We start from the raw sequence: 57,671 nt of genomic DNA on the forward strand, positions 1-57,671 counted from the left end.
AACATGAACATGTAAGCGGATTGCCTCCACTTTCGTTGTATCTTCATAATGCTTAAACTTTTGCCCTTTAACCGCCACAAAAATGCACCCCCTAGAATTTCATCGGAATAACCTAGGGGTTTTTCCAATGTCTATTCTAAGGGGTGCACTTCAGATAGCGCTGGATTTTTTTATAAGCGATGGTGCATAATTATTGCACACGCAAGGCATGATAGTAATTGGCTGTACATTCTTAAAAGTTGAGAGGGGCTAACAAAGATGAGTCACGAGGTTGACGGACAAGATACTAGGGAGCAAATTGTTGCCGTTCAAAAGGATGGAGACGGTGATCTTACCGCATTCAAAACGAATAGCGGCCGAGTGCTTGACTATGCAACGGCACTTCAAGAGGTACAAGCAGGTCATATTGCAGGGGTAAATGCCTTTAAAGGAAAAGATGGCGACATCTATATCCGAGGCGACGCAGATGGAGATCCAACAAACAATTTGGATCAGCTTCCAATGTTCTAAATGAAATATTAACAACATTAATAAAAAGGCGCCGCACTTCTTAGATGTGGGCGCCTTTTTTGTATTTAGTTGATCTCATAGCTTTCATGCTGCCTAACAATTCGCATATGGCCGGTTAGACCTTCATATTGCTCTATGGTGTCCCCGTAATGCATAAGCCATATTTTATTTTGAATAGATTCAGGAAGGCTTAGAAGCTCCTCCAGGCTTGCGTGAACAACAGCTGGCGCTTCAAGCTGGCAATCATGGTAAATAGTCGTTACGCCATCATCAACTAATTGCTGAAGCAGCTCTGGATCAAATCTCATGTCGGCAGAGTAGAAGAAGCTGTTGTTAAAAATAAAGGAATAGCTTGGTTTATTAGGAATATGCTTCGTTTGCAACAGCTTAACAGTCAAACCAGGATGAATCTCAAATTCGTTATTTGGCTGAATCGGATGGACCTCGAAAAAATCCTCAAGCTTGGTTAAAGGATCCTGCGTTAAACCTCCGCGAAGCGTTTGCTCCCAAAGCGGTTCAACTAACGACTCTGCTATGTATAGGACAGGCTTTCGATTATATTTAAACATCATTTGAAAGGCGTATTCTTCTAATCCACCTACATGATCCCCATGAATGTGACTGATGAGAACAGCATCCAGGTCAGAGAAGGCAAGTCCTTGTTGATGTAAAGCCTTCGGTAAAGTGATTCCGCAGTCTACGAGCAATCGGAAGCCATTCACTTCAATAATAGCGTTATTATTATCGTATTTTTTGGCAAAGGCACTGCCTGTCCCAATCATTTTTATTTTCATGAATCACACCTCCTCAGCTTTCTATATTGTTTAATGTACCAAATTTAAATTATATCTGACAAATAAAGATGCACATTCGCCCGTGTCTACATACAATGCTAAAGCGATACGTACAGTGGAGGCGAACAAGTGATGAGCAAAGGAAAAGGCAAAGTTGTAAAGAAGAAACAGCCGGTAAGCGATCGGAAACAGTATAATTATAAACTTGTACTTTCGGATACCTGTGCAGTATGTAAAACACCGTGTACAAGAGGGATGACATACCTTGCAAGAATGAAAAATCCTGGTACAGTCGGCAAAGGTGTTCCTTGCATTTTAACAAGAACGTATGGGTAATTATTATTTCCACTTTAATATTTCCCAGGCAAGCGCAGGTTTCAACAGCATTTGACAATAATGGTTAAGATGTAGTATGGGATTAAAAATGTTTCATAAATCGCGCAACTTTGCTCGGGTTGACGAGTATAACCTTTCATCCAGGCTATCGGATGGAGGGCTTACAACTATGAAAATCAGAAAAATCGTTATTCTGCTTCTGCTGCTATCTCTTTGGGGTGGATCGATGATGTTCGCAGACTCGGCTATACAGAAGGTTCGCGTTCTCATTAACGGAGATGATCAGGATGACGGTGGAATAATGACCGATGGCAAAACTTATTTGCCGCTTCGTCAATTAGCCACATCTATGCAGGCCATTGTGGAATGGGACAATCAAACGAAAAAAGCGACCGTTTATAAGCCTAACGTGCATATGTTTCTGTTCCAAAATAATGCGGTATTCGGAAACGTAGCAAAAGGCTATCAAGCGAAGTTTAAAGTGTTTGCCCAGATCGATAACTTGATGACGGATATTGTAGCCGTCAAGGTTTCCATTTTCGATCCGAATGGTAAAGAGAAAGTGATTCAAACGGAAAGTGTCAAAACCTCAAAAGATAATTTCTGGTTCGCTACAGAAGATATCTCATATAAATTCGAATCTAGCGGGAAATATCCGATTCGTTTTTACCTTAAGCTTAAGGGCTCAGATGAGTGGACTGTTGTTTCAGAAAAACTAATTTCTTCTTTGTAGTAATCAAATGGTCTACCTAAGGCGCTCCTTTTCTTCATAGGGGCGTCTTCGTTTGACCGTTGATAGAGTGTCATGTTAATATACGATAGTCTGTAAACATTATTGAAATGGGGTAATAACATGAGCGAACATCAGCATGGCGATGATTGCGGCTGTGGTGAAGACCACGAGCATGAAGAGCATGTCTTTATCGTGACTGACGACGAGGGCCAGGAACGTGAAATGGTCATGGTTTATACGTTTGAATCCGAAAGCCAAGTTTACGCTGTATTGCTGGATCGCAACGATCCAGAAGCAGACGGCGTTATCTTCCGTATTGAAGAAGAAAACGATGAGTCCTTCCTAGTTGGCATCGAAGATGATGCGGAATGGGATCGCGTAACAGCGATTTATGAAGAAATTGCTCGTACGGAAAGCGAAGAGAACTAGTTCTCTTAAGCTTTAAACGATCAAGTACTAAAAAAACGATCTGCGAGTTTCGCTTGCGGATCGTTTTTTTTATTAATCTTATTTGCGTGGATTAAAATAAATCGTTCTTCCATTAAACATTGTCAGCTCTGCCTTCAACTGCTTAGCTATATATTTGCATAGTTCATTTGCTTTCGATTTGTCTCCGTGCGTAGCTTCCTCTGGTAACACGACTTGAACGCAAGGGACGTTTTGGCCTGCTGCGCTTGCCGTTTCGCCGGGTCCAAAGATGATATGCTTATAAAGGTGGTTAATACCCTTTAAATAAAACCAACGATCATCATCCTTCGATTCGATCGTATAAGGAAATGCCGCTTCGGCATAGTCCCAATCCAATTGCGAGCCGGTAAGGCTTGTTTGCTCCCGGTAACCTATAAGCTCGTTCTTAATTTCTTGCAGCGTCAGTTTCTCCACGGATGATCCTTGCACAAATTTGATATAAGCGCTTTGACTCATCGCATCTCACCTCTGCCAACATCATAGCATGCTCGAAATAGGTTGACAATAAGTGGTATTCCGTAAAAATAATTAGAAAAAAACCGACCTCAGGATTTCTATAGGATTCCTGTAGATCGGTTTTATTATTTATTATGATATGGCTGTTTCTTCAACGATTACTTTAACGAACTCGATGCTGCGATCTTCCGGCCCCTTGACAGGCAATCCGACTTGGACATGATCCACGATATAATCGATATTTTTTTGGGTAATGACTTCGCCTGGCAGCAGAATCGGGATGCCTGGCGGGTATACATAAATGAATTCAGCAATGATTCGACCAGCTGATTCTTTGAACGGAAGAACTTCTGTCTCACCGTAAAAAGCATCACGAGGCGTTAAGGACAGCTGTGGAATATCTGGAATTTTGACCACTAATTCACGTGCTTCAGCGCCTTCATGGAAATGTTCAGACAATCCACGCAGGGCAGTTAACAATTTAGAAATGGAATCAGAGGTATCTCCAGGCGTAACTAAGCAAAGAATGTTATACATATCGCTCATTTCAATTTCCACATTATAGTTGTCGCGCAGCCAGTTCTCCGTTTCATATCCTGTGATGCCAAGGTGGCGAACATGAACGGAAACTTTAGTTGGATCGAAATCATAAGTAGCCTCATCGCCGAGAATCTCTTCTCCGAAGCAATATAGACCTGGGATTTCATTGATTTGTTTGCGTGCGGATTGAGCAAGCTCAATCGCGCGCTCAGCGATAGCATGTCCGTTCAAAGCAAGGTTGCGTCTAGACGTATCAAGCGAGCCTAACAAAATATACGAAGTCGACGTTGTGGTAAGCATGCTGATAACGGTTTGAATACGATGCGGGTTAACTCTTCCTTTGCGCACATTAAGAACCGAGCTTTGCGTCATAGAACCGCCGAGCTTATGAACACTTGTCGCAGCCATATCTGCGCCTGCTTGCATCGCTGACATTGGCAGCTTCTCATGGAAATGAATGAGTACGCCATGTGCTTCATCCACGAGCACAGGGATATCAAAGCTATGAACGAGATCAACGATCTCCTTAAGATTGGCGCAAATACCGAAATAGGTAGGGTTGATGACAAGCACGGCCTTTGCATCCGGATGGCGCTCAAGCGCTTTACGGACGGAGCGGGTCGTTATGCCATGATCAATACCTAGCGTATTGTCACGGGCTGGCGAGATGAAAACTGGTCTGGCACCTGCAAAAATAATAGCAGCCATAATGGATTTGTGAACATTACGAGGCACGATGATTTTGTCCCCCGGGGCACATACGGTCAAAATCATCGTCATAATTGCGCCGCTTGTTCCTTGTACAGAGAAATAAGTATAGTCTGCTCCGAAAGCGTCAGCAGCTAGCTTCTGCGCTTCCTCAATAACGCCGGTTGGCTGATGCAGGTCATCAAGCGGTGCTATATTGATTAAATCGATCGACAACGCGTTATCGCCGATAAATTCGCGAAATTCGGAATCGCTGCCTAATCCCTTTTTATGTCCGGGAATATGAAACTGAACGGGATCCTGCTCCGCATGCTTACGAAGCGCGGTGAAGAGCGGGGTTTTATTGTGATCCATCGCTTTCATCCCTGCCTTTCTTTAAAGTTTACAAACAAAGTTGAGTATAGCAAATACAGGGGGGAATGCAAGCTTCATTTTTGAGATAGGAGCATCATTTTCAATTTGTTCTTCAATTGTTCATACATGTGTGATAAATGGATATGGTAACATAGGTTGGTGGAGGGGTTGTATTATGAAAGATAAACGAATGCTAATTGTAATGGCTACTTTAATGACAACATTTATAGGGTTCGGCATTATCATCCCGGTTATGCCAGAAATTATTCAAGCCGCAGATCCGAGCAAAGCGGAGCTCCATACAGGTTGGATGCTTGCTGTTTATTCTGCAGTTTCCTTTTTCTTATCACCATTTTGGGGAAGCTTGTCAGACCGTATCGGCAGACGGCCGATTATTTTAATAGGTATTCTTGGCTTTGCCGCAAGTTTCTTGTTATTTGGTTTATCGTCAGGAAACTTAACGCTCATGTACCTCTCAAGGGTGCTGGGAGGCTTGTTCTCGGGGGCGGTTGCTTCCGTTATTGTAGCGTATGTCGCTGATATTACATCGCCTGAGGAAAGAACGAAGGGGATGGGACTCGTTGGGATGTCCATCGGTCTAGGCTTTACGATAGGGCCTGGCGTTGGCGGTTTGTTAAGCGTGATCTCACTGGAAACGCCATTTTATGCAGCATCAGCGTTAGCACTGTTAACGTTCATCTTGGCTGCATCAAAGCTCAAGGAATCACTAACACCTGAGCAGCGGAGCAGCCAATCAGAGAAGCGTGTATCACGCTGGGCTGCATTTACAGGACCGCTTAAATATTTGTATGTGTTAGCCTTTTTTGTAACATTCACTCTCGCTGGAATGGAAGCGACCCTGCAGTTTTTTGGCATGCGGCGTTTTGATGTGACTCCATTTCAGGTCGGAATCTTATTTTTTGTTTGCGGCTTTGTGGGAGCACTCGTTCAAGGCGGAGTTGTGCGACGGAGAATTAAGACAGGCGAGGAGCCGAAATATATTGCGATCGGACTTGTCATCTCGGCACTTGGTTTTTTTATGCTTCTAGGTGCACATTCCCTATGGTGGGCTACGTTGTCACTTGCTGTATTCGGAATCGGCAATGCCTTAATTAGGCCATGTGTCACCTCGCTCATCACTCAGAAGACGACTGTTGGCAAAGGGGTAGCATCCGGTCTAAGCTCTTCGATGGACAGTTTGGGGCGTATTGCCGGCCCGCTGCTCGGTTCATTTTTCTTCACGATAGAAATGGGACTGCCATACTTGCTCGGCGGCATACTATGTTTAGCTGCACTGCTGCTATTGTTTCGTTTCCGTCAAATGGATAAAACTAGCGCCTCGGAAACAGAAGTTAACGCTGCAAAATAAAATGAAAACAAGCCGGTTCCTCATCTTGCGATGGGTGACCGGCTTGTTTTCTTTTGGAGCTTAAGGGGCTAGCCCTTTTATAATAAAAGTAATAGTCGCCTCTTTCTCTAACTCATCATCCCAGTGAATGCCATCAGTTTTTCCGATGAACGTACGGCTAAGGACATAACCGATTAAGGATGAGGCGATTAATCGAATGACAGTAAGGGGTGCCCAATTAACGATTACGCCTTGCTGCYGAAATTGCGTAATACTAATACTGAATTTTTGTACCACTTTTGAGAGGATGAGCTTCTGGAATTGGTCCAGCAGTTCGGGATGAAAAGGAATCTCTTGAACAAAAATTTTCAACACCTGAACATGACGCTCAACAAATGCAATGCGATTTTCTATAATTGCGCGCAGCATAAGATCTAATGTGTCAAAGCGGCTCTCGAGAACCTTATAGAAATCGCGAAGTACAAAAGGAGCGATTAACTTTGCCATAACAGGCGCAACAATCGAGAAAAGCAAATCTTTTTTGGTTTTATAATGACGAAAAATAGTTCCTTCTGCCACACCGGCTCGCTGGGCGATTTCACTTGTAGAAGAGGCGGCAAAGCCCTTCTCAGCAAAGATTTCGGAGGCAGCCTGCACGATTTTCAATTGTTTTTCCGTCATTTTTTCTTCTTCGTTATCTAGTTGCAATAGCTTTTGCAGCCATTGATCCACTGGTTCTGACATGCAAGACACTCCTTCGCGTTAACCCATTCCTTTGATTATACCAGTTGTTCTATTGTCTACATACGGCGGTGCTTCTTTAGAGCCAGCACATTCAATACTGCAAACAATAAGGAAAATCCCGCCAACACATATACATTTACCTGAAAATCATTCCAGCTCTCGCCGCGTATCATTATTCCCTGCATAGCATCAGCGCCATAGTAAAGAGGCATTAGGTAACTTAGCTTTTGCAGCCAGGGGTTCATGGCATCAAGGTTAAACAACCCGGAGAAGAAGGCTTGCGGCACGATGACAATAGGAATGAACTGTATGATCTGAAATTCACTGCTTGCAAAAGAAGACAACAGTGTTCCGAGTGTTAACGCTGTTAATGATAGTAATAAATTAATGACCAGCATATATAAAATGCTGCCCTCCATGTACATCCCAAGAACTTGAACGGAATACCAGGCGATCAAGCAGGCTTGAATCAGGGTGAAAATACCGAAACCGGCTAAATAACCGACTACGATTTCGCTTCGCCTAATTGGCGTTGCTAATAAGCGCTCCAAAGTACCGCTCGTTCGCTCGCGCAGGAAGGAGACACCTGCAAGTAAGAAAACAAAGAAAAACGAGAAGAAGCCTATTAAGACAGGCCCAAAGGAGTCGAATGGAGCCATGTCAGGACCGCCGTGCAAGTATGATATAGCTGGGGCGGCTTTATTTAAGCCTTGTTGCATCACGCTTTGAATAAGCAATATTACCGCTCGATTGATGGAGGGATCGCTGCCCTCAAGCGTTAGTTTAGGCATGCCGCCGCTCGCTTCCAATATCGCGTCGAGTTTGCCGTCTTGTAAAGCAGCTTGAGCAGCAGCACTTTCATCATAAAGTGTGATTTCAGCATCAAGCTGCTCAAACTTTTCTGTTAAAGCTGCAGGCACATTAACCATTCCGATTGCTGGAGAGACAGCTTGCCCATCAAAAACTAATTTCATTAAAGTTAAGATGAGTAGGGGAGCAAGAAATAACAAGGCAAGCGTTCGTTTATCACGCAAAAATTGATTAATAATTCGAATGGCGAGCGCACGTATTCTCATTGTTCAGCTCCTTTGCTTTGACCAAGCGCAATGAACGCCTCTTTGAGTGTGGCGCTGCCTGCTTGCTGCTTAAGTGCTTCAGGCGTATCGATGGCTGTAAGTTTACCGCTTCGTATGAGCCCTAACCGATCACATTTCTCGGCCTCGTCCATGACATGGGTTGTTATAATAATGGTCACGCCTTGTTTGCTCAGTGCGGATAGCTCTTTCCAAATCGATTGGCGTAAAACAGGATCAATGCCAACGGTTGGTTCATCGAGTACGAGAAGCTCAGGCTCATGCAATAGCGCAATTGCGAGCGAAAGACGGCGTTTCATACCGCCAGAATAAGCAATCGTTTGCTTATGAAGATGATCGGTTAGCGCAACAAGCTTGGAGACCGTTTGAATCCGATCTTGCAGTATGGCTCCCTTTAATCCAAACATAGCCCCAAAAAACGCTAAGTTTTGCTTGCCAGTCAGTTCACTATACAAAGCGTCTGATTGAGCCATATATCCAAAGGCTTGCAGCATTTTCAATTGCGGCATGGGCTCGCCAAGCATTCGGACCGTTCCGGCATTTGCCCTGTCTATTCCAGTCATGACCTTGATCAACGTTGTTTTCCCCGAGCCCGATGGGCCTAATAAACCAAATAGTTCACCTCGCGGAATAGAAAGTGTAATGCCATCAAGAACGGTACGATCCCCAAATGAACGGTTAATGTCTTGCAGTTCTACGGCGAAGGTTGTTTCAGCTAATAGTGCTGGACTGTTAGTCATCATCGATCACACTCCACTTTCTCAAATGAGTATTCACTCCACCCAATTATATACAGAGAATGCCTAAAATAAAAGTGAGTACTTACTCATTTTTATTCCAGGCTGTCCACATCCTCAGTCTCTGGTCGTAGATGAATCAAGACTAAAGCCGAGAACCAATAACCTTCTCTGGACGTTTTTGGTAATCATACTTTCCCTCTATGATTAGAAAAGACAAAAAAAAGAAATCCGTAATCGGAGAAGGAGTCGGAAACAAATGAGTAAATTGACGGAATGGTCGTTCCGAAATAAGGCGGCTATTATACTGATCGTCATTATGGCTTTAGTGATGGGGGTAATCAGCTATTTGAGGCTGCCGATGGAGTTTCTGCCTGCTGCAGATAATCCACAGGTCATGGTCACGGCAATAGGGCCGGGGAATGACGCGAAGACGATGGAGCAGATGGTCACAAATCCTTTGGAAGAAGCTGTAACGCTCGTTAAAGGAAAAACGGATATGTTCTCTACATCAGGTGATGGTTATGCTCAAATCAGCTTGAATTTCAATTCGAAGACGAATATGAAGGAAGCGAAGACGGAAGTCGAGCAATTGGTCGCTCAGGTACAGCTTCCGGCAAATGTAATGAAGCCTTTCGTCTTGCAATTGAATACTTCAATGATTCCAATCTCATGGGTGACGTTGACCTTTGATGAAGGATTATCTGAGCAGCAAAAAGACGCAAAGCTGAAAGAAGTAACGGCGGAGCTTAAAAAGACCGAGGGTGCGGGCGAAGTTAGCATTAGCGGCAAATCGTCGCCATCGGTTCATGTCGTACCAGATACGGAGAAGCTTGCACAGGCAGGAATTTCGGTACAAGCGTTAATGGGCGTGCTTCAAGGCAGGGGAGCGTCAGTTTCACTCGGGGAACGCACGTTGGATGGCGCAGATGGCAATATTAACGTGTACGATCAAGTATCTGATGTGGAAACACTGCGCAAGCTTCCTGTTGAAGCAGGTGTGAAGCTTGGGGATGTTGCAGCGGTTGAGCTCGCCAAAGACCAAGAAAGCATAAGCCGTATGAACGGCAAAGATGCGATTATGTTCACGGTCTCTAAATCTGCAGATGCGAATGCTGTGAATGTAGGCAAAGCAATTAAAGAAACGATTGATCGTTTAAATGCAGATGTGGAAGGAATCGATGCTTCCATCATTTTGAGCACATCTGATTCGGTCGTATCTTCTGTTAATAGTATGCTGCGTGAGGTTTTACTTGGCGCATTGTTCGCAACCATTGTCATTTTATTGTTCATGCGCAACTTTAAAGCAACGCTCGTGACGATTGTTTCGATTCCGTTGTCGCTTGGCATAACGCTGTATCTGCTCCAGCTCTCTGGAGTATCACTTAACATTATTACACTTGGAGGCGTAGCCGTCGCGGTTGGAAGGCTGGTCGATGATAGTATCGTCGTTATTGAAAATATTTATAGAAGGCTGCAGAAGGAGTCCTTCTCTATTAAGCTAATTACGGATGCAACGAAGGAAGTGGCTTCGGCCATTACCTCGTCAACGCTCGTTACAGTTGCAGTATTTTTGCCAATGGGCCTTCTGCGTGGTTCATTGCAAGCATTTCTTCTGCCATTCGCGCTGACAGTCGCTTACTCATTGCTCGCTTCTCTACTTGTAGCGCTGACAGTTGTACCTCTTTTAAGTGCAATATTGCTTCGCGGCACAAAGGAGAAGGAGCATGCTGGTTCTCCAAAATTCGCTTCCTTCATTCGTTGGAATCTTGCTCATAAATTAGTGCCGTTAATCATTGCGGTATTGCTGTTTGCAGGATCGATTGGCGCTTACATGTTCATGCCAAAAGGAGCGCTTGATTCCTCGAGCGCAGGGAATTTAAATGTAGCACTGCAATATCCGAGCGATACGCCGGCGGATCAAGTACTCGAAGCAGGGAAGAAATTCGAATCCTATCTAACTGCAAATACAGATATTGAATGGGTCATGATGATGCTTGGCAATAGTGCAGATGCGGCTAAGTATGGCTCGGTGACTTCGCCAACGCTCATTACTTATATGGTAGATTTGAAGGAAGGCGTTGACGCAGAGCTCTTGATGGATAATATCAAGACTCAGAAGGATAATTATAAGGACGCAACCTTGACGGTTGATGCGGCCGATCTAATTATGGGCGGCGGATCATCGCAAATTTACATCGATGTCTCTGGTGAAAACTTGGAGCAGCTCTCTACAACCGCAGACCAGTTGATCGCAGCGATTAAACCTATCGACGGTGTTCTCAAGGTTGAGAGCAATCAAGAGGAGAAAAAGTCGGTTTATTCCTTCCATGTTGATCCTACCCTTGCCAAAGGCCAAGAGGTAGCCATGCAGCTGCAAAGCATGCTTAATCCATTGCCGATAGGTTCGATCCAGCAAGAAGGCAGTGAAATTCCGGTTATTATGCTGCCTGTTGTAAACCCAGATTCAAAGGCAGAACTAGAGAAATTAACCGTAATGACAGAGTCTGGTCCAACACCGATGTCGAAGGTAGCGGAGTTGCTTCGTACCGAAGAGCCATCCTTGTACTATCATAAAGAAGGCAAAACGTATATCCGTGTCACAGCGAGCGCCGAACCAAAAGAACTATCGGTCGTCGGCGATGAAATATCAAAAGCAACAAAGGATCTCAAGCTTCCTGATGGCGTCAGCCTTGCAGTAGGTGGAGCGTCGGCTGACCAATCGAGCGACTTTGCAGATTTGGGCTTAACAGCGCTTATCTCCATCGGTATTGTTTATCTGATTATGGTGTTGACGTTCAAGACGCTTCGTGCTCCGCTGGCGATTATGATCTCCTTGCCGCTTGCAGCAATCGGTGCAGTAACAGGCTTGCTAGTATCAGGCGTAACGCCAGATTTCACAGCCATGTTCGGAGCGCTGATGCTAATCGGAATTGTCGTCACGAATGCTATCGTATTAATTGATCGTGTGAAGCAAAATGAGCTGACGATGCCGATTCGTGAAGCGTTGATTGAAGCGGCTACGACACGGATGCGTCCAATCGTAATGACTGCGGTGGCGACAGTGTCCGCGATGCTGCCACTCGTATTCGGTTCGCATGAATCGGGCAGCATCGTCTCCCAAAGTTTAGCGATCGTCGTTATTGGCGGACTAGTTGCGGCTACGCTGCTCACGTTAATTATCGTTCCTTGTGTCTATGAGCTGTTATTTTTCCGTACTTCACGCAAGCAACGTCGCAATATGGCTTCCTCCGCACATGCGGAAGCGGCTGCATCACAGCAAGTGTAACTAAACGATAAAAGGCTGTACTTTTAGGTCGGAATGGACCTAAAGGTACTGCCTTTTTTTTGAATAGATATTAAATCCATTCTTATACATTAGCCATATGATATAACGGCATTAGCGTTTTATAAGTGGAGGAAGTAAGCTCAAGCAGTGCATCGCCGTCTTTGAGAATCGGATCGCTCGCTTGCACATGACGGCCGATAAGCAGTTCAGCTTTCTGAACATCACGGAAACGAACGAGCGCATCGTTCCAATCTTGTTTTGACATCGTACTGACAGCGGTGGACTCTTTTTTCATATGATCAAGTGAAAGTACAAAATCCTTAGGTACATTTGCAATGACCTCATCAATTTGGTTCAGAAAGGCCGTTGCGATATTGGATTTATGCGGAACCTCGTAAATGAGAGCAAACCACATAAATAGATGATCATCAAACAATCCAAGCTGAAAATGCGGATGTGCCTTGTAGCCGCGTTTGCTAGCGCAAATGGCGAGCCAAGTATCCTTTGGTGGATTCACTTTACGACGTGCATGCCTTGCAACATGCAAGTACATTTCATTACCGGCGTGAACAGCTGCATCGACGCTGAGCTGCTCGCCGATCGCTCGGAATTTCGGCTGAATCTGATTTTGAATAGCAGCCATACGCTCCTCAAGCCCTTGAAGCGCAAAAACATCGAAATCGGCTTGTGTAAAGCCAACAAGCGGGGTAGAAGTAATCTTTGTTGTCATTAAATTAATCTCCTTCAATCAAACAATTATTGGTGCAATAATTTCAAATAAAAAATGGCGATTTGCGTTCGGTCTCGAAGCTCGAGTTTATTAAGTATTTCAGTAATATAATTTTTAATTGTTCCTTCGCTTAAGAAAAGTGTAGCGGCAATTTCCTTATTGGATTGACCGTCCGCAATCAGACGAACAATTTGTACCTCAGCTTGCGTGAGGCCGGAAATCATTAATGATTTGGCTGAATCGGCTCGTGGCGTCTCCAGCATCCCAGCCAATTTACGCGCGATGTCGGGATGGATCAGCACGGAACCTTCATGAACAGTTTTTATGCCGCTTATAATACGGCTTGGCGGTACATTTTTGAGCAAATAGCCGTTGGCTCCGTTTCGGATGGCTTGCGCGATGTACTCGTCATCATCAAATGTCGTCAAAATAAGCACGGCAGGTGGGGGATCAAGTGCGCGAAGCAGCTTCGTTCCTTCTACACCATCGCAGAGCGGCATCCGAATATCCATTAGCACGACATCGACGGGGTGTTGGCGGACAAATTGTTCGGCCTCCAGACCGTTTGCACAAACGCCAGCGACATGCAATTCGTTATCCAATCCTAAAATAACGTTCATGCTCTCTCGAATAAAAGGATCATCATCCACTATCAGCACTTCAATCATTTGCTCAAATCTCTCCATTTCTAAAAAGAGCAGAATCGTCGTTAACCGCCAAGCAGCGGAAGTGTTGTCGTTATTGAGAACTGATCGGCCTTCTGCCAGTCCATTTGGCCCCCAATTAAGGCAATCCGCTCTCGCATCCCCTTCATGCCAAGACCAGCTTCGATAGGCTCGTCGGGCAAGCTGCCGTTATTGGATACGGTCAGCGCTACGTACGCAGTTAAAAAATTTAAAGTAACCGCAACAGACGTCGCTTTTCCATGCCGAACAGCATTCGTAATCGCTTCTTGGGCATTTTTGAATAAGATGAGCTCGATGCTCGGGTAAAGCGGTCTGGGATGGCCCGTTACACAGAAGCTTACGGATATGCCTAATGCCGAAGCGGATTCTTCAACAAGACGGTCGAGGGCATATTGCCTAACGTCCTTTTCCGCATCTGAGGCAAGTCTTCGTACCGTTCTGCGCATAAGCTCCATGCTGTCCTGCAGCTGATCACGCATTTGCTCAACCGTGCTGCGAGCTCTTGCGGTATCTGCATCGAATAAATGCAAAGCCGCTTCGGACATCATTTTGACGCGAATGAGACGGTGCCCCAAATCATCATGAATATCTTTGGCAATGCGGTTTCGCTCTTCGATCTGTGCTTGATACTCAACCTGCAAAGCGTAATCCTGCATTCTGCGTCTGGCTGAGTCAAGCTCTGCATGGCTGGCAGCCAGTGCTCCGTATAAATCTTCTATTTGATGATGTTTGTCCTCAAACTCGTTGGAAGCATAGAGGACGACTGCTGTAGTTATCCATAGTACCGCTACAGCAAAAATGATTTCGGGTTCTCTGCCATACATACCTGTCAATAAAGCAGCTAAGCCAGCGATGGTCCAAGCTGTGCTGACCATGCGAGTCGGCCTTTGTTGAAATGAGGCAATAAGGGTGGAGAAAAGCAATAGAAACAGAACTCCACCGTACGAATAGGAAAACCATGAAAAAGCGATTAACTCCAGCACCAGCAATAAAATTCGATATTTAGGATACATGGAGCCAGCTTTCGTTAGGAGCAGAGCAAGGAGTACAGAGGCGGTGTAATGAGCATATAAACCTGCTTCGACATGCACGATACTAATAATAGAAGGAATCGCTACTAACAAGGAACGAATTTGATTCAATTGTTTCTTCATATCCGAGCAGCTCCTGCAGCTGAATTTGATTTATTATAGCACATTGTGTAATGAGCGAACGAGACTGAAACCGCTTTTCATCCAACCTTCATGCGGATAGAAGCCATTATACAAAGAGATGACTTTAGTCACCCTCATAAGATGACTTTTTAGACCTGTTTCATTGCCTTTCATGACGTACAATTGGTTTATCAGAAACGAACTGAAAGGATGAATAAATATGAATCTAGTTACATTTCGCGAGGTTGTCAAAAAATACGACACAACGATAACGGTTAATCATCTTAGCTTCAATATTGATCAGGGTGAAATTTTTGGTTTACTTGGTCCAAATGGAGCGGGAAAAAGTACAACGATTCATATGTTGGCTGGTTTGCTGAAGCCAAGCGGCGGAGATATTTTGGTCGAAGGTTTTTCAATTCGCAAGCATCCGCTTGAAGTAAAGAAACGAATTGGTTTAGTGCCGCAGGAGCTGGCTATTTATGAGACGTTGACCGCTCGCGAAAATGTTACTTTTTTTGCAAAGCTTTACGGTCTCAGAGGTTCGCTGCTTAGCGATCGTGTTGATGAGGCGCTGCAATTCGTAGGGTTGCTGGACAAAGCGAAGGATAAACCTAGCACATTCTCAGGTGGAATGAAGCGGAGACTGAACATTGCTTGCGCCATCATGCACCGTCCAAAGCTGATCATTATGGATGAGCCAACGGTTGGAATCGACCCTCAGTCACGCAACCATATCTTGGAGTCCGTAAGGGAATTAAATAAGTTAGGCTCTACTGTCATTTACACCAGCCATTACATGGAGGAAGTAGAAGCGATTTGCACGAGAATCGGCATTCTCGATGAAGGCAAGCTTATTGCATACGGGACGAAGGATGAATTAAAACGTCAGGTTGGCCAGGAAGAGAAGCTGATTTTTGTCATTGATAAAAAATCGGCGCCGGCAATGACAGAGATGGCTGAGCATCCAGGCGTGCTTCAGCTTGCAGAACGAGATAATAGCTTGACGCTTGAAGTGACGGTGAAGGAATCTCTGTCTATATTACAGGATTTATTGTTTATCCTTCAGAAGCATGGCATTAATATTCGCAAGCTGACGCGGGAAGAGCCGAACCTTGAATCGCTATTCCTGCAAATGACCGGACGCACATTACGTGACGAATAGGAGATGATGGTGATGCCAGCATGGTGGACAGCTGCTTATTATGAGCTTATAAAATATACACGGATGCGTTCCGTTCTTATTATTTTGATCGGTTTGCCCTTATTGTTGATTTTGCTGCTTGGCAGCGCATTTGACACAGAAATAAAGCCGGCTAAAATTGCCCTATATAATGCGGATCAGGGGGAAATGCGAGCTAGCATTGATGCTTTCTGGAGCAATGAAGCAATAAAACCATATGTGAAGGTTCTAGATGCAAAGTCAGAGAAGGAGTTAAAGGACTGGATACGCGAGGGTATTGCTGATTATGGCGTATCGATTCCGAAAAACTTCTCCAGTGAGCTAAGCGCAGGGGAAACGGCGAATTGGTCAACGTTTGAAGGGCGCTATGAAGAAAAAAATATTGCTGCTTCTGCTTTTATCAATAAATATATGGCTGCTGTAAATTTGCAAGCCGCAGCTTTGCAAATCCTTGGACCAGAGCTAAGTGCGGGTGCTGCTCAAAGTCAAGCGCCAGCAGGACAATCACACATTGAGACGAAAAATTTGAGCTCAGGAGATAATCAAGCCTTTGGCAAAGAATCAGCGATGCAATACTATTCTGTGGCCTACTTAATTATGTTTTTGCTCTATGGCGGCATGACGGCGACGATCGCGCTGCTCAATCAGAGGGAAGCGGGAACTTTGCAGCGTATGTACGCAATTCCAGGCTCATTTAGAGCCATTGTGTTTGGCATTATTTTAGGAGGAGTCATGCTTGCAGCGCTGCAAGCGGCAGTAATTATCGCATTTACATCATTTGTATATGGCGTTGATTGGGGAAATAACTTTGGAGCTATTGCGCTGACTTGTCTGCTTACGACTGCTGCTGGGGCTGCACTTGCTATTACGATCTCATCCTTCGTACGATCCAAAAAAACGACACAAACGCTGTTCAGCATCATTGTATTCAGCATGACCTTTATTAGCGGCGGAATGATTACAGGCATTGAGAAGATGGTAGGAGGTCTCGATAAGTGGACGCTCAATCATTGGGCTAATGAAACGCTTCGTGCCATCATGAACGGTGAAGCTTCAGCAATGATTTGGAATGCAATCGGTATTCTTGGAGCAATCGCTTTAGGCATAACAATAATCGCAGTCATTAGACTGCCAAAGGTGGTGAGAAAGCATGCCTAGTTTGCAAATTGCTGCACATCTCGTACGACGCACAATGGGTTCCCGTCGCGGATTGATTATGAATGTTCTTGTCCCAGCGATCATTTTATCTATAATGGCAGGATTGTTCGCTAGTACGAATAGAGATAAGGCTATTATTATCGTGAATAATGCTGACTCAGGAATATTAGGCGAATATTTGGCATCATCATTACAGAAAGAGCCATTGTATGAGATCCATTCGGAGCCGGCGATGAATGAACAGCAGTTAAAGGATCATGTAATAGAGGGCAAAGCGGATGCTGCCATCTATATTCCTGCGGATTTCTCAGCAAAAATGATGGAGGGAGATTCGTCGACAGCTCAGCTTTACCGAATGAATACGCAGCTTTGGAACGCTTCGCTTGAAGCTACACTTCAGACAGAAGCTCAGAAGCTGTTTTCCTCTGCCGCTCTTGTAAGAGGGACTGACCCTGAATCTCCAGTGGATTTATCTAAGCTGACCGCTTTGCTGGAAGCGCAAGCCTCACCTAAAGCTGTCCTTGCTAATACGGAAATGGAGCTTGGCAAAATTGTATCCAATCCAACAATGATCGGTCTCATCCTTATGTTTGTTATGCTGCTTGTCAGCCAGTCTATCGGTTTCATTATGGAAGATCGAGAGCAGCGCACGATGGCAAGGATGTACACAGCGCCGCTTCGCTCGCTTGATATTGCTTTTGGAAATTTTTTGGGCAGCATGCTTGTGGGCACGATTCAGCTTGTCATTGTTCTAAGCTTAACTTATTTCGTATTTGACTATTCACCTGGTATTTCGTTCGGATGGATGCTGCTCGTATTGGAATTCTTCTTGCTTGCGATTGTTGGCCTTGCTTCGGCGGTAGCGGGTCTAGTGCGCAATAGCACGCAGCTGTCTCAAATCAACAACATTATCATCGCTCCGTCCTGCATGATCAGCGGTTGTTTCTTTCCTCTTTCCATGCTTCCTGATTTTATGCAAAAGCTTGCTAATTTCTTTCCGCAAAAATGGGCGCTTACAGCAATTGATCGTTTAGGCGGCGGGGGCAGCTTTAGTGACATCTTGCTTCCGCTTCTTATCCTGCTTTTATTCGCTGCTGTGCTGATTGCCTTTGGTTCTGCAGTACTCAGGCCAAATCGCACAAGCTAAAATACTAAGCAGCAAGCGCCCTGAAAATTGGCTTGACTTCATCATCGTTGTATTGTAAATTTGTCAAAAGTTAATGACATCGCAACAGCGTCGACCAAGACTATGTTAATCAGCAAACGTTTCTATCAGAGAGGAAGCCCGAAGGCTGGAAGGCTTCTAAGAACGATTGATTAATCCCTATCTTGCGAGCTGCAGCAGGAAGCGTATACTTCTTCCGCTGCCGGAATATTCATTCCGTTATCTATTGAGAGTCGTCCAGATCATTTGGCGGCTATTTGAGGGTGGTACCACGAACGCATTCGTCCCTTACGAATGCGTTTTTTTGTTTTTATGGCTTAAATCTAATCATCGGAGGGTTATCTATTATGAGACAAAGTAAGCTTTTAATGCCTACCTTGCGCGAGGCGCCGTCAGAAGCGGAAGCAGCCAGCCATCAATTAATGCTGCGTGCAGGTCTTATTAGACAGCTTGCCGCAGGTATTTATACGTATTTGCCGCTAGGCAGGCGAGTGCTCAGAAAACTCGAGCAAATCGTAAGAGAAGAAATGGATCAAGCCGGAGCTCAAGAGGTATTAATGCCCGCTATGCAGCCGGCAGAGCTGTGGCAGCAATCGGGTCGATATGATGTGTATGGACCTGAACTTATGCGGCTGCGTGACCGACATGATCGCGAGTTTACGCTTGGACCAACGCATGAAGAAGTGATTACAGCTCTGGTGCGCAGCGAGGTAAGCTCTTATCGACAGCTGCCAATGACATTGTATCAGATTCAAACTAAATTTCGCGACGAGAAGCGTCCACGTTATGGCTTGCTCCGCGGCAGAGAGTTTTTAATGAAAGATGCTTATTCCTTTGATGAGGATTGGGATGGGCTTCATCGCAGCTATACGAGCATGTACGAGGCTTATAATCGCATCTTCACACGCTGTGGCCTAAATTACCGTCCGGTTGAAGCTGATGCAGGTTCAATTGGCGGAGAAGGCGGAACACATGAATTTATGGCGTTGGCTGATATTGGTGAAGACACGATTGCTGTGTGCAATTCATGCGACTATGCGGCGAATTTGGAAAAAGCTGAATACAAGCTGTCGGAACAACCAACGGATACACAGCAGAATAATGATGCTGCGTTAGTGCGACATCATACACCGGAGATCAAGAAGATTGACCAGCTTGTGGAGGCTTTTGGCCTTGGAGCAGATACTTTTATGAAAACACTGATTTATGTTGCTGACGGTGCTCCGGTTGCTGTTGTTGTTCGGGGAGACCATGAGGTAAATGAAATAAAAGTGAAAAATGCGCTTGCTGTAGCACATCTGGAGCTTGCGGATCAAGCTACGACAGAGCGGGTAACTGGCGCACCTACCGGCTTTGCCGGGCCGATCGGCTTGCAAATTCCCGTTTATGCTGACCATGCTGTCCTTGCGATGAAATCAGGAGTAGCAGGAGCGAATGAGCAGGATTATCATATCGGAAATGTTATCCCAAGCATTCATTTGACGGATGTGCAGGCAGGTGATTATCGAAATGCAGCAATAGGAGACGGGTGCCCGCGTTGCGAGACAGGCAGCTTGGTATTTTACCGCGGCATTGAGGTTGGCCATGTGTTCAAGCTGGGAACAAAATATAGTGAAGCGCTAAATGCAAAGTTTTTAAATGCGTCGGGCTCAGAACAGCCGTTAATAATGGGCTGTTACGGTATCGGAGTTTCACGTTTGCTTTCTGCGGTACTTGAACAGCACTCCGATAGCAATGGCATCATTTGGCCTAAATCGATAGCACCCTATCACGTTCATGTGGTTCCTGTATCAGCGAAGGATCAGGTTCAAATGGATTTGGCCGCGCATATTGCAGCAAGATTACTTGAGGCTGGGGTAGAGACGCTGCTCGATGATCGTGACGAGCGCCCAGGCGTCAAATTCAAGGATTCCGATCTTATCGGCATACCACTGCGCATTGTAGTAGGGAAACATGCTGCTGATGGAATCGTAGAGCTTAAGCAAAGGAACGAATTAGAAGCGCAAAAGCTAGAATTAGAAGAAGCTATCGCTTTTGCTTTGCGCAACTAAAGTTGAAAACATATGCATGAAATGGGTTTGAAAAATCCATGGAGGCCTATGGAATATAAGATCAAAAGGGTGCGAGACCRCTTCATATGAAGACGCTCGCGCCCTTTTTTTAGATAAGTCGGCTATAAGCGTAAAATTAGTCAATAATCCAAGTTGCCATAACATAAGATGGAGTATAAGATAAAAGTAAGAACAAATTATCAGAACATTTCGTCAACTATTCTGAGGTAAGGGAGGGATTGCCGTGAACAAAAGCCATGAAGTCGAATATTGCAATTTGGAGCTGCGATTTGACCGGCGGCAAATCCAAAATCTCATCCGCGATCTTATTCAGGAAGGGTACTCCTTGTACTGGAGTGAGACGGAGGGGCAGTTTCTTGTATCCATTCGAACTGGCCGCAAGCTCGTTAAGCTTCAGTTCCAGCGAATGAAGAACCGTTACAAAATTGTCGGGGACTACATTATTAAAGATGAGAAGCTGTCAGAATTAATTGAAAAGCTGATTAATGACACACGTGGACATGCGATTGTGAAGCGCATTAAAGATCGTCAAATCGTCATTGAGAGTATTATGTTCGGTGAGATTATACGACTCGTGGAGGTGTCCGGTATGGAACATCGGATTATTTATCAGAAGAAGCCTTTCGTTACAATAGAAGAAATGATTAGAGCATTTCAATCAAAGCGTGCTGAGGAAAGAGCGGTTGTACTGCGTTATGAGCTGGATTATGAGCTATCGATGCTGTTTGACGCGCTAGAGAGCAAGGATGAGGAAGCGGTTACTGAGTCTAAAGAGCGGCTGAATACTCTTCGCTCGGAAATGTTGCAATTGGAACTCTGATGATAGATGCTAGCCCCCATTTGAAAACATAAAAACGATCAAAAGCTGCCTTCTAACAGCATTTGATCGTTTTTATGTTGTTCATTTACCATTAAAAAAGACTCCATTTATTATAAAAATGTCTAAGCTTTTCGGTATATATAAGATAAACTTTTTAGTTCTCTCAATATAATTGATGCGACTATTGCGACATTTTTCCTTGCAGACAGTTTTCTTCTTGCCGCAAAAAGAGTAAAATGAAACTATTGTGACCCAAAATAGATGATGAAGGATGGAAGAACCAGATGTCAAAACAGCAAATTGGTGTAATTGGATTAGCCGTAATGGGTAAAAACCTTGCCCTTAACATTGAAAGCAGAGGCTTCACGGTATCGGTGTTCAACCGTTCCCGCGAGAAGACTGATGATCTTGTTCAAGAAGCAGTTGGAAAAAATCTTGTTCCTACTTATACAATCGAGGAATTTGTTCAATCATTGGAAGTTCCCCGCAAAATTTTGATTATGGTACAAGCAGGTGCAGGAACAGACGCAACGATTGATTCGCTCGTTCCACATTTGGCTGAAGGCGATATCATCATCGATGGCGGCAACGCTTATTTCCCTGATACTGTTCGTCGCAGCAAAGATCTTGAAGCTAAAGGCTTCCGTTTTATCGGAACTGGCGTTTCTGGCGGCGAAGAGGGAGCGCTAAAAGGACCTTCTATCATGCCGGGTGGACAAAAATCCGCTTACGAGCTGGTTGAGCCCATTCTTACTGCTATTTCAGCTAAAGTTGGAGACGATGCTTGCTGCACATATATCGGACCAGATGGCGCCGGTCATTATGTGAAAATGGTACATAACGGAATCGAATACGGCGATATGCAGCTGATTTGCGAAGCTTATGATCTGCTTAAAAACGTACTTGATGTTAGTGCTGAAGAGCTGCACGAAATTTTCTCCGAATGGAATAAAGGCGAGCTTGACAGCTACCTAATCGAAATTACTAGAGATATCTTCTCCAAATACGATCCTGAGACAGGCAAGCCAATGGTAGATGTTATCTTGGATTCCGCTGGTCAAAAAGGTACTGGAAAATGGACAAGCCAAAGCTCGCTAGATCTTGGCGTACCGCTTTCTATCATTACAGAATCCGTATTTACTCGTTTCTTGTCAGCTATGAAGGAAGAGCGCGTTGCGGCAAGCAAAGTACTTAACGGACCTGCAAAAACACCTTTCCAAGGTGACAGAGCAGCATTTATCGAATCTGTTCGCAAAGCATTGTTCGCAAGTAAAATTTGCTCGTACGCTCAAGGATTTGCTCAAATGCGTGCAGCTTCTGAAGAATTTAACTGGGATCTTAACTACGGCGAAATCGCTATGATCTTCCGCGGCGGCTGCATTATCCGTGCTCGCTTCCTGCAAAACATCAAAGACGCTTACGACCGTGATCCTAACCTGCGCAACCTTTTGCTTGATTCTTATTTCCAAAACATCGTTGAGTCGTACCAAGGGGCTTGGCGTGAAGTGATCTCCGCTGCAGTTTCGAACGGAGTGCCGGTTCCTGCATTCTCAAGTGCAATTGCTTACTTCGACAGCTACCGTACGGAGCGTTTGCCTGCAAACCTGCTTCAAGCGCAGCGTGACTACTTCGGTGCTCACACGTTCAAACGTGTGGACAAAGAAGGAAGCTTCCACTTTAACTGGATGCAATCTTAATTAGATCAGCCATTAGTTCCTCGTCTCGCGAGGATTGTCCTTATTTAAGCCATAAGCTGCTTGACGCAAACAGTCGCGCAGCCGATCGGCCTCTTGATTGGAATAATGTCTGCGATGGATGAGCGACATGGCCGCTTCGGCAAAGAAATGAAAATTTTGCAATAAGCGTGGCTGCGTAAGATCCTTTAAGGCTGGATCTTCGTCAGCCACCTTTTTTTTAATAAATTCAAGCATCCAGACCACATCCTCCCGGCAAAGGGGATGGTCAGGATCGAGAATACGATTGAAGCGTTTTTGAGTTGGACTTTGATCAGGCAACTGAAGATCACTGTTCATCGCTAATGTCACTCCTATTCTCGAATAAACATCTTTATCATCCATACGGCATATATAACTTTTTTATACCCTAGTATTACAAAAAAATGATATGATATTGTAGAAAAATTGGTTTAACAAGAACGAAAAGGGTGAAACGGTTACGATGGGAAGGCAACAATTGAGTAAATTAGTGCTTATCGGGTTTATGGGAACCGGCAAATCAACCGTCAGCAAGCTGCTTTCCGAGAAGGTGGGCTGCACGCGCATCGACGGCGATGAAGAAATCGAAAAGCTGGAAAACAAGCGGGTTTCTGATATTTTCGCATCGGATGGCGAAGCAGGTTTCCGGATCATTGAAACCAAAGTGCTGGGAACGATTTTGGAGCGCGAGGATACCTGTGTGGTTGCAACAGGCGGCGGTGCAGTGCTAAGTCCCATTAATCGTGAGCTAATGCTTAAAAACGGTTTTGTCGTCGCTTTAAAGGCGAGCCCAGATCAAATCATCGCTCGGGTAAAGACGGACACAGAGCGGCCTTTGCTTCAAGGCGATGCAGAGGAGCGAGTTAATCTGCTGCTTAAACAGCGTGAGCATGCTTACGATTTTGCTCATTTTACGATCGATACGACAAATATGAGTGTGGAAGAGGTTGTTGCTGCAATACTCGAGCAATGGTCGCTTCATAAATAACGGAGATCATCATCACCTCAATCAGCCGATCAGCTGTAGATGTGTATATATTATTGTAAAGGGAGATCATACGAACTATGGACGTTTTAGTGACACCAACGCCAAGACTTGAAGGTGAACTTCAAGCGCTTTCTTCAAAAAATTATACCACTCGCTACCTTCTGGTAGCCGCTCTAGCTGAAGGAACAAGTACGATTTATTTCCCAGCCCACAGTGAAGACAGCGATGCAATGCGCCGCTGCATTCGGGATTTGGGAGCAACGGTAGAGGAAGACGAGGAGAAAATCGTTATTACCGGTTTTGGCCGTAATCCTAAGCCAGTTGAGCAGCTGGATGTAGGTAACGCAGGTGCGGTTTTGCGGTTTTTGATGGCCATCGCGGCACTTTGCCCAGACGTAACCTTTATTAATCGTTATCCAGATTCTCTAGGTAAACGACCTCATAGCGACCTCATTGAATCTTTGACAGCGATGGGCGTTTCTATTGAGCATAATGAAGGCAAGCTGCCTATTCGAATTCAAGGCGGCGCTCCAAAGGGCGGCAAAATTCAAGTTTCAGGCAACATAAGCTCGCAATTTTTGAGTGCGCTGCTGTTTTTGACGCCTCTTCTCGAAGAGGACAGTGAAATTGAAGTGCTGCATGATTTGAAGTCAAAAGTAGTAGTTGGCCAGACACTAGAAGTATTGGAGCAAGCGGGTATTGTTATCCATGCAGATGAGGACTATATGCGGTTCCGCATCCCAGGCGGTCAAAGCTATGAAGCAAAAACTTATTCTGTGCAAGGCGACTACCCGGGGTCTGCAGCCATTCTAGCAGCTGCGGCTGTAACGGAATCGGATGTCATCGTACACCGTTTGGAAGAGAAGAGCAAGCAAGGCGAACGCGCTGTCGTTGATGTGTTGAAAATGATGGAAGTTCCTCTTACGCATGAGAATGGCATTGTCCACGTGAAGGGCAATGGCAAGCTCAAAGCAGTCGAGTTCGATGGCGATCATGCAACGGATGCTGTACTCGCAATGGTTGCAGCAGCTGTTTTTGCTGAAGGCACATCTAGATTTTATAATGTAGAAAATTTGCGCTACAAAGAGTGTGACCGCATTACCGATTATTTGAATGAATTAAGAAAAGCTGGAGCCAATGTCGAAGAACGCCAAGCAGAGATTATCGTGCATGGACGTCCTGAAGGTGTAGAGGGCGGTGTCGAAATCAATGCGCATTACGACCACCGTGTCATCATGGCATTATCGGTCGTTGGATTGCGTGCGAAACAGCCTATTCGAATTCGTGATGCACATCATGTAGCGAAGTCCTATCCGATATTCTTCGATCATTTGCAAGCTTTAGGCGCTAAGGTTGAATGGATTGAAGGCTAATTATTCGTTGACGTTTAGAAGCTTGTTCACAAAATAATGAATCGAGGTATGATCATGGCATTTGAGAATCCAACTCGCGAGCATATTAAGGGTATTTTGGAGAATAGCACGACGGTAGCTGTTGTAGGCTTGTCAGACAATCCAGAGCGCGTATCCTATATGGTATCTGAAGCGATGCAAGCGAAGGGCTATACGATTATTCCTGTTAATCCTAACGCCGATTCAATCTTGGGACAAAAAAGTTATGCTTCTCTAAAAGATATTCCCGTGCCTGTAGATATCGTAAATGTTTTCCGCAGAAGCGAGCATACGCCGCCTGTAGCTGAAGAGGCGGTTGCCATCGGCGCAAAAACCTTCTGGCTGCAGCTTGGCATTGCAAACGAGGAAGCGGCTGCGATTGCTGCAGCAGGCGGTCTTGAGGTTATAATGGATCGTTGTATCAAGGTGGAGGATTCCATCCTGCTTCCGAACGGGAAACCCAAAAGATAACAGTTATAAAAAACAGGTCACTCCTACACAATAAGAAAGCTTCAAGAGCGATTGCGTACTTGTTTTTCGCATGTAGAAAGCGAAACAAGCGGCATTCACTTGAAGACAATACGATTGTAATTCAAGGAGGACACGACGTGAATCAGTTTTCGCAACAACCGGGTAATTACCAAGGCCAACAGAGCTACCTTAACCAAAATGCACATTTTGAGCCATCTGGCCATGTGCAATCGCACTACCAAGGGCAGCTAAGCCAACCGACTTTTGGCAGAGAAACGCACTCGATTGTTGCTAACTCGCCAGGCGGTTACCAATCGTCTAATGCTTATAGCCAAGGAGCGCAAACACAACATTATGCTCCTAACAACTATTCGAATATGACGCATCCGGTGGGAACGAACAATTCATTCATGTCGCATCAACCGGTTCACAGCTACGCGCAATCGCCAGCAACGGCGTTTGGCAACGTAGGTCCGGTTATCGCACATGTAGGTTATCAAGCTGGTTCTGAGCATAACCAACAACATTCCTACTACCAGCCATCCTCGAATAATGGGGCGCAGTATGCTCAGCATGCAGCTTCCAATTATGGAGGTTACGGCCAATCGCAATTCCAAAATGGATATGGCGGTATGACACAAACTCACTCAAACACGTCGCTTCACCCTGTATATGAAGCAACGAATGCTTATCAAAACGCAGGGCCTGTCATTTCTCATGTAGGCTGGCAGTCGACGAGTGCAGTCAATTCTTCTCCTTATTCAGGCGGTAATCGATAACATTTTTTTAATACAATTAGAAAAGAATCATCAACATCGGCGGGCCCTTACAGGCTCGCCGTTTTACTTTGACAAAAACGCAGCAAACGCTTAACATCGATATAGATGTGTTGAATAATGCTTACGGAGTTAGTTTTGTTTTGCAAAACTTGAAGCTTATGCTTACGAAGTAGTTTTGCTTCGCAAAACTTGAAGGAGGTGCAAGATGGTTTTCATTGGGAGCCTGCAGCAGCTTGGTAGAGCATTCATGCTGCCGATGATTGTCCTGCCAGGTGCGGCTATATTTTTGAGTTTAAGCAAGCTGCCATGGGATTACTTTGGCCTGCCAGGGATGGAAGGCTATTTATTAGCTGCAAGCGAAACGATTTTTACATATTTACCATATATTTTTGCGCTTGGCATCTCACTTGGCTTAACGGGTAATGCTCTCGCAGCAGGGATGGCTGCTCTTGTAGGTATGGCTATTTATAGCGGTATTACAGGGTCGGCAGAGGTGCCGATTGAGCCAACCGTGCTCATTGGTACACTAATAGGAATTATTTCAGGCGTGAGCCATGAGAGGTTTAAAAGCTTAAAATTACCGGAATACATACAATTTTTTGGCGGACCGCGGTTTGTACCGTTATTTGTAAGTGTTGTTAGTTTGTTGTTCTCAATAGCTATGATCAATATTGCGCCTTATTTACAGAGCATGATGATAAATCTGGGTGAAATTGTTGAATCGGGTGGCGGTTTCGGCGTATTTTTATACGGATTTGTACACCGGATTTTGGTTGTATTCGGTTTGCATCATTTGGTCAGCCATGTATTCTGGTTTCAAATTGGCAGCTTTGAAACAGCTTCAGGACAGATGGTGTATGGCGATCTTCCGCGTTTCTTCGCTGGCGATCCTACTGCCGGCTCGTTTATGGCTGGACTTTATCCGACGATGATGTTCGCTTTGCCAGCCATCGCATTCGCCATTATTCACGAAGCGCGCGAGGATTTAAAGCCGAAAATTCGGAAAACGTTTATGTACGCAGCGCTTGCGTCATTTCTAACTGGCGTTACTGAGCCGGTAGAGTTCGCATTTTTGTTTGTTGCTCCTTATTTATACGTCGTCCATGCGATATTGTCAGGCATTATCATGTGGGTTACTTATGAGCTTGGCATTAAGCACGGATTCTCCTTCTCAGCAGGAGCCATAGATTATGTTATCAACGAGCATTTGGCAACGCGAGGTTGGCTAATCATACCGATCGGCATCGTTGTTGGCTTCGTTTATTACTTTTTGTTTCGCTGGGCGATACGAAGATTTCGGATTCCGACACCAGGTCGTGAGGAAGGCTCACAGCTTGATGAATGGGCAGGCGATATCCCTTATCGTGCACCGCTTATTTTGCAAGCCATTGGCGGTAAACAAAATATAGAAAAGATGGAGTCCTGTATTACAAGACTGCGGCTTAAAGTTTCCAACGATAAGCTGCTCGACATAAATGCACTTCGGAATCTGGGTGCTGCAGGCGTAATCAAATTAGGCGGCGGACATGTTCAGGTCGTATTTGGCACGTATTCCGAACTCATCCGTGAAGAGATGATCAAGACTATTCATCGTGATCAAGCACAAGTTTTGTTCCATTCGCCGATGCAAGGCCGCATGATTCCTCTTGATGAGGTGCCTGATCCGATATTTGCGGGCAAACTCGTCGGACAAGGCGTCGCATTTATACCGGAGAAAGGAGAGCTTGTATCGCCGGTCAAGGGCAAGGTGATGCATATTTATCCGACGATGCATGCGATCGGCATTCTTACTCCTGAGGGGTTGGAAGTTCTGCTTCATATAGGCATAGATACTTCGCGTCTGGCTGGCAAAGCGTATTTTAATGCGCTCGTTAAAGAAGGAGACGAAGTAACGCCAGGCATGATGCTTATAAAATTTGATTTGCAGCGAGTTCGAAAGGAGAGCAAATCTCTTGCTACTCCTATGGTCATAACAAATTCTGATCTTGTTCACTCATGGCGATTTGCACCTTTCAAAGCGGTGAAAAAGGGGCAGTCCTCGGTATTGTCTGTTGTACTTAAAGAGAGAAACGGTGGAGGGGAAACACAATGATTCAAGGAATAGGGGCGTCAGCAGGCATAGCGATTGGGAGATCGTTTGTGCTTCCGAATTGGGAATGGGAGTTACCGGAGCAAAAAATCGATGTAGCTGATTTTGCCCGCGAGTTCGAACGTGTATACGAAGGCATTCGTACCTCTAAGTCTGAAATTGAACAGATTAAAGATGATCTGCGAGATGTAGTCGGTTCAGAGGAAACACATATATTCGATGCTCATATAGCCATTTTGGACGATCCTGTCTTTATGAATGAAATCCAAGGTATTATCCAACGCCAGTACAAAGCGGCTGAGGTTGCTGTTAAAGAAGCTATAGATCATTTTGTTACAATGTTTGATCTGCTTGACGATGAGTACATGAAAGAACGGGCGCTAGATATTAAGGATGTGGGCAATCGATTGCTGAAGCATCTGCTGGGAGCGCCAGAAATTACACTGCCTTCAGATACGCAGCCATTTATATTGATTGCTAAAGAGTTGTCTCCTTCTCAGCTAGCACATATTAATCCGCAGCATGTGCTCGGCATTGTGACTCTTGCTGGCAGCAAAACTTCACATTCAGCTATTATGGCAAGAGCGCTCGGCGTACCTCTTGTTGTTGGTGTAGAGACGAGGTTAGTTGAGCCTATTCAAACAGGGCAAACGCTAGTAATTGACGGCAATGACGGCACTGTGTTTATCGATCCTGTTCAGCAAGTTATTGACTATTACACAGAGCTGCACTCTCATCAATCGGAAGCGAAAAAAAGGCTGCATGGCATTGCAGGTCATCGCCCGGTAACGCCTGATGGCAAAAGGCTGGAGCTTGCAGCCAATATTAGCTCCTACAAAGAGCTGGAAATTGCGATGTCGAGCGGGGCGCATGGGGTTGGGCTGTTCCGTACGGAATTTTTGTACATGGATCGAAATCGGTTTCCAAAGGAAGAAGAACAGTTTGAGGTATATCGCAGCGTAGCCGAACGACTTGAGGGTGAGCCGCTCGTCATCCGAACGCTGGACGTCGGCGGTGACAAGCAGCTCGATTATTTTGACCTGCCAGAGGAAGACAATCCTTTTCTAGGTTACAGAGCCATTCGGATATCGCTGGATCGTAAAGATTTGTTCAAAACGCAGCTTCGTGCTATTTTGCGGGCAAGTCATTACGGTCAAGTAAAGCTTATGTATCCGCTTATTTCATCTGTCGATGAAGTTCGTGCTGCAAATGCAGTATTAAACGAAGCGAAGCTTGAGCTTGAAGCAGCGGGGTATCCCTATGATAAAGGGATGAAGATCGGAATTATGATTGAAGTTCCTGCCGCAGTTATGATTGCTGATTTACTCGCGGAAGAGGTTGATTTCTTTAGTATCGGCACGAATGATTTGGTACAGTTTACGTTAGCTGTGGATCGTATGAATGAGGAAATCGCGCACTTGTATGAGCCATACCATCCAGCGCTCATTCGAATGCTGCGCATGACGGTGGAAGCGGCAAAGCGGAGCGGGATAACGGTTGGCGTGTGCGGCGAGCTTGCAGGGGATCTAAGAGCGCTGCCGATTTGGCTAAGCCTAGATGTAGATGAGCTGAGCATGTCTTCGCATTCGATTTTGCCCATCAAGGAAAGGCTGCTCTTCACTTCACAAGAAGAAAGCCATGAGGTATTTCAGCAGCTGCATCATTGCCGGACAAGTACAGAAATATTGGAGCAGCTAACTGGTTTTATGGAGCGCTTGGACAAAAAAACAGCGAATGGTTAACCCATTCGCTGTACTAGTGCATCTACAAACGCTTTTGCATAAGGAGGAAGATCGGGCGGACGGCGTGCGGAAATGAGGTTTCCATCAACAACGACAGCTTCATCGAACCATGTCGCTCCTGCATTTTCCATGTCATCTCGAATGCCAGGTGTTGAAGTGACTTTACGCCCCTCCAATATTTTCGCCGAGATGAGCACCCAGCCGGCATGACAAATTTGGCCGATCGGTTTGTCAGCGGCGTTCAGTTCTTGTACGAGCTGGAGAACTTTAGGATAACGGCGTAGCTTATCAGGTGCCCAGCCGCCTGGGACCAATAAACCGATAATGTCTTCGCTATTTACTTCATCAAATGACAAATCAGCTACAGCAGGCACGCCGTATTTTCCGATATGTGTTTTACCTTTCTCAGGTCCAGCATATAAAACGGTCGCACCAGCTTCGCGCGCACGATATACGGGATACCATAGCTCCAAATCCTCAAATTCGTCGTCTAGCAAGCAGATGACGGTTTTATTTTGTAACGGCATATTTTTCCCTCCATCTAGTAAAGATCTCTATTATTGTAACGAAGGAGAAACAATGAAGCAAACGGAGAGTTATTCTAAACCATTTTCATACGTTAGGCTGCTGCGCTTTTTGCCGGCTATTGCATGGATGGCTGTTATATTTGCGCTATCTTCGAGAACAGGTGATGAGATAAATACCTTTCTCCCGTTCTTTCAAAAGTTTTTCCCCTTTATGGAAGGTTTTAATTGGGGCCATTTTGTTTCCTACTTCATACTTGCACTTACGATAGACTACGGCATTGGCAAGAGGGGCGACCGATTTTGGATGAAGGTCGTTATTGTACTTATTTGTGGTTTATATGGAATTACAGATGAATATCATCAGTCTTTTGTTGGCGGCAGAATGCCGGACGTTATGGATGTGCGGAATGATCTTATCGGAGCAGCGATTTGGACGATTGTTGCAGCTGTGCCGCCAGTAAGGAAAATGTGGAGAAAAGTTGCGCCATAACTAGCATTTTGTGGTCAATTTTGAGTGTGATTTTAGTAGTAAAAATTACAAGGTTGTGCATGCAGGAATTTGTGCGAAAATAGTCGAATCATTTATACATTATTACTCTGAAAGCTATGGTTGTTACGATAGCTGCTACTATGAAGGAGTGGACCACTTTGCATAAGAGTTGTCATTGTGGCGACATCATGAAGATGAAACTGCGCACAGTTATTTACTCAGGGAAGGTTGAGATCGATAACGTTCCTATATATTCTTGCACAACCTGCAATCGCAGTGAAGTATTTCCGGAAGTAAAACCTGATTTATCAGGTTTAATAGCACAATTGGGGGCTCAACCAGACAAGCAGACATTCCTTTTTAATGAATGCAACGAGTGGGCTAGCATTCTGGTAGAGGCAAAGGCAGACAAACAGCAGACGGATCGCATCGGATTCGAGAGATTGGTTGAGCAGAGAATCAATAAGCTACTTGATTTGTATTTGCTTGCTCAAACGCTAAACGATGAAGCATGGATTTTGGATTTGAAAAAGAGACTTGAGCAAATAAGCCGTCGAACGTTGCTTACATAAAAGCTCAGATTATTGATTTTACAAGACGTGCAGATGAGTGAAACATGCGTCAACATTGCGAAAAGAAATATTTTGTCGTATGATAACGTTAATATGCGTCGTGCGTAATTATAAAATCTGAGCTAATGGAGAGAAACACTGTGACGGTAACCATTTATGATGTAGCAAGAGAAGCAGGAGTATCAATGGCTACGGTTTCTCGGGTTGTGAACAATAATCCCAATGTGAAACCAGCAACACGCAAAAAAGTATATGAAGCAATAGAGCGCCTAGGATATCGTCCAAATGCCGTAGCAAGGGGCTTGGCAAGTAAGAAAACAACGACGGTGGGCGTAGTTATTCCTGATATTTCAAATGCTATTTTTGCTGAAGTAGCACGTGGAATTGAAGATATCGCGAATATGTATCATTACAATATTATTTTGTGTAATGCGGATAAGAAAAAAGACAAAGAAATCCGTGTTATCAATACACTTCTTGAGAAGCAAGTAGACGGCTTGCTATTTATGGGCGGGGCAGTGACGGAAGAGCATTTGCAAGCATTTAAGACGGCTAATGTTCCGATTGTACTTTGTGCAACTTCCGATGAGAGCGGACAAATTCCGTCTGTTGACATCAACCACGAGGATGCTGCGTTCGATGCTGTACAAAACTTGTATGAGCAAGGACATAGAAGAATTGCAATGATCAGCGGAACACTGCAAGATCCATCCATTGGTTATGCAAGATTCCAAGGCTATAAGCGTGCTCTTGAAGCAGCAGGTATTGCTTATGATGATGCTTTAGTTCGTACGGGCAACTACCGTTATGAATCAGGCGCAGAAGCGATGAAATATTTCATTGAGCTGGACGAGCGTCCGACAGCTGTGTTCTCCGCAACGGATGAAATGGCGATTGGCGCAATTCACAGCATTCAGGATTCCGGCTTAAGAGTACCGGATGATATATCTGTCATTAGTGTTGATAACAGCCGCATGGCATCCATGGTTCGTCCACAGCTTACAGCTGTAGCACAGCCAATGTATGATATTGGCGCGGTATCGATGCGTTTGCTGACAAAGCTGATGAAGAAAGAAAATGTAGATCAATCCAAAGTTGTGCTGCCGCATGAGATTATCGTGCGTCAATCGGTTGGAGGAATATAAAAGAAATGTCGTTTAATAAAATTGGAATTATTGGCGCTATGGCTGAAGAAATTGAATTGCTGCATGAGCATGTAAACGTAGTGTCTGAGGTTACTAAAGCAGGTATTACATATTATGAAGGCACACTTCATGGCAAAACGATCATTTATTGCAAATCAGGTGTAGGGAAAGTAAATGCTGCGGTTTGCACGCAAATTTTACTTGATCTTGGTGCTGATTGCGTTCTGTTCACCGGCGTTGCCGGTGCAGTTGATCCGCAGCTTAACATTGGAGATATCGTCGTTTCGACGAGTTGTGTCCAGCATGATATGGACTGTACACCACTAGGTTTTGCTCTTGGAACGATTCCTTTTCATCCAAGATCAGAATTTCCTGCAGACGAGAGATTAATTGAGCTGGCTTCTGCAGCTAGCAATCGTTTATTCTCAGGACGCAGCATACAGGGCAAAGTGCTGTCGGGCGATCAATTCATTGCAAGCCGCGAGTCGGTTAAGCTGCTTCACGAGAAGCTGCAAGGCGCATGCGCGGAGATGGAAGGCGCCTCAGTCGCTCAAGTATGCGATATGAATAATACACCATTTGTCATTATTCGTTCGATGTCTGACAAAGCGGATGGATCGGCTCATGTGAACTTTCCAGAGTTTACGGTAATCGCCTCCAACAATTCTTATCAAATTATTGATGATATCATGCAAAATATTTAAACGAAATACAAAGAACCAGCTCTGATGCCAACATCGGAACTGGTTCTTTTTTTTGTGCGAGCATGACGCTGTAATCGGATTACAGATCTTGAATAACGATCTGCTGCATCATTCTGTTTTTGTTCGTAATTTCGATTCGTCTAGGCATAGGCTCAATATCTTCGGGATCGTCCATCCAATGAGTAGGAAGCTTGTGAGGGCTAATGGATTCCCAATGACTCAACCAGCGGTCTGGAAGCCTAGCTTCTTCACCAGCTGCAATCGCATGTGCAATAGGGTGATCAATCATTGTAAGCCATACTAAAGACCAAGCTCGTGGAACGACGCGGAAAATATCATAACCGCCGCCGCCTAATGCAATCCAGCGGCCATCGGTATAGGTATGGGCTAATTCATGTATGATAGCAGGGATTTGGGCATATATACGCATGCTGCAATGAATGTGAGAGAGCGGGTCAAAGGCATGAGCATCGCAGCCGTGCTGACTAATAATGACATCGGGTTTGAAGGCCGAAATGATTTTGCGCAACGTAATATTAAAGCTCTCCAGCCAGGATTCATCCTCAGTGTACGGTTCTAACGGCACGTTAAAGCAAGCGCCAAAACCATGATCTGTCCCTTTTTCGTGCACGTAGCCCGTACCTGGAAACAAAAATTTTCCCGTTTCATGGATTGAATAGGTGCATACGTCTGGATCGTCATAGAAAACCCACTGAACACCGTCCCCGTGATGGACATCCGTATCAATATAAAGCACTTTTGCCCCATACGTTTGACGGATATGCTTAATAGCGACTGCTGCATCATTATAAACACAGAAGCCTGAGGCGCGGTCAGGGAAGGCGTGATGCAATCCTCCGGCAAGATGGTAGGCATGCTTAGCTTGACCCGTCATAACAAGCTCAGCGGCCGTCACAGAGCCTCTGACGATGGACATAGCTGCCTTGTGCATGCCAGGGAAATAAGGAGTGTCTTCTGTATGTAGTCCAAACTGCTGTGCAAGTACGCTGTCATCATCGATTTCGGCTTCACTCAATTGTTTAACAGCGTCCAAATAGTCGGTTCTATGGACGAGTGACAACAGCTCATCCTCGGAATACACTGCAGGAGGCTGAATATCCTCATCATACAAAGCATCAACTTCTTTGAGCAGATCGATCGTTAGAGCAAGCCGCAGCGGATCGAAAGGATGCTCCTCACCGAATTTATATCCGCTAGTATCCGAATGATAGATGAAAATAGAGTCAGAAGCCATTCCTATCCTCCTAAAGGTTTGCGGAGCAAACCAGCATCGTAAGCATTAACTTAGGTTTGCGCAGCAAACCAGCATCGTAAGCGTAACTTAGGTTTGCGCAGCAAACCGGCATCGTAAGCAAAACCTTAATACATAAAGCGTTGCCGAAAACGTACCGTGTCAAAATGTTCTACCGAGCTTAGCGGGACCTCTGTGCCGATACGGACCATAAGACAATTCGCGGGATGGGAGCAGATTTCGGGGTCATCTGTGGCGTACCAAATCATTCCGACGGATTGCATCAATTTTTCCATCATTTTGCGATAATCCCACACATTCAGCTTCGTGCCCTCAAGATCCCAATGCCAATAATACTCTGTCGTAAATACAATCATATTTTCTAATTGCTCCTCGGCGAAGGCGAGCTGAATCATTCGTTTTCCTAAGCCAAGGCCGCGATAATCATCTGCAACCTCGATGGCGCCGAGCTCGATTAAATCCGTCATTCCGCCTTCTGACCAGCGCTCAAGCTCGTCCGCATAGTGGAAGGTTACGTATCCAACGATAACCGAGCCTTCACGCGCTAAAATAATTCTTCCTTCTTCTAGGCCGGCAATTTCAACTAGCGCAACATGCTGCTCGTTTGGTCTGCGGAATGCATCCAGCGATTTGTGCATCGTCATGTTGGCTAACTGATCGGGCGGTACTGGTCCTTCCAAAATAAGTTCACGACTTGCGTCCAAAACGAGCTGCTCTCGCTGCAAACGCTTTCGATGTTCCAAGGCTGCCCCCCCTTTGCTGTTAAATTGCTGCTTAAACACAATTCTCTATTACTCTTTATAACAAACATTTTACTAAATGAAAAGCGTAGTCGAATAGAAAAAGGTTATGTTATAATAAGTTTGGCGGTTCAAGATCATGGGATGCGCGAGTTGTTGTCGGCTTGTTTGCCTCAAGTTACGACTACGTTTTGAAAGCGTATTCTTACAAAGTAGAAACACAGATTTGATGGGAGAGTGATAGTATGATCAACTTACATCAAGAACGAATTCCAGCGACTGCGCAAAATTCGAACTTACCGAATTATGAAGAAGCGATTAATTCCTTTGAATGGAGTCAAATCGAAAGTCAATTTAGCTGGTACACAACTGGAAAAGTAAATATGGCGTATGAGGCCATTGACCGTCATGTCGAGCAAGGAAAAGGCGATAAAATCGCCCTTTACTATAGCGATAGTGAGCGGGATGAATCCTACACCTTCGAACAACTGAGCAAACAATCCAATCGTTTTGCAAACGTCTTGCGCAAGCTTGGCATTTCCAAAGGCGAGCGTGTCTTCATCTTTATGCCGAGAACGCCGGAGCTTTATTTTAGCGCGCTTGGTGCTTTGAAGGTCGGCGCGGTTGTTGGACCGCTATTCGAAGCCTTTATGGAGACAGCGGTAAAGGACAGACTTTTGGATAGCGAAGCTACAGCTATTATTACAACGCCTGCTCTTCTAAAAAGAATTAAGAGAGATGAGCTGCCGAATTTAAAGCATGTAATCGTATTCGGCAAGGATTTAGCGAAGGAAGAGAACATTGTTGATTTTGCAGAAGAGATGGCTGCAGCGTCCGACGAGGCTGAGATTGAATGGCTGGAGCGCGAGGATGGTCTCATTTTGCATTATACTTCCGGCTCTACCGGCAAACCAAAAGGTGTCTACCATGTACAAAATGCGATGATTCAGCATATGTATACGGGTCAAATAGTACTTGATTTGAAAGAAAACGATATATATTGGTGCACTGCAGATCCAGGCTGGGTTACTGGCACTTCTTATGGCATCTTTGCACCGTGGCTTAACGGCGCTACAAACGTCATACGAGGCGGACGCTTTAGTCCAAGCGATTGGTATAGCGTCATTCAGAAATACGGCGTTACGGTATGGTATAGCGCGCCTACGGCATTCCGTATGTTAATGGGTGCAGGTGACGAAATATCACAGCAGTTTGATCTTACAAGCTTGCGGCATGTTCTAAGCGTAGGCGAACCGCTTAACCCAGAGGTCGTAAGATGGGGAATGAAGGTTTACGGCCAACGCATTCATGATACATGGTGGATGACGGAGACAGGCGGCCAATTGATTTGCAACTATCCAAGTATGGATATTAAGCCAGGATCGATGGGCAAGCCGTTGCCAGGCGTGAAAGCTGCTATTATCGATGATAGCGGCAATGAGGTGCCTCCATATCGTATGGGCAATTTAGCCATACATGTGCCTTGGCCATCCATGATGCGCAAGGTATGGAATAATCCTTCTAAGTATGAGGAATATTTTTATCTTAAAGGCTGGTATATCTCTGGAGATTCCGCCTATATGGACGAAGATGGCTACTTCTGGTTCCAAGGCCGTATCGATGATGTAATCAATACAGCAGGCGAGAGAGTAGGCCCGTTTGAGGTTGAGAGCAAGCTGGTTGAGCATCCGGCTGTAGCAGAAGCGGGGGTTATCGGCAAACCAGATCCGATGCGTGGAGAAATCATTAAAGCTTTTATTGCACTCCGCGAAGGCTATGTGGCCTCGGATGAACTGAAGCTTGAGATTTCACAATTCGTAAAAGTAGGCTTATCCGCCCATGCGGCACCAAGAGAAATTGAGTTTAAGGATAAGCTTCCCAAAACACGAAGCGGCAAAATTATGCGTCGAGTGCTGAAAGCGTGGGAGCTGAACCTGCCAACGGGCGATTTGTCCACAATTGAAGACTAATCAAAACATAAAAAAGAGGATGGCTCCTGATCAGATCAGGGGCCATCCTCTTTTTCGTGCTTTATTCGAGCATTCATTAACGCTGAAATAACTCGATTCGCTCACCGTCAGGTCCGCTTACAAAAAAGTATTGGTATCCGTTCGGCAGTACAGTGATGCCCTCATCGATAAAGGTCACTTCAAGCTGCTTTAAACGTTCAAATTCCGCATGGACATCCGTTACTGTCACTGCAAAATGATGCACCTTGCCTTCACTTGGAAGGTTGTCATTATAGCCTTGAATTAATTCTAATTCGGTTTCGTCGGAACCGCCAAAGCCAAGAAAGGCAAGCTCAATAATTCCATTCGTATGAGGCGTTCTTCCTTTAAGCTCAAAGCCAATAATTTCAGTATAAAAAGAAATAGAAGCATCAATATCTTTTACCATAACGCCAACATGATCAATACGTCTTTTAGTCATTGTTTTTATTTCCTTCCTAATCGGGAATATGGAATTTTATCGCAATAATGAATGCTTTTTATCATAAGGAGATGGAAAACAGTTGTCAAGTCATAATTGTCGAGCGGTAGTTAAGCAGCTGGTTCATTTTGAAAAAAATGGGTTGACTTTCATGCAGACACATTTATAATTATGTTAGTTCCAAGTAATCGGGTAGGAATAATTAAGTAAAGGAGGTTCGCTTGTTGGATAAGAGAAAATTAGGCAATAGCGAGCTTTATCCATCCGTTATCGGGTTCGGAGCTTGGGCTGCTGGGAAAGCAGGCTGGGGAGAAGTCGATGATAACGAGATTGAGGCTGTCATTCGTCGTGCGTATGAACAGGGGATCACCTTCTATGACACCGCTCCAACCTATGGGCTGGGACATTCCGAGAAAGTGCTTGGTAAAGTGCTGCAGCCCGTAAGGGAGCATGTCATTATCGCAACAAAAGCTGGCCTCATCTGGAACGATCAAGGGCAGTTTAGTATAAATGTATCCAAAGCAAATATAATTCGTGAGGTAGAGGAGAGCCTGCGGCGATTAAATACGGACTATATTGATTTGTATCAAGTACATTTTCCCGATCCCAGCGGCAAAACACCGATTGAAGAGACGTTTGAAACGTTAAATCAACTCGTCGTTGAAGGAAAAATTAGGAATATCGGCGTTTCAAACTTTAACGTTCAGCAATTAGTTGCAGCGCAATCCGTTAGCAATATTGTATCTTTGCAGCTGCCCTATAATTTGTTCCAACGCGATGTTGAACATGCAGCGTTACCCTATGCGAAGCAGCAAAAAATCGGTTTTATTCCTTATAGTCCGCTAGCTCAGGGGTTGTTAACGGGGAAATTTAATTATTTGACAAGGCTGCCCAAAACGGATGTTCGCGCGCAGCTTAATCCATTATTTTCGGATAAACAATTTATAAAAAACATTGTCATCATCGAAACCTTTACTGGAATTGCTAGAGCCATCGAGAAACCGTTAAGCCAGGTAGCTATCAACTGGTTATTGTATAAGCAGGAAATATCGAGCGTGATCGCTGGTGCGAAGACGGTTAAGCAGCTGGAGGAAAATACGGCTGCAACCAAATGGCATCTATCCAGAGAAGATTATGAGCAAATAAGCCGTTTGTTTGAAACGGATTCATCTTATGTCATTTAATAATAAATAGAATGCTGCTCCTATTCATTTTCTAAATCGTAAATTCCTAAAAGAAAAGGCAGCAGCCTCGTGAGAGGCTGCTGCCTTTTTCGTTTACCTCTAGCTGATCGTTTGCTTGGAGGATGGTGATGACTCGCCTTTCGCGTTTTCAGAGGTTATATAGAAGGAACCTGTGATAAGCGGCGCAACATACTCAAAGCTTGTTTCCAAGGTCGATCCGATCTTGGAATATTGACCATCGTTGTTTGCACTGTAATAAATATTGTATTGCGTTACTTGGTCCGACACACTGTTAGCCGCCCATGTTAATCGTACGCTTAAATCTGTTTTCGCAGCCTGCAAGCCAGTTGGTGTGGAAGGTGCTGTTGTTGTGCCAGAACCATTTCCACTTCCATTTCCGCTTGAGTTGTCTCCACCTGTTGTCGGTGGAGGGGTACTCGGTGTGCTGCCATATTGTACTATTTGACTAGGTGCTGACTCTTTGCCCACAACATCAACCGCTGTTACGTAATAAGTGTAGTTTTGAGCATTGGATGCATACACTTTCATACGTTTGTCTGCACCGACAACAATGGATTCCCCTTGCTTCTCATAAGGCCCTTGATTAACCGAACGGTACACGCGGTAACCAACGACATCAGCAGCAGTACTATCATTAAATGTCAATATAAGCACGCCATCCGACGATTGCAGCTTAACGCTTGCCGGAGGCGGTGGAGCTGCTCCATCATCAACGCGAGGGTCTGGTTTAGACGGCGCGTTGTTTTCTGCATCAGCAGGAAGGTAAATATCAAGTGGACGACGACTGCTAGCCGGAAGTTTCTGCTGTGCTGCCTTAATTTCATCCATAAGAACATCCAGTGGTTTTTTACGTTTAATAACGATTTGTTCCTTAATCATATCGCTAGGAGTAGCTGGGTTCGGAACATAGTTAACGCCATTGAAGGAAATATAAGCCATCTTCACGAGCGCGTCATCTGTTTTCTTAGGTATATCCTTCTTGTTAAACCAGTCAGTAACAAGCATGCCTGCTTGCTTCGTTAATTGACTTGGAAGCAAGCCGCTTGCGCTTGACACCGTAGCTTTGACAATGCCGGATGGACGTTCAAATTCTTTAGTTACAAAAACTTCCGGCTTCTTCTCGGCCATCTTATTCATAATGAGTGCCCAGATGGAACGAGCACGCGTTTTGCCGACCTCGGATAGGGAGTTGACTTGTTCCTCATAACCGGCCCACACGCCTAGCGTAATATCTGGCGAGAAGCCCATAAACCACACGTCACCGTAGCTTTGAGTGGATCCTGTTTTACCGGCAATAGGAATTTCACCGTATTTATCGAATTGTGATTTCAATTTGTTAGCAGATCCGCTTTTGCTTGAAATAACAGTCGACAGCATATCCGTCATCAAGAAGGCACTCTGCTCCGAGAACACTCGTGTTGGTTCCTGTTTGTGTTCATATACAATCTTTCCGTTTGCATCTGTAATTTTTTGAATCATATAAGCATCATTGAAAACGCCTTTGTTCGGAATCGAGCCGTATGCATTCGTAAGCTCTTCAACCGATACGCCGATGCTTAGACCGCCAATTACACCGGTTTGTGCATAAGCATCTTGCGGCTGCAGCGTTGTAATGCCTAGCTTTTTAACGAACTCCCAAGCATTTTCAATTTTGACTTCCTCATTGAAAATTTTCAGAGCAGGCAAGTTCAAGGAACGGTTTAATGCCTCACGCGCCGTTACTAGACCCGCGAACTTACGGTTTACGTTCATTGGGATATGGAAACCCTTCTGGCCATCTTTCAGGACAATTGGAGCATCGTCAATTATGCTCGCGGGCTGAATGATCCCCATTTCAATAGCTGGAAGGTAAGCCGCCAATGTTTTCATCGTTGATCCTGGCTGCCTTGTCATCTGAGTGGCATAGTTTAATTGCTCCTCATAGAAGTCTCGGCCTTCAAGCATTCCCACGATAGCGCCAGTTTTGTGATCGAGCATGATCGCTGCAATCTGCTCCAGCCCTTTTTTCTCGCTGTATGGCGTGAAATTCTCATCATTAGTGCCAATCTCACGCATGAGCTGGTAGACATCCTTGTCGATAGTTGTATAGACATGGTAGCCGCCGCGCAGCAAATGATCGCGAGCTTCCTCAATAAGCGGAGCATTTTCTTTTTTGCGAAGGTCTGCTTTTGTTAAAGTAGAATCCTGCGCCATGAGCATAATTTCCGCTGCTTGACGTTCTGCTTCAAGCATGAGATAAGGATAGGTTGTATAGGCTTTTTCTTTTGGCTTAGCCAGCGTTTTCCTAATATCGAATTTGGACGCTTCGTCGTACTCTTGCTGAGTAATCCGCCCAGTCTCGAACATTCGCTTCAAAACTGTTTTTTGACGTCCAAGCGCGAGTTCAAAGCCCGCCTCATTGAATTGACCTTTACCTGTGAACGCTGTATAGGCAGAAGGCCTTTGCGGTAGACCTGCCAAATAGGCAGACTGCGCGATATTCAGCTGGTTTAGATCCGAAATATCAAATATCCCTTTGGCAGCTGCTTTAATGCCGAACAAATTGTACCCGCTGGAACCATTTCCGAACGGAACCTTATTCAAATAAGCTGCTAAAATTTCTTCTTTCGTTAAATAACGTTCCATTCGCAGCGATAAAAATATTTCTTTAATTTTACGGCTATCTGTTTTGTCCAAACTTAGAAATACACGTCGCGCAAGCTGCTGAGTAAGCGTACTTCCGCCCGTTTGCGTATCTTCATTTAGAAGCTTTTGCTTTACTGCACGTCCAAGGCCGTTAATGTCTACGCCGTGATGCTCCAAAAAGTTATTGTCCTCAATGCCAAGTACGGCAGTAATAACCTGCGGCGGTAAATCATCATATGTAATAATCATTCGGTCCTCTGACGTTCTTAGCTGTCCGACAAGTGAATCATCATTGAAGTAAACAAATCCAGTGATGGCATTTTCGCCGATCTTCTCTACAATAACAGATCGAGGTCTTACGGTTTCGTCCTTCACAAGTGCGGCCACATAACCAGTTACTGCTCCACCGGCAAGCAATCCGATGAAGATTCCGAAATATACCATCCATTTAGCTGTTATAAAAGTTACGATTCCAAATGTACGCCATTTGCTTCTTTTGTTTGGCGCAGGTTGACGATCTTCTTGCATTTCTATGACTCCTCCTCCAAATAGCACACCTATTATAACATAAATCGCTAAAGTAACGCATTCTTTCCTTGCATTGACTTCACAGCATGGCTATGGTATAAATTCAATAATGTTTTATCTAATCAATGCTTTGAAGGGCATGAGTAGACAGCGAATCGTACTTTCAGAGAGCCGGTGGGTGGTGGAAACCGGTATGCGCCGCTTGTTGAATTACCGCCTGGAGCTAAGTGAAGGAACCGTATACTGACAATCCTCTGCACATTTTGGCAAAAAAGCCTGTGGGGCAGTCGAATCAGCCGTAGTAGTTCACTTCGGAGCCCGTCTCCGTTATCAACAACGAAGTGAGAGTACCTCTTTTTTATGTGAAAAAAGGCAGGAGTACTCTAACGAGGGTGGTACCGCGAGCTAATCCTTCTCGTCCCTTGGGGCTGGAAGGATTTTTTATGTCTATATAGACGCATACAAAGGAGGAAAAGTTCTATGGTGAAGTGGGAAAGTTTAAGTGGCGAGCAGAAAAGTGAGGTCGAGCGTCAGCTGGCTGTCATTCGCCGCGGTGTTGTGGAGATTGTACCTGAGGATGATTTGAAAAATAAAATAGCGAATGCTGTCGCAACAGGAAAGCCATTAAATGTAAAGCTAGGACTTGATCCTTCAGCGCCAGACATTCATATCGGCCATACGGTTGTTCTTCACAAGCTTCGTCAATTTCAGGAACTCGGTCATCAGATTCAGCTGATTATCGGTGATTTTACAGGCAGAATTGGTGATCCAACGGGCAAATCGGAAACGAGGAAGCAGTTGACGGAAGAAGATGTGAAGCGGAATGCGGAAACATACCAAAAACAAATTTACAAAATATTAGATCCACAGCAAACAAAGCTCTACTACAACTCGCAATGGCTTGCACCGCTTAACTTTGCGGATGTTGTAAATCTAGCCGGGAAAGTAACGGTTGCACGCATGATGGAGCGTGATGATTTCACAAAGCGGTACACAAGCGGCTTGCCGATCAGCATTCATGAGTTTTTCTACCCGCTGATGCAGGGGTACGATTCCATAGCTCTTGATTCCGATGTGGAGCTAGGAGGCACGGATCAGACATTTAACCTGTTAATGGGCAGAACCTTGCAGAAGGATTATAATAAACCAGGCCAAATTGTAATTACGACTCCTTTGATCGAAGGGTTGGACGGCGTAAATAAAATGAGCAAAAGCTTGGGCAATTACATCGGTATAGATGAAGAGCCAAACCAAATCTACGGCAAATCGATGTCGATTCCCGACGAGCTTATGCTCAAATATTACGAGCTTGCTACCGATTTAAGCAACGAGGAGCTTGCGACATTGAAAGCTGGACTGGCAGATGGTTCTGTACATCCTCGTGATGCGAAGATGCAGCTTGCAGCGACATTTGTAGAAATGTACCATGGCGAAGAGGCAGCGAAAGCGGCAGAAAATCATTTTATTACCGTATTTCAACAACGTGCGCTGCCTGATGATATCGAAGTGGTATCGATTGCTGCGGAACAATTGGAAGATGGCCAAATTCGCATCGTGAAGCTGCTCACTATGCTTGACTTGCTGCCAACGAGCAGTGAAGCGAGAAGAAGCGTTCAGCAAGGGGCTGTACGTCTAAATGAAGAGAAGATAACTGATATTAATTCGGATATTTCTCCTAAGGATGGCGACGTGCTTCAAGTTGGAAAACGTAAATTTATAAAAATTAAATTAACATAATTGGTATAATAGAGCTTGTTGAAATGATAAAATTCAACAAGTTCTATTTTTTTAGAAACAAAAGAGCGTTTTCAACGTATTAAATAACGGAAGCATTAACAGGTTATGGATACTAAGGGAGGAGGAGAGAGTTGGAGACGCTATTTATGTCTTGTCTAGTCGGAGGAATCCTTTATGCGCTCGTAAGTATTATTTTTGGGGATTTGATCGGGCAAGCACTCGATGGAGCACTCGATTTTTTATCCTTAGATGGTCATTCATGGCTGTCGCCGACTGCGCTAGTAGGCGGGATAACCACTTTTGGCGGAGCAGGGATCCTACTCGGACGCTACACTGCCTTTAGTTCAACAGCCATCGTGATGATTGCCTTATTCATCGCACTTACAGCTGCAGTAGCTGTTTTCTTTCTCTACATTAAGCCGATGGAGCAAAGCGAGAATTCGATCGCTTTTTCGCTTAATGATTTGTCGGGTAAGCTCGGGGAGGTGCTGGTCCCCATTTCTGCGAAGGGCTATGGTGAAGTGATGGTTAAGGTGGGAGCTGGATTTACGAATCAAATTGCAGCTAGCTTCGAAGGCGTTGAAATTACAAGCGGCTCCAAGGTTGTCGTTGTTGAGGTAAGGGACAGCACTTTGTATGTATCGGAAGTAAATCTATCTTAATTAAAGCAGCATAAGGGGGAAATTCAATGGAAGATATTTATGTTATACCTGCTATTGTAGTTGGCGTTTTTGTTATATTAGGTCTTGCCTTCTGGGCGCGCTACAAAACAGTTAGTCCAGACGAAGCGATGCTCGTAACGGGATCATTTCTAGGCTCCCGAAATGCGAGCACGGATGAATCTGGGCGCAAAGTGAAAATCATTAGAGGTGGAGGCGCGTTTATTCTGCCGATATTCCAGAAGGCTGAGTTTCTATCGCTATTGTCCCATAAGCTGGATGTATCGACGCCGGAGGTATACACAGAGCAAGGCGTACCAGTCATGGCAGACGGTGTAGCGATCATTAAAATTGGCGGTGCGGTTGAAGATGTGGCGACGGCGGCAGAGCAGTTTCTAGGCAAGCCTACCGAAGCGCTCAAGGGTGAAGCACAGGAAGTATTGGAAGGACATTTGCGCGCAATTCTTGGCTCAATGACAGTTGAAGAGGTATATCGCAACCGCGATAAATTTGCGCAAGAGGTGCAAGGGGTTGCAGCTAAGGATTTGAAGAAGATGGGTCTTCAAATCGTTTCCTTCACGATCAAGGATTTGCGCGATAAACATGGATATTTGGACGCGCTAGGTAAACCGCGAATTGCTGCAGTCAAAAGAGATGCTGAGATTGCGGAAGCTGAAGCGATTCGGGATGCTAGAATTCAAAAAGCACTCGCTGCTGAGGCCGGTCAAAAGGCCGAGCTAGTGCGCGATACCAACATTGCGGAAGCAGAGAAAGAAAAGGAAATGAAGGTCGCGACGTTTAAACGTGATCAAGATACAGCAAGAGCAGAAGCGGATCAGGCTTATTCGATTCATGAAGCACGTGCTAAGCAAAACGTAGTCGAAGAGCAAATGAAGGTTGAACTCGTACGTAAAGAACGTGAGATCGATCTGGAAGGAAAAGAAATATTGCGTCGTGAGAAGCAGTATGATGCAGAAGTGAAGAAAAAAGCCGATGCAGACCGTTACGCAGTTGTACAAGCGGCGGAAGCGAACAAGGCGAAGCTTCTTAATGAAGCTGATGCTCTGCAATACCGTATTGAAGCGGAAGCCAAGGCACATGCTACCCAGAAACGTTTGGATGGTTTAGCTGTTGCAGAAGCAGAGAGAGCGAAAGGTACAGCGGAGGCAGACGTTATTCGTCTTCGCGGTTTAGCAGAAGCGGAAGCGAAAGAAAAGCTAGCTGAAGCTTTTGAGAAATTTGGAGAAGCTGCAATCCTTGATATTATCGTAAAAATGCTTCCTGAGCTGGCTGGCAAAATTGCTGATCCTATCGGCAACATTGATAAGCTTACTGTCGTTGATACAGGGAATGGCGAAGGGGCAGCTCGTATAAGCAATTATGTGACTTCATTAATGTCTACTGCTCCGGAGATGCTGAAGAGCGTATCGGGAATCGACGTGAATGCAATCATTAAAGGACTGACGAATAGAGGCGGTAATCTACCTGCAGTACCTAGCAAGCCGGTTGATATTGCTGCTGCTCCTGCTGTTATTAAGCTTCCGGAACAATAAAGTAAGGCAGTGTAAACAGAAAAAAACCTTGAACCATATGGTTCAAGGTTTTTTTGTTTATTAACGGCTGTAGAATTCGACGATTTGTTTCTCGTCGATATCTTGGGAAAGCTCACCGCGGTCAGGCAGACGAAGGAATTTACCTTCCATTGCTTGATCGTTGAACTCCAAGTAGTTCGGAAGGTGATGACGACCTTCCATAGCTTCTTTAATTGTTCTAAGGCTGCGGCTGCGCTCGCGCAAACCGATTACATCGCCAAGAGAAACGCTGTAAGAAGCGATATCCACTTTCTTGCCGTTTACAGTTACGTGACCATGTGATACCAACTGACGAGCTCCTGCACGGGAGTTGGAAAGGCCAAGACGGTAAACGAGGTTGTCAAGACGGCTTTCAAGGAGGCCCATGAAGTTTTCACCGGCTTTACCTTTCATTTTTGCCGCTTTGTCAAACAAGTTGCGGAATTGTTTTTCGTTCAAACCGTACATGTGACGAAGCTTTTGTTTCTCTTGCAATTGAACGCCGTAACCGCTCATTTTTCTGCGTTGGTTAGGGCCGTGTTGACCTGGTGGAAAAGCGCGTTTTGCAAGTTCTTTACCCGTTCCGCTCAAAGAGATTCCAAGGCGACGGCTTAGTTTAAATTTAGGTCCTGTATAACGTGACATACGTAATATTAACTCCTTCATCAAATAAATTTGTGAATGGGGTTGTGTTTCGCCGAATACGTTCAATGTTCGAGCAAGCTCGTCCCTGATAGGCTAGTCAGCCGCTGGCCTATAGTGAACGTATTTCATGAGGGTGACACAAAACCGTACGCCCATCTATTCATCAATAAATAATATATGAAATAGATAGCTGTTGTCAAGGTTCACTAAGGAAAATTAATGATGTTTGAAACACATCGAAAGACCTATATTTTAAATACATAGTAGTGCAAATTTCTCAAAAATGGAGTATGATGATTGTAATATTAAGTGAAAATAGGAAGCTCATCACCTTGGTTGACAGATGGAAGGGTTGGGGCTGCATGGTTGATCGAATGAATAGCAATTTTGCATATCGTAAAACATCAACAATTGTGGATACATCAGCAGAGTCACAACCGATTTGGTTCATCAGCGAAGATATTAGCGATGCGGACAAGCCCTTGCTATCACCATTGTTCCAAGACAGTTTCAATCAGTGGGTAAGTGAAACATCAGGATTAGCCTCATTTGAGGCTGGTGAATTTGTGTTATTCAATAATGAAGCGGAAGAGATCTCATCTGAAGGTCTTTATGACGCTGAGGCTTGCGAGAAACGCAATGATGCGCTTGCAAATGTTGTCCAAAACGTTTTAAGCAGCGGTTTATCTTGCCATAATGAAGTAGATGATCTATTTACAGCAGCAGTGCCTATCCATAGGCGAGGCGATGGTGCTGTTTTTTGTATTCTTGCTTATGTGTCTCCAATTGGTCATCAGAAGGACATCGCGCAGCTTCAAATGTGCTCATTGCATTTTCGCAGCTGCTTTTACCATAAGTTTGAACAGCTTTATGTCAAGGATTTGCTTCTGCAGCAGCAGCGTGCAGAGCAGGAAGCAAATAGAAGAGATTCTTTGTTTCAAGCAGCCAAACGGCTTTATGATCAAATCGATGTTGCATCGGTACTATCGGAACTGCTTAGCAGCCTAGAGCAGCTTTATCCAAACTCGGAAGTTCATTTGTATTTGTCACAGGATCACTTAAATGGTGATCCGCGTGTAAAGCCGCTTGTTTTCAAAAACTTGGAGCATGATCTCGTCACCAAGGCTTTTTTGAATGGCAAATCGGTTACGGAGCATGACAGAGACGGTACGCTTAGGCTGGCTGTTCCAATGAACGGCAAACAAGCCGCGTATGGTGTGCTTTGTTTGTATATAGGTCCAGGCAAATGGGATGAAGCAGACTTGCCTGCCTTCCTGCTGCTGGCGGATACTGCGGGATCAGCCTTCGAGAATGCGAAGCTGTATGAGCAGTCTAATCTGCTTATTAATGAGCTGCGACTAATTAATGAGCTTACGAAACGATTAAACCAGTCGCTAAGGCTCAAAGAAATTTTTCAATTTGCAACCACAGAGCTTTTAACGATATTTGATGCGGATTATTGCTGTGTTTTGCAGCTTAACAAAGAAAAAAATCAATTTATCGTTATGTCCAGTAATTTTCCATCCCTGACGAGCGAGCAGTTTTTGCCCGATTACGGGTTCTGCGGGATGGTTTATCGAACCAAGGAGCCAATGATCATATCCGATTACTGGCATACTCGTGTTGTAACGTCCAAGCTTATGGATAATACTGGTTCAAGATCGCTTATCGCCTCACCCATAGTGGTTGATGGAGAGGTCGTTGGCGTTATTTTGATTACACACAAAGCGCCAAACTTTTTCTCCTACGATAATTATAAATTGCTTCAAGTGATGAGCACGCACATTGGACTAGCTGTAACGAATGCTTCATTGCACGCTGAAGTGCGCCGGATGGTTATAACTGATAACTTAACTGGCTTGCATGCTCGCCACTATTTAAATGAACAAATTCAAAACCGTCAGCGCAAAGATCCATTTGGCTCACTTATTCTTGTAGATATCGATTTATTTAAACGCATCAATGATACGTATGGACATCAAGTTGGTGATCGTATACTCATACAAGTGAGCAATATTATTAGAGGATCGATTAGGCAGGGAGATATTGCGGCGCGCTGGGGCGGTGAAGAGCTTGCGATTTACTTGCCAGGCATTCGGGCTGAGCAAGCGTACCGCATCGCCGAACGAATACGGGTACATGTGGAGATGGAAACGGATCCTGTCGTAACCGTATCCTGCGGCGTATCTGAATGGAAGTTTGAGGATGAGAAAATTAGCGTTGAGTCTTTATTTTATCGTGCAGATATGGCACTTTATGAAGCTAAGCATAATGGAAGAAATTGCATCATTGTTGGTCAGAACTAAAATCATGAACATTATAAAGAGAAGGATGCTGATTGCAGCATCCTTTTTTTTGTTCCTATTTGGAATAATGAGCTTGYAGGTTAGGGACGCTACTATAGAACATGTTGGACGGGAGGTAAGCATATGAAAAAAGAGAAAGCAATTAGCGTAATTGTGGTCACGCTTGTATTCATGCTCTCAATTGCCGGATGCGGAAATGTGGGTAAACATCGATCACCTGAAGATTGGCTGTCTTTGTCTTATTCGGGGCTTGTCGCAACGGATCAATATGATTTTACAGGGTCGATGAGCATAAAGACAGACGGTGGTCTAGCTTTTAAACCGGAAGTGTTCGAAGGCAAGGTCGTGGATCATCAGCAGTTGACATTGCAGACGAATAGTCAGGAAACGATGCATTGGAATCCAGTAAAGGTGCTTGAGACGTTGAATCAGTCCAATGATGAGGTTCGGATCGTCAACGGAAGCAACGATGAGGAAACCGTAACGCTATTGATTACAGAGAACGCAAAGGTTTCAAAGGAGAAATGGGAACAGCGTTTGCGGCAGCAGCTAGATCAGCTTGGAGCAAACATGCCTTCCAAAGATAAGCCTTTTCACCAAGAATGGATGGAGGAATTGGCACGATCGCGAAGTCAACTTGATGCCATGCTTTCGACTATGCAGGCGGCCACGGAGTATGAGCTCGTTATCGACCGCACGAAGCTGCTTCCGCTGAAGATGGAAGAGAAAACATCCTTTCAGTACACCTATAACAAACGTCCATTTTCTGAATCAAGATACACGACAGTAAGGTTTCAATCCTTTAACGGTGCGTTGAGCAACACTGTTCAGCAGATGCATAAACGTGTTACGATGGATTAGTTTATGATCGAAAGTTAGAAGGAGAGGAATTATACATGCGTGATCCAAGATTGCAAAAGCTAGCGCGAAATTTAGTCGAATATTCTATCGATGTTCAAGCAGGGGAAAATGTGCTAATTGACATGGTTGGTTCAGAACGAGAGCTGACCAAGTGTTTAATAGAAGAGGTTGCAAGGCGGGGTGGCAGGCCATTTGTAGAATCGAGCGATCGTTCTGTTCTTCGTACTTTGCTGAAGCATGCTACGAAGGAGCAAATGGAGCTTTGGTCGTCGCTTGATTTGGAGCGGATGAAAAATATGCAAGGATATATCGCTGTACGCTCAGGAGATAATGTGAATGAATTTGCTGGAATTCCTGATGCGAACATGCGCCTATACGATCAAATTTATAGAAATCCGGTACACTCCGAACAGCGCGTTAAAAAAACAAAATGGGTCGTTTTGCGTTATCCTAGCCCATCCATGGCTCAGCTGGCCAATATGAGTACAGAAGATTTCGAAGACTTCTATTTTGATGTATGCAACTTGGATTATGCCAAAATGGACGCAGCGATGAACCCGCTTCAGAAGCTGATGAGTGAAACAGATCGTGTGCGGATTGTATCGCCAGGTACGGATTTAAGCTTCTCGATTAAGAATATCGGAGCGAAAAAATGCTCTGGCCACCGAAATATTCCCGATGGAGAAGTGTTCTCAGCTCCGGTTCGCGATTCGGTGCAAGGTACGATTACTTACAATGCGCCTAGCGTCTATTCTGGCGTTACGTTCCAAAATATTTCACTGACATTTGAAAACGGCAAAATCGTAAAAGCAGAAAGCAATGACAATGTTCGTTTGAACGAAATTTTAGACATGGATGAAGGCGCTCGCTATATTGGTGAGTTTGCAATCGGATTTAATCCGCATATTTTGCATCCCATGAATGATATTTTGTTTGATGAGAAAATTGCCGGCAGTTTGCACTTTACGCCAGGTCAAGCCTATGAAGAGACGGATAATGGCAACCGTTCCGCTGTTCATTGGGATCTCGTACTTATTCAACGCCCAGARTACGGCGGTGGCGAAATTTATTTTGATGATGTACTTATTCGCAAAGATGGCGTTTTCGTCATTCCAGAGCTTGAAGGGTTAAATTCTGAAAACCTTAAATAAGCAATTACACTCGAATCGTATTCCTATGTAATAAATGGAAAATAAAGCGTTTTTCATTTTACCTCTTGCTGGATGCTTCTTTTCAGGTTATCATGGTGACAAAGGTAAGCTTTACTAATTTAACTGGAGGGATCTCCCATGTCCAACAACGCAGCAATCGTAGAAATTTCCCAAACGGCTAGCCAATTCACTTCATCCATCGTTCTGCAAGCCGAGAGCAAATATATTGATGTAAAAAGCATCCTCGGACTTTTCACTACACTAGTAGGCGGACATGCGTACGAACTTCATGTACACGGACCGGATGCTGAGGAAGCAAAAGCAGCAATGGCTGCTGTATTTGCTAAGCACAACTTAAATGTTAATGTTATTACGGATTAGTAGATCATATTTTTAACGAATAAGCACCTCTTCACTTTTGAAGAGGTGCTTTTCTGTTTTGACCTTGTATAATCGCTCTATTTCGTCTAATATAGTGGTATAGAAGACGGCGGATACGCGCACAGGGGGGAAAACGATGTCTTCACCGGAAATTACGGTACAATTGCATGAGAAAGCGCTTCGTCTCCTTCAGGAAGATGCGAGTAAAATAGAAAAGCTAATCGAAGTTCAGATGGAAAACTTGACTACTCGTCAATGTCCACTTTACGAAGAAGTGCTAGATACACAAATGTATGGATTCTCGCGAGAGGTTGACTTTGCTGTTCGCGCCGGACTCATTGCAGAGCTGGCTGGCAAGGAAATAGTGAGTAGATTAGAGCGGAATTTAGCTATGCTATACGAAGCACTGGAAAGAAAAGAGTAGCCTCCGAATGGAGACTACTCTTTTTTTTGTTTACACAAGGTAGAACGCAATACCGAGGATGACATAGACCATGATAAGCAGCACGCCTTCATACCAATTCGTACGTCCATCACGCGATACTGACTTTGCAATAAAGACAGAAACGCCGATGGCAGTTAATTCGATAGGCGTGAATACGATATCCATCGTGTTTCCAAATAAGCTGCTAACGAGAATGAGCACAGGCGCTACGAATAAAGCGATTTGCAAGCTGCTGCCGATCGCGATTTCTACAGCTGCGCCGATCTTATTTTTCATAGCCAGCATGACAGCAGCGCTATGCTCCGCCGCGTTACCGACAATAGCGATTACGAATGCCCCTATAAACAGCTCAGACAGGCCAAATTTCGCACTGAATGCGTCAAGGGTATGTACAAGCCATTCACTCACAAAGGCCACCATAACGGTAGCTAGGAGGAGGAAGAAGATTGACTTTCCTTTTGACCAGGCCGGCTCTTCACCGTGATCTGCATTCATGACGACATCAGAGAGCATATCCTTGTGAGTAACCATGGAGAACACCAGCCACAGAATATAAGCTAAGATCAGAATTCCGGCAACAGCAAGACTTAAAAACTGATCCTTCTCAAACGAAAACTTCTCTGAGACAACGAATACAGCTGGCACAAAAAGACCAATGACAGCCATGATCATGAGCGTAGAATTGTGATCAGCTAATCGGCCGTTAAATTGCTGCTCCTTATATTTCAACCCGCCAAGCAATATGCTAAGACCCAAAACGAGCAATAGATTTCCGATAATAGCCCCTGTCAAGCTCGCTTTTACCATATCGAATTGCTGCGCTTTAATCAAAAATATCGCGATGATGAGCTCTGCGGCATTTCCGAAGGTTGCATTTAGGAAGCCGCCCAGCCTTTGACCTGCATAATGTGCGACACTCTCCGTGGCTTTACCAAGAAAACCGGCCACAAAGATGATCGCGATGGCTGAAATGATAAATTGGACTGTGTTATCCCAGTGGGCGTAATGACCGATGGCACTAAGTGCAAACATGAGGATTAACCCTGAGAAAAACCATTTTTGATTCAAAGCGTTCACCTCTTCAAATAGTTGCTGAAAACCTGATAATACTATAGCGGAAATAAGCATGCATGTAAACTTTACCAGTTAAAAGGTGCTTTCGATATGTTTATCTGATTCATGGAAAATAAACGGGGAGATAAAGTTATTGTCACATATTGGAGAAAGTTGGTAGAATGATAATAGGATAAAAACCTTACGGAATTCGACAGAAGCCTGGCTGGTCGAACGGTTATTAATGATAGGCTTGGTTCAAAAGCTTCATGGACGAAAAAAAATCAACATTTGTATCTCGTTATCAATTACAAAGACGAGAACGCGGAGCTAAAGGAAATTGTTATGCTTGCCAACATGAATATGTTTAAGATTTACTCCTTCGTAACGACGGTGAATCAAAGGCTAGCAAGCGCTAATGGTGGAAGAATTATCAATTTATAAACATTTAGCCTGAATAGCATCTTGTTCACAAAAGCTTTTAACACTCAGCTTTGCTGTGGTATTGTCCGTCTGCTATAATAAGCCTATATGGCAAAATGAGGAGTGAGTCACATGACAGAAGAACTTCAAACGGGTCTTATCCGAATCTCTGATGATGTAGTAGCAACGATAGCTGGACTCGCAGCGCTTGAAACGCCAGGCATTGCGGCAATGTCGGGCGGAATTTCCGAAGGACTCGCCAAACGGCTGAGCGGAAAGAACGTGCAAAAAGGCGTTTCAGTTGAAGTAGGAACGACGGAAGCGGCCATTGATCTTCGTATTATTGTTCATTACGGCATTCCGATTCAAGAGGTATGTCGTCAGCTTCAACTGAATGTACGTGAATCTGTTGAGAATATGACAGGATTGCACGTTGTTGAAGTGAATGTGAAGGTAGAAGGCGTTGCCTTCAAAGAAGAAGAGCTGGAAGAAGTTCAGCAGCAGCGATTGAAGTAAGTAAAGAAGGGTGCCTCTTTTATAAAAGAGGCACCCTTTTTTTTGATTCCATTAGCGCTTTGTTGGTTCTACACGGTTTGCTTCCCTCGATATGCTTAACAATACGCCAATAGACATTAGACAAAATAACAGTGATGAGCCGCCATAACTTATGAACGGAAGTGTAACACCTGTCAGCGGTATTGCCGCAGTAACGCCGCCTATGTTGACAAAAGCCTGAATGGCGATCAAGCCGACAATGCCAACACCAACAACTGTGCCGTAATGATCAGGACAGCGGAGTGCAACGATAAGGCCGCGCCATAAGAAAAATAAATAAAAGAGCAAGAAGAGGGCGCTGCCAATAAAGCCTAACTCTTCTCCAATGATTGCAAAAATAAAATCATTATAGGGATATTTCAGGTAATGCAGCTTCTGGACGCTTTCACCGAATCCGGCACCGGTTAAACCGCCGTGACCAAAGGCTTGCAGTGACGACACGAGATGCCAGCCGGTATCCTGAGAATCGCTGAGCGGATCTCTAAACACGGTAAGCCGATCAATTCGGTATTTCCAAGGTTTTGGATCAATCGCCATCGAGATACTGAATATGACGGTGAGAAAGAGGCCGATAATCGTTCCTGACATAAATACCTGCTTTAAATTCGCACCGCCAGCCATAATCATGACCGTAGCACATGCAGCAAGCACTAAAGTGGAACCAAGATCGGGCTGCATCATAATCAAGCCGCAAACGAAGCCGACGATAATGATAACCGGCAGCAGCCCTTTTTTGAAACTCCGAAAATTATCGCCCTTCTTCGTTATAAGAGCACCAAGATACAATATGATGGCCAGCTTGGCTGGTTCTGTTGGCTGTATGCCAAGTGAACCTATCCCGAACCAACTATGTGCACCATTGATCTCCTTACCAATAAACGGAACGAGCACGAGCATGATGACTACTGGAATGAAAAATAGCATGAAAAGGCGTTTGAAAACCTGATAGCGCAAATTCATCATAAATAACATAACCATTATACCAAGGCCAGCCCACATGAACTGGCGCTTGGTGAAATACATGGCATCATCTTCTGTTACGACAGCGACACTTGAGCTTGCGCTAAATACCATTACAAGCCCAAAGCCAACGAGCAGAAGAGTTAAAATGAGAAGCAGAAAGTCCGGTCTTCCACGGCTACCGTTCTGCGTGGCTTTCATGTCAGCACCGTTACGCTAACAATTGTTTCAATTGCTGAAGTCTTTGCGTCGCCGTACTCATAATTGGCTGTGGAATAGGGGACTCATACTCAAGGCCATGCGGGAAAGTGGAGCGTCCGATATAAACCGATTCGATAATTAGAACGGCATGAGGTGATTCAAGCTTACCTTCAATGGCTCTTGTTGTAATTCTCAAATAATAATCGGATCCGCTAGCGTGATCCTCAAGTTTCAAGTCGTATGTAGCGCGATAGTATTCCCACTGCCAACGGACAAAACCAACTTTTTCAGCAGATTCGTCTAAGTGGTCAAGTTCGCTTTTAACACCGTTTAAGCCGGTATTTTCAATAATCATGGTAGTTCCTCCCAAAGGTTTTGTGAAGCAAAACTGACTTTACTAGCATATGCTTCCATTTCAAAAGACAGAGTTGTACATTCTTTTCTCATGATAGTATGTTTCCCCAGCAAGCGCAACCCTTACTCCCACCCCTTGTTGTGAACAAAAGTGACATTTTGAAGAAAACTAATATTCCTAACGATTTAGTGATGCATTTGCTTCCTAATTAAGCCGTTCATCTGGTAAACTAAATGGCATGATAGGATTTGTAGTTTTTTTGAAAATGTAAGGGGGTTTGCGATTTGCAAACAGAGGATATCGTAGATCTACAGCTAGAGCAGCTATTTCCAAAGATGATGAATTGGCGCAGACATCTTCATCAATATCCTGAGCTTTCGTTCCATGAGCGTGTAACGTCAAGCTGGATTGCCACCCAATTAAGCGAGCTGGGTATTGCGGTTCAGACAGGCGTTGGCGGACATGGACTAATTGCAACCATTAAGGGAGATCAACCAGGCCCGGTCATAGCGCTGCGGGCTGACATTGATGCACTTCCTATTCAAGATGAGAAAAAATGCGAGTATGCGTCTAAGGTGCCAAACGTTATGCACGCCTGCGGTCATGATGCACATACATCTACGCTTCTAGCAATTGCGTCTTATTATTCGGCGAATCGATCCGCTATTTGCGGTGAGCGCAGACTGTTGTTCCAACCAGCTGAAGAGGTTACACCTGGAGGAGCAATGCCGATGATTAAGGATGGAGCACTGGATGGAGTAGACGTCATTTATGGCGTACATCTGTGGACGCCGCTCGCTTATGGCTTGGTGTCGTCCAAACCAGGAGCCTTTATGGCTGCTGCGGATGAATTCGTTATTGATATTGTGGGACGAGGCGGTCATGGAGGATTGCCACATCAAGCTATTGATGCGATTATGATTGGTTCAACGCTTGTGCAATCCGTCCAATCCATTGTAAGCCGCAATGTGAACCCGCTGCATCCGGCAGTGGTGACTATCGGTTCTTTCCAAGCAGGTACGACTAATAACGTCATTGCGGAACGATGCAGACTAAAAGGAACTGTCCGTTCGTTTGACGAGCAGACGAGAATGATGATACATGATCGGCTCAAGTCGCTTGTCACGCATATATGCCAAATGCATGGCGCGGAATTCGATTACCAGATGAGGATTGGTTATCCGCCCGTCGTAAACGATGAAGAAGAGGCTGAGCGTTTCTTTAAGGTTAGCGAAAGGTTGTTCGGTGAAAGCGCGGTTGTGCGATCGGAAGCCATTACGGTTGCTGAGGATTTTTCTTATTACTTGGAAAAAGTGCCTGGCTGCTTTATGTTTGTTGGTGCTGGCAATGAGAGCTGCGGTGCGACGTATGCGCATCATCACCCTAAATTCGACATTGACGAGAGAGCGATGCAGCGGGCAGCCAGGCTTCTGATTGGTATGGCTGAGGAATATGCGAGCGGAGTTGTTTCAACCGCGTAAGAGCGGATGCTCAGGTTCTAAAAAGGTTATGCTAAACCTCGTAACTTATAATCGAGGAGGTATTTTAGCTGAAAACGTTAAAACAAATTATGTCGACAGATTGTGTCACAGCGACTTTGGTTGATAATGTATATGAGCTTGCTGTAAAAATGAAGGAACATGATATCGGATTTATTCCAATTGTAGATGGCAAGAAGCTGATAGGTGTAGTCACTGATCGAGATTTAGTCGTAAAAGGATATGCAGAGAAGTATCCTGGCTCAGCTGCAGTTGCTGAGGTAATGAGTACGGATGTGGCTACGATAACATCTGACTCATCTCCCGATGAGGCCGCGGAGCTGATGGCATCTAAGCAGATACGCAGACTTCCGGTTGTGGATGATGGAGAGCTAGT

53 protein-coding genes and 1 other annotated feature (1 of these 54 running past the window's edge) are annotated in these 57,671 nt (G+C 44.7%); of the genes, 34 read left to right on the plus strand and 19 right to left on the minus strand.

What is annotated here, in order from left to right; genetic code table 11:
* Positions 1–258 precede the first annotated feature (258 nt).
* Positions 259–510 carry a DUF3892 domain-containing protein gene (locus AB4Z50_RS32655; protein ID WP_441885984.1) on the plus strand — a complete coding sequence of 84 codons (252 nt, stop codon included), beginning with the start codon at positions 259–261 and terminating at the stop codon, positions 508–510.
* 65 nt (positions 511–575) lie between these two features.
* On the opposite strand, the gene AB4Z50_RS32660 is transcribed toward AB4Z50_RS32655, so the two are convergent.
* Positions 576–1,304, minus strand: a complete 729-nt coding sequence (locus AB4Z50_RS32660) for an MBL fold metallo-hydrolase (RefSeq protein WP_441885987.1) — start codon at positions 1,302–1,304, stop codon at positions 576–578.
* Between the two features lie 505 nt (positions 1,305–1,809).
* Between AB4Z50_RS32660 and AB4Z50_RS32665 the strand changes: the two genes are divergently transcribed.
* Complete coding sequence (locus AB4Z50_RS32665) at positions 1,810–2,373, plus strand: stalk domain-containing protein (RefSeq protein ID WP_076268206.1); 564 nt, start codon at positions 1,810–1,812, stop codon at positions 2,371–2,373.
* Positions 2,374–2,493: 120 nt separating this feature from the next.
* On the plus strand, positions 2,494–2,802 hold the full coding sequence (locus AB4Z50_RS32670; RefSeq protein ID WP_076268207.1) for a DUF1292 domain-containing protein: 309 nt from the start codon (positions 2,494–2,496) through the stop codon (positions 2,800–2,802).
* Positions 2,803–2,880: 78 nt separating this feature from the next.
* On the opposite strand, the gene AB4Z50_RS32675 is transcribed toward AB4Z50_RS32670, so the two are convergent.
* Together AB4Z50_RS32675 and AB4Z50_RS32680 are read right to left on the minus strand one after the other, a co-directional pair.
* Entirely contained in the window at positions 2,881–3,297 is a 417-nt protein-coding gene (locus AB4Z50_RS32675; protein WP_076268208.1) for a DUF1885 family protein, read from the minus strand.
* Between the two features lie 132 nt (positions 3,298–3,429).
* A complete protein-coding gene (locus AB4Z50_RS32680) occupies positions 3,430–4,899 on the minus strand; it encodes an aminotransferase class I/II-fold pyridoxal phosphate-dependent enzyme (RefSeq protein WP_441885992.1) in 1,470 nt (489 codons plus the stop codon).
* 175 nt (positions 4,900–5,074) lie between these two features.
* Here AB4Z50_RS32680 and AB4Z50_RS32685 point away from each other — a divergent pair, with 175 nt between their 5' ends.
* Positions 5,075–6,268 carry an MFS transporter gene (locus AB4Z50_RS32685; RefSeq protein WP_339208775.1) on the plus strand — a complete coding sequence of 398 codons (1,194 nt, stop codon included), beginning with the start codon at positions 5,075–5,077 and terminating at the stop codon, positions 6,266–6,268.
* Positions 6,269–6,328: 60 nt separating this feature from the next.
* Here AB4Z50_RS32685 and AB4Z50_RS32690 read toward each other — a convergent pair whose 3' ends face one another.
* The 3 genes from AB4Z50_RS32690 to AB4Z50_RS32700 are packed head-to-tail and all read right to left on the minus strand — an operon-like array spanning position 6,329 to position 8,828.
* Entirely contained in the window at positions 6,329–6,991 is a 663-nt protein-coding gene (locus tag AB4Z50_RS32690; RefSeq protein ID WP_441885995.1) for a TetR/AcrR family transcriptional regulator, read from the minus strand.
* 56 nt (positions 6,992–7,047) lie between these two features.
* Positions 7,048–8,067, minus strand: coding sequence for an ABC transporter permease (locus AB4Z50_RS32695; protein ID WP_441885998.1), 1,020 nt, complete (start codon positions 8,065–8,067; stop codon positions 7,048–7,050).
* Positions 8,064–8,828 carry an ABC transporter ATP-binding protein gene (locus AB4Z50_RS32700; RefSeq protein WP_441886001.1) on the minus strand — a complete coding sequence of 255 codons (765 nt, stop codon included), beginning with the start codon at positions 8,826–8,828 and terminating at the stop codon, positions 8,064–8,066. The genes AB4Z50_RS32695 and AB4Z50_RS32700 overlap by 4 nt, the downstream gene beginning before the upstream one ends.
* 253 nt (positions 8,829–9,081) lie before the next feature.
* On the opposite strand from AB4Z50_RS32700, the gene AB4Z50_RS32705 reads away from it, so the two are divergent.
* Entirely contained in the window at positions 9,082–12,111 is a 3,030-nt protein-coding gene (locus AB4Z50_RS32705) for an efflux RND transporter permease subunit (protein ID WP_441886004.1), read from the plus strand.
* Positions 12,112–12,193: 82 nt separating this feature from the next.
* Here AB4Z50_RS32705 and AB4Z50_RS32710 read toward each other — a convergent pair whose 3' ends face one another.
* Genes AB4Z50_RS32710 through AB4Z50_RS32720 form a run of 3 tightly spaced genes read right to left on the minus strand, consistent with a single transcriptional unit; the run spans position 12,194 to position 14,681 of the window.
* On the minus strand, positions 12,194–12,841 hold the full coding sequence (locus AB4Z50_RS32710) for a DUF1054 domain-containing protein (protein ID WP_441886007.1): 648 nt from the start codon (positions 12,839–12,841) through the stop codon (positions 12,194–12,196).
* 26 nt (positions 12,842–12,867) lie between these two features.
* A complete protein-coding gene (locus AB4Z50_RS32715; protein ID WP_441886063.1) occupies positions 12,868–13,509 on the minus strand; it encodes a response regulator transcription factor in 642 nt (213 codons plus the stop codon).
* A 41-nt stretch (positions 13,510–13,550) separates the two neighbouring features.
* Entirely contained in the window at positions 13,551–14,681 is a 1,131-nt protein-coding gene (locus AB4Z50_RS32720) for a sensor histidine kinase (RefSeq protein WP_441886010.1), read from the minus strand.
* Between the two features lie 220 nt (positions 14,682–14,901).
* Between AB4Z50_RS32720 and AB4Z50_RS32725 the strand changes: the two genes are divergently transcribed.
* The 6 genes from AB4Z50_RS32725 (at position 14,902) to gndA (ending at position 22,776) form a co-directional block, all read left to right on the plus strand.
* A complete protein-coding gene (locus AB4Z50_RS32725) occupies positions 14,902–15,846 on the plus strand; it encodes an ATP-binding cassette domain-containing protein (protein WP_441886013.1) in 945 nt (314 codons plus the stop codon).
* 12 nt (positions 15,847–15,858) lie between these two features.
* Positions 15,859–17,022: an ABC transporter permease gene (locus AB4Z50_RS32730; protein ID WP_441886016.1), complete on the plus strand. Its 1,164-nt coding sequence runs from the start codon at positions 15,859–15,861 to the stop codon at positions 17,020–17,022.
* A complete protein-coding gene (locus tag AB4Z50_RS32735; RefSeq protein WP_441886019.1) occupies positions 17,015–18,169 on the plus strand; it encodes an ABC transporter permease in 1,155 nt (384 codons plus the stop codon). Before AB4Z50_RS32730 ends, AB4Z50_RS32735 begins: the two co-directional genes overlap by 8 nt.
* A 365-nt stretch (positions 18,170–18,534) precedes the next feature.
* A complete protein-coding gene (locus tag AB4Z50_RS32740; protein WP_441886022.1) occupies positions 18,535–20,238 on the plus strand; it encodes a proline--tRNA ligase in 1,704 nt (567 codons plus the stop codon).
* 244 nt (positions 20,239–20,482) lie between these two features.
* Positions 20,483–21,079, plus strand: coding sequence for a hypothetical protein (locus AB4Z50_RS32745; RefSeq protein WP_076268222.1), 597 nt, complete (start codon positions 20,483–20,485; stop codon positions 21,077–21,079).
* Between the two features lie 284 nt (positions 21,080–21,363).
* Complete coding sequence (gene gndA / locus AB4Z50_RS32750) at positions 21,364–22,776, plus strand: NADP-dependent phosphogluconate dehydrogenase (RefSeq protein WP_430060898.1); 1,413 nt, start codon at positions 21,364–21,366, stop codon at positions 22,774–22,776.
* A gap of 12 nt (positions 22,777–22,788) precedes the next feature.
* Here gndA and AB4Z50_RS32755 read toward each other — a convergent pair whose 3' ends face one another.
* Complete coding sequence (locus AB4Z50_RS32755) at positions 22,789–23,112, minus strand: hypothetical protein (protein WP_076268224.1); 324 nt, start codon at positions 23,110–23,112, stop codon at positions 22,789–22,791.
* Positions 23,113–23,272: 160 nt separating this feature from the next.
* On the opposite strand from AB4Z50_RS32755, the gene AB4Z50_RS32760 reads away from it, so the two are divergent.
* From AB4Z50_RS32760 to ptsP, 6 genes are all read left to right on the plus strand, one after another.
* Positions 23,273–23,782 (plus strand): shikimate kinase, encoded by a 510-nt coding sequence (locus AB4Z50_RS32760; RefSeq protein ID WP_339208792.1) that lies wholly within the window; start codon positions 23,273–23,275, stop codon positions 23,780–23,782.
* 77 nt (positions 23,783–23,859) lie between these two features.
* A complete protein-coding gene (gene aroA / locus AB4Z50_RS32765; protein WP_339208794.1) occupies positions 23,860–25,155 on the plus strand; it encodes a 3-phosphoshikimate 1-carboxyvinyltransferase in 1,296 nt (431 codons plus the stop codon).
* Positions 25,156–25,209: 54 nt separating this feature from the next.
* Entirely contained in the window at positions 25,210–25,644 is a 435-nt protein-coding gene (locus AB4Z50_RS32770; RefSeq protein WP_076268227.1) for a CoA-binding protein, read from the plus strand.
* 137 nt (positions 25,645–25,781) lie between these two features.
* Entirely contained in the window at positions 25,782–26,423 is a 642-nt protein-coding gene (locus AB4Z50_RS32775) for a hypothetical protein (RefSeq protein WP_339208797.1), read from the plus strand.
* 205 nt (positions 26,424–26,628) lie between these two features.
* Positions 26,629–28,515: a glucose PTS transporter subunit IIA gene (locus AB4Z50_RS32780; RefSeq protein WP_339208798.1), complete on the plus strand. Its 1,887-nt coding sequence runs from the start codon at positions 26,629–26,631 to the stop codon at positions 28,513–28,515.
* Positions 28,512–30,254 carry a phosphoenolpyruvate--protein phosphotransferase gene (gene ptsP, locus AB4Z50_RS32785; RefSeq protein ID WP_076268230.1) on the plus strand — a complete coding sequence of 581 codons (1,743 nt, stop codon included), beginning with the start codon at positions 28,512–28,514 and terminating at the stop codon, positions 30,252–30,254. The genes AB4Z50_RS32780 and ptsP overlap by 4 nt, the downstream gene beginning before the upstream one ends.
* On the opposite strand, the gene AB4Z50_RS32790 is transcribed toward ptsP, so the two are convergent.
* Entirely contained in the window at positions 30,251–30,781 is a 531-nt protein-coding gene (locus AB4Z50_RS32790) for a type 1 glutamine amidotransferase domain-containing protein (RefSeq protein WP_076268231.1), read from the minus strand. The two genes, ptsP and AB4Z50_RS32790, sit on opposite strands and share 4 nt — an antisense overlap.
* A 52-nt stretch (positions 30,782–30,833) precedes the next feature.
* Between AB4Z50_RS32790 and AB4Z50_RS32795 the strand changes: the two genes are divergently transcribed.
* The 4 genes from AB4Z50_RS32795 (at position 30,834) to AB4Z50_RS32810 (ending at position 33,692) form a co-directional block, all read left to right on the plus strand.
* Entirely contained in the window at positions 30,834–31,271 is a 438-nt protein-coding gene (locus tag AB4Z50_RS32795; RefSeq protein WP_339208802.1) for a VanZ family protein, read from the plus strand.
* Between the two features lie 188 nt (positions 31,272–31,459).
* Positions 31,460–31,843, plus strand: coding sequence for a hypothetical protein (locus AB4Z50_RS32800; protein WP_305953885.1), 384 nt, complete (start codon positions 31,460–31,462; stop codon positions 31,841–31,843).
* A gap of 140 nt (positions 31,844–31,983) precedes the next feature.
* Positions 31,984–32,988, plus strand: coding sequence for a catabolite control protein A (gene ccpA / locus AB4Z50_RS32805; RefSeq protein ID WP_076268234.1), 1,005 nt, complete (start codon positions 31,984–31,986; stop codon positions 32,986–32,988).
* Positions 32,989–32,993: 5 nt separating this feature from the next.
* Positions 32,994–33,692 carry a 5'-methylthioadenosine/adenosylhomocysteine nucleosidase gene (locus AB4Z50_RS32810; protein WP_076268235.1) on the plus strand — a complete coding sequence of 233 codons (699 nt, stop codon included), beginning with the start codon at positions 32,994–32,996 and terminating at the stop codon, positions 33,690–33,692.
* Positions 33,693–33,771: 79 nt separating this feature from the next.
* Here the strand turns inward: AB4Z50_RS32810 and AB4Z50_RS32815 are convergent, their stop codons facing one another.
* Both AB4Z50_RS32815 and AB4Z50_RS32820 read right to left on the minus strand, forming a co-directional pair.
* Positions 33,772–34,947: an acetoin utilization protein AcuC gene (locus AB4Z50_RS32815; protein WP_441886033.1), complete on the minus strand. Its 1,176-nt coding sequence runs from the start codon at positions 34,945–34,947 to the stop codon at positions 33,772–33,774.
* 125 nt (positions 34,948–35,072) lie between these two features.
* Entirely contained in the window at positions 35,073–35,708 is a 636-nt protein-coding gene (locus tag AB4Z50_RS32820; RefSeq protein WP_339208805.1) for a GNAT family N-acetyltransferase, read from the minus strand.
* Positions 35,709–35,950: 242 nt separating this feature from the next.
* Here AB4Z50_RS32820 and acsA point away from each other — a divergent pair, with 242 nt between their 5' ends.
* Positions 35,951–37,675 (plus strand): acetate--CoA ligase, encoded by a 1,725-nt coding sequence (acsA, locus tag AB4Z50_RS32825; RefSeq protein WP_076268238.1) that lies wholly within the window; start codon positions 35,951–35,953, stop codon positions 37,673–37,675.
* 76 nt (positions 37,676–37,751) lie between these two features.
* Here the strand turns inward: acsA and AB4Z50_RS32830 are convergent, their stop codons facing one another.
* Positions 37,752–38,135 carry a VOC family protein gene (locus AB4Z50_RS32830; RefSeq protein ID WP_076268239.1) on the minus strand — a complete coding sequence of 128 codons (384 nt, stop codon included), beginning with the start codon at positions 38,133–38,135 and terminating at the stop codon, positions 37,752–37,754.
* 224 nt (positions 38,136–38,359) lie between these two features.
* Between AB4Z50_RS32830 and AB4Z50_RS32835 the strand changes: the two genes are divergently transcribed.
* Positions 38,360–39,319, plus strand: a complete 960-nt coding sequence (locus AB4Z50_RS32835; RefSeq protein WP_441886038.1) for an aldo/keto reductase — start codon at positions 38,360–38,362, stop codon at positions 39,317–39,319.
* Between the two features lie 99 nt (positions 39,320–39,418).
* Here the strand turns inward: AB4Z50_RS32835 and AB4Z50_RS32840 are convergent, their stop codons facing one another.
* A complete protein-coding gene (locus AB4Z50_RS32840) occupies positions 39,419–42,493 on the minus strand; it encodes a transglycosylase domain-containing protein (RefSeq protein ID WP_441886041.1) in 3,075 nt (1,024 codons plus the stop codon).
* Positions 42,494–42,614: 121 nt separating this feature from the next.
* Positions 42,615–42,919: a binding site (T-box leader), on the plus strand.
* A gap of 57 nt (positions 42,920–42,976) precedes the next feature.
* Between AB4Z50_RS32840 and tyrS the strand changes: the two genes are divergently transcribed.
* From tyrS to AB4Z50_RS32855, 3 genes are all read left to right on the plus strand, one after another.
* Positions 42,977–44,230, plus strand: coding sequence for a tyrosine--tRNA ligase (tyrS, locus tag AB4Z50_RS32845; RefSeq protein WP_441886066.1), 1,254 nt, complete (start codon positions 42,977–42,979; stop codon positions 44,228–44,230).
* Between the two features lie 131 nt (positions 44,231–44,361).
* Positions 44,362–44,892 carry an NfeD family protein gene (locus tag AB4Z50_RS32850; protein WP_179089804.1) on the plus strand — a complete coding sequence of 177 codons (531 nt, stop codon included), beginning with the start codon at positions 44,362–44,364 and terminating at the stop codon, positions 44,890–44,892.
* A 26-nt stretch (positions 44,893–44,918) separates the two neighbouring features.
* Positions 44,919–46,442, plus strand: coding sequence for a flotillin family protein (locus AB4Z50_RS32855; RefSeq protein WP_339208811.1), 1,524 nt, complete (start codon positions 44,919–44,921; stop codon positions 46,440–46,442).
* A 60-nt stretch (positions 46,443–46,502) separates the two neighbouring features.
* On the opposite strand, the gene rpsD is transcribed toward AB4Z50_RS32855, so the two are convergent.
* Positions 46,503–47,105: a 30S ribosomal protein S4 gene (rpsD, locus tag AB4Z50_RS32860; RefSeq protein ID WP_054028044.1), complete on the minus strand. Its 603-nt coding sequence runs from the start codon at positions 47,103–47,105 to the stop codon at positions 46,503–46,505.
* A gap of 332 nt (positions 47,106–47,437) precedes the next feature.
* Between rpsD and AB4Z50_RS32865 the strand changes: the two genes are divergently transcribed.
* The 5 genes from AB4Z50_RS32865 (at position 47,438) to AB4Z50_RS32885 (ending at position 52,228) form a co-directional block, all read left to right on the plus strand.
* Positions 47,438–49,411, plus strand: coding sequence for a sensor domain-containing diguanylate cyclase (locus tag AB4Z50_RS32865; protein WP_441886047.1), 1,974 nt, complete (start codon positions 47,438–47,440; stop codon positions 49,409–49,411).
* A 123-nt stretch (positions 49,412–49,534) separates the two neighbouring features.
* On the plus strand, positions 49,535–50,272 hold the full coding sequence (locus tag AB4Z50_RS32870) for a hypothetical protein (RefSeq protein WP_441886050.1): 738 nt from the start codon (positions 49,535–49,537) through the stop codon (positions 50,270–50,272).
* 35 nt (positions 50,273–50,307) lie between these two features.
* Entirely contained in the window at positions 50,308–51,423 is a 1,116-nt protein-coding gene (locus tag AB4Z50_RS32875; protein ID WP_441886053.1) for an aminopeptidase, read from the plus strand.
* Positions 51,424–51,561: 138 nt separating this feature from the next.
* Positions 51,562–51,804 (plus strand): HPr family phosphocarrier protein, encoded by a 243-nt coding sequence (locus AB4Z50_RS32880; RefSeq protein ID WP_076268246.1) that lies wholly within the window; start codon positions 51,562–51,564, stop codon positions 51,802–51,804.
* 136 nt (positions 51,805–51,940) lie between these two features.
* Positions 51,941–52,228 carry a YlaN family protein gene (locus AB4Z50_RS32885; protein ID WP_054028048.1) on the plus strand — a complete coding sequence of 96 codons (288 nt, stop codon included), beginning with the start codon at positions 51,941–51,943 and terminating at the stop codon, positions 52,226–52,228.
* Between the two features lie 30 nt (positions 52,229–52,258).
* Here AB4Z50_RS32885 and cax read toward each other — a convergent pair whose 3' ends face one another.
* Positions 52,259–53,317 carry a calcium/proton exchanger gene (gene cax / locus AB4Z50_RS32890; RefSeq protein WP_076268247.1) on the minus strand — a complete coding sequence of 353 codons (1,059 nt, stop codon included), beginning with the start codon at positions 53,315–53,317 and terminating at the stop codon, positions 52,259–52,261.
* Positions 53,318–53,857: 540 nt separating this feature from the next.
* Here cax and AB4Z50_RS32895 point away from each other — a divergent pair.
* The gene (locus AB4Z50_RS32895) at positions 53,858–54,241 is read left to right on the plus strand and encodes an Asp23/Gls24 family envelope stress response protein (RefSeq protein WP_076268249.1); all 384 of its coding nucleotides are present in this window, start codon (positions 53,858–53,860) and stop codon (positions 54,239–54,241) included.
* A gap of 51 nt (positions 54,242–54,292) precedes the next feature.
* Here AB4Z50_RS32895 and ftsW read toward each other — a convergent pair whose 3' ends face one another.
* Both ftsW and AB4Z50_RS32905 read right to left on the minus strand, forming a co-directional pair.
* Positions 54,293–55,441 carry a putative lipid II flippase FtsW gene (gene ftsW / locus AB4Z50_RS32900; RefSeq protein ID WP_339208818.1) on the minus strand — a complete coding sequence of 383 codons (1,149 nt, stop codon included), beginning with the start codon at positions 55,439–55,441 and terminating at the stop codon, positions 54,293–54,295.
* Between the two features lie 10 nt (positions 55,442–55,451).
* Positions 55,452–55,796 (minus strand): YugN family protein, encoded by a 345-nt coding sequence (locus tag AB4Z50_RS32905; RefSeq protein WP_076268251.1) that lies wholly within the window; start codon positions 55,794–55,796, stop codon positions 55,452–55,454.
* A gap of 335 nt (positions 55,797–56,131) precedes the next feature.
* Between AB4Z50_RS32905 and AB4Z50_RS32910 the strand changes: the two genes are divergently transcribed.
* Both AB4Z50_RS32910 and AB4Z50_RS32915 read left to right on the plus strand, forming a co-directional pair.
* The gene (locus tag AB4Z50_RS32910) at positions 56,132–57,277 is read left to right on the plus strand and encodes an amidohydrolase (RefSeq protein WP_441886069.1); all 1,146 of its coding nucleotides are present in this window, start codon (positions 56,132–56,134) and stop codon (positions 57,275–57,277) included.
* Between the two features lie 89 nt (positions 57,278–57,366).
* Positions 57,367–57,671, plus strand: the 5' portion of a protein-coding gene (locus AB4Z50_RS32915) for a CBS domain-containing protein (RefSeq protein ID WP_441886060.1). Its footprint extends 118 nt past the window's final position; 305 of the gene's 423 nt are visible here — the first part of the coding sequence; it begins with the start codon at positions 57,367–57,369; the stop codon falls past the right edge of the window.

This window comes from Paenibacillus sp. 2TAB26 (assembly GCF_052115145.1).
GTDB lineage: Bacteria > Bacillota > Bacilli > Paenibacillales > Paenibacillaceae > Pristimantibacillus.

Excerpts from the sequence above, each read along its gene's own strand:
- AB4Z50_RS32740 (WP_441886022.1), top strand. The coding sequence starts at position 18,535 with ATGAGACAAAGTAAGCTTTTAATGCCTACCTTGCGCGAGGCGCCGTCA.
- AB4Z50_RS32735 (WP_441886019.1), top strand. The coding sequence starts at position 17,015 with ATGCCTAGTTTGCAAATTGCTGCACATCTCGTACGACGCACAATGGGT.
- ftsW (WP_339208818.1), bottom strand. The coding sequence starts at position 55,441 with ATGAAAGCCACGCAGAACGGTAGCCGTGGAAGACCGGACTTTCTGCTT.
- AB4Z50_RS32660 (WP_441885987.1), bottom strand. The coding sequence starts at position 1,304 with ATGAAAATAAAAATGATTGGGACAGGCAGTGCCTTTGCCAAAAAATAC.
- AB4Z50_RS32790 (WP_076268231.1), bottom strand. The coding sequence starts at position 30,781 with ATGCCGTTACAAAATAAAACCGTCATCTGCTTGCTAGACGACGAATTT.
- AB4Z50_RS32840 (WP_441886041.1), bottom strand. The coding sequence starts at position 42,493 with ATGCAAGAAGATCGTCAACCTGCGCCAAACAAAAGAAGCAAATGGCGT.
- AB4Z50_RS32720 (WP_441886010.1), bottom strand. The coding sequence starts at position 14,681 with ATGAAGAAACAATTGAATCAAATTCGTTCCTTGTTAGTAGCGATTCCT.
- AB4Z50_RS32705 (WP_441886004.1), top strand. The coding sequence starts at position 9,082 with ATGAGTAAATTGACGGAATGGTCGTTCCGAAATAAGGCGGCTATTATA.
- aroA (WP_339208794.1), top strand. The coding sequence starts at position 23,860 with ATGGACGTTTTAGTGACACCAACGCCAAGACTTGAAGGTGAACTTCAA.
- AB4Z50_RS32715 (WP_441886063.1), bottom strand. The coding sequence starts at position 13,509 with ATGATTGAAGTGCTGATAGTGGATGATGATCCTTTTATTCGAGAGAGC.
- AB4Z50_RS32695 (WP_441885998.1), bottom strand. The coding sequence starts at position 8,067 with ATGAGAATACGTGCGCTCGCCATTCGAATTATTAATCAATTTTTGCGT.
- AB4Z50_RS32810 (WP_076268235.1), top strand. The coding sequence starts at position 32,994 with ATGTCGTTTAATAAAATTGGAATTATTGGCGCTATGGCTGAAGAAATT.
- AB4Z50_RS32755 (WP_076268224.1), bottom strand. The coding sequence starts at position 23,112 with ATGAACAGTGATCTTCAGTTGCCTGATCAAAGTCCAACTCAAAAACGC.
- AB4Z50_RS32725 (WP_441886013.1), top strand. The coding sequence starts at position 14,902 with ATGAATCTAGTTACATTTCGCGAGGTTGTCAAAAAATACGACACAACG.
- AB4Z50_RS32665 (WP_076268206.1), top strand. The coding sequence starts at position 1,810 with ATGAAAATCAGAAAAATCGTTATTCTGCTTCTGCTGCTATCTCTTTGG.
- AB4Z50_RS32885 (WP_054028048.1), top strand. The coding sequence starts at position 51,941 with ATGTCTTCACCGGAAATTACGGTACAATTGCATGAGAAAGCGCTTCGT.
- AB4Z50_RS32795 (WP_339208802.1), top strand. The coding sequence starts at position 30,834 with ATGAAGCAAACGGAGAGTTATTCTAAACCATTTTCATACGTTAGGCTG.
- AB4Z50_RS32780 (WP_339208798.1), top strand. The coding sequence starts at position 26,629 with ATGGTTTTCATTGGGAGCCTGCAGCAGCTTGGTAGAGCATTCATGCTG.
- AB4Z50_RS32880 (WP_076268246.1), top strand. The coding sequence starts at position 51,562 with ATGTCCAACAACGCAGCAATCGTAGAAATTTCCCAAACGGCTAGCCAA.
- AB4Z50_RS32870 (WP_441886050.1), top strand. The coding sequence starts at position 49,535 with ATGAAAAAAGAGAAAGCAATTAGCGTAATTGTGGTCACGCTTGTATTC.
- AB4Z50_RS32730 (WP_441886016.1), top strand. The coding sequence starts at position 15,859 with ATGCCAGCATGGTGGACAGCTGCTTATTATGAGCTTATAAAATATACA.
- AB4Z50_RS32800 (WP_305953885.1), top strand. The coding sequence starts at position 31,460 with ATGAAGATGAAACTGCGCACAGTTATTTACTCAGGGAAGGTTGAGATC.
- AB4Z50_RS32655 (WP_441885984.1), top strand. The coding sequence starts at position 259 with ATGAGTCACGAGGTTGACGGACAAGATACTAGGGAGCAAATTGTTGCC.
- AB4Z50_RS32895 (WP_076268249.1), top strand. The coding sequence starts at position 53,858 with ATGACAGAAGAACTTCAAACGGGTCTTATCCGAATCTCTGATGATGTA.
- AB4Z50_RS32770 (WP_076268227.1), top strand. The coding sequence starts at position 25,210 with ATGGCATTTGAGAATCCAACTCGCGAGCATATTAAGGGTATTTTGGAG.
- AB4Z50_RS32855 (WP_339208811.1), top strand. The coding sequence starts at position 44,919 with ATGGAAGATATTTATGTTATACCTGCTATTGTAGTTGGCGTTTTTGTT.
- AB4Z50_RS32675 (WP_076268208.1), bottom strand. The coding sequence starts at position 3,297 with ATGAGTCAAAGCGCTTATATCAAATTTGTGCAAGGATCATCCGTGGAG.
- AB4Z50_RS32910 (WP_441886069.1), top strand. The coding sequence starts at position 56,132 with ATGATGAATTGGCGCAGACATCTTCATCAATATCCTGAGCTTTCGTTC.
- AB4Z50_RS32815 (WP_441886033.1), bottom strand. The coding sequence starts at position 34,947 with ATGGCTTCTGACTCTATTTTCATCTATCATTCGGATACTAGCGGATAT.
- AB4Z50_RS32700 (WP_441886001.1), bottom strand. The coding sequence starts at position 8,828 with ATGATGACTAACAGTCCAGCACTATTAGCTGAAACAACCTTCGCCGTA.
- AB4Z50_RS32830 (WP_076268239.1), bottom strand. The coding sequence starts at position 38,135 with ATGACTAAAAGACGTATTGATCATGTTGGCGTTATGGTAAAAGATATT.
- AB4Z50_RS32670 (WP_076268207.1), top strand. The coding sequence starts at position 2,494 with ATGAGCGAACATCAGCATGGCGATGATTGCGGCTGTGGTGAAGACCAC.
- AB4Z50_RS32680 (WP_441885992.1), bottom strand. The coding sequence starts at position 4,899 with ATGGATCACAATAAAACCCCGCTCTTCACCGCGCTTCGTAAGCATGCG.
- ptsP (WP_076268230.1), top strand. The coding sequence starts at position 28,512 with ATGATTCAAGGAATAGGGGCGTCAGCAGGCATAGCGATTGGGAGATCG.
- acsA (WP_076268238.1), top strand. The coding sequence starts at position 35,951 with ATGATCAACTTACATCAAGAACGAATTCCAGCGACTGCGCAAAATTCG.
- gndA (WP_430060898.1), top strand. The coding sequence starts at position 21,364 with ATGTCAAAACAGCAAATTGGTGTAATTGGATTAGCCGTAATGGGTAAA.
- AB4Z50_RS32905 (WP_076268251.1), bottom strand. The coding sequence starts at position 55,796 with ATGATTATTGAAAATACCGGCTTAAACGGTGTTAAAAGCGAACTTGAC.
- AB4Z50_RS32710 (WP_441886007.1), bottom strand. The coding sequence starts at position 12,841 with ATGACAACAAAGATTACTTCTACCCCGCTTGTTGGCTTTACACAAGCC.
- rpsD (WP_054028044.1), bottom strand. The coding sequence starts at position 47,105 with ATGTCACGTTATACAGGACCTAAATTTAAACTAAGCCGTCGCCTTGGA.
- AB4Z50_RS32685 (WP_339208775.1), top strand. The coding sequence starts at position 5,075 with ATGAAAGATAAACGAATGCTAATTGTAATGGCTACTTTAATGACAACA.